At 59.7% G+C, this 56393-nt stretch carries 53 protein-coding genes (1 of these 53 running past the window's edge); 18 read left to right on the top strand and 35 right to left on the bottom strand.

From position 1 onward, the window contains the following. The 7 genes in view from KCX59_RS22400 to KCX59_RS22370 are tightly spaced (at most 40 nt apart) and all read right to left on the bottom strand, a layout consistent with a single transcriptional unit that may run on beyond the window. On the bottom strand, nucleotides 1–498 hold the 5' portion of the coding sequence (locus KCX59_RS22400; RefSeq protein ID WP_179012610.1) for an aldo/keto reductase. It extends 336 nt beyond the left edge of the window; only the first 498 of its 834 coding nucleotides appear in the window; it begins with the start codon at nucleotides 496–498; the stop codon falls past the left edge of the window. A 40-nt stretch (nucleotides 499–538) separates the two neighbouring features. Then, nucleotides 539–1369, bottom strand: coding sequence for an IclR family transcriptional regulator (locus tag KCX59_RS22395; protein ID WP_179012611.1), 831 nt, complete (start codon nucleotides 1367–1369; stop codon nucleotides 539–541). Between the two features lie 5 nt (nucleotides 1370–1374). After that, nucleotides 1375–2607: an NAD(P)/FAD-dependent oxidoreductase gene (locus KCX59_RS22390; RefSeq protein ID WP_179012612.1), complete on the bottom strand. Its 1233-nt coding sequence runs from the start codon at nucleotides 2605–2607 to the stop codon at nucleotides 1375–1377. Continuing rightward, nucleotides 2604–2801, bottom strand: a complete 198-nt coding sequence (locus KCX59_RS22385; RefSeq protein WP_179012613.1) for a ferredoxin — start codon at nucleotides 2799–2801, stop codon at nucleotides 2604–2606. The genes KCX59_RS22390 and KCX59_RS22385 overlap by 4 nt, the downstream gene beginning before the upstream one ends. A gap of 12 nt (nucleotides 2802–2813) precedes the next feature. Continuing rightward, a complete protein-coding gene (locus tag KCX59_RS22380) occupies nucleotides 2814–3122 on the bottom strand; it encodes a hypothetical protein (RefSeq protein ID WP_179012614.1) in 309 nt (102 codons plus the stop codon). Further along, entirely contained in the window at nucleotides 3119–3709 is a 591-nt protein-coding gene (locus KCX59_RS22375; protein WP_179012615.1) for a 3-phenylpropionate/cinnamic acid dioxygenase subunit beta, read from the bottom strand. The genes KCX59_RS22380 and KCX59_RS22375 overlap by 4 nt, the downstream gene beginning before the upstream one ends. After that, the gene (locus KCX59_RS22370) at nucleotides 3706–5133 is read right to left on the bottom strand and encodes a Rieske 2Fe-2S domain-containing protein (RefSeq protein ID WP_179012657.1); all 1428 of its coding nucleotides are present in this window, start codon (nucleotides 5131–5133) and stop codon (nucleotides 3706–3708) included. Before KCX59_RS22370 ends, KCX59_RS22375 begins: the two co-directional genes overlap by 4 nt. Nucleotides 5134–5281: 148 nt before the next feature. On the opposite strand from KCX59_RS22370, the gene KCX59_RS22365 reads away from it, so the two are divergent. Together KCX59_RS22365 and KCX59_RS22360 are read left to right on the top strand one after the other, a co-directional pair. Beyond that, nucleotides 5282–6016 carry a class II aldolase/adducin family protein gene (locus tag KCX59_RS22365; protein WP_179012616.1) on the top strand — a complete coding sequence of 245 codons (735 nt, stop codon included), beginning with the start codon at nucleotides 5282–5284 and terminating at the stop codon, nucleotides 6014–6016. 17 nt (nucleotides 6017–6033) lie between these two features. After that, on the top strand, nucleotides 6034–7485 hold the full coding sequence (locus KCX59_RS22360) for an aldehyde dehydrogenase family protein (RefSeq protein WP_370629165.1): 1452 nt from the start codon (nucleotides 6034–6036) through the stop codon (nucleotides 7483–7485). 122 nt (nucleotides 7486–7607) lie between these two features. Here KCX59_RS22360 and nadC read toward each other — a convergent pair whose 3' ends face one another. Then, nucleotides 7608–8510 (bottom strand): carboxylating nicotinate-nucleotide diphosphorylase, encoded by a 903-nt coding sequence (gene nadC, locus KCX59_RS22355; RefSeq protein ID WP_179012617.1) that lies wholly within the window; start codon nucleotides 8508–8510, stop codon nucleotides 7608–7610. A gap of 120 nt (nucleotides 8511–8630) precedes the next feature. Next, nucleotides 8631–9644 (bottom strand): helix-turn-helix transcriptional regulator, encoded by a 1014-nt coding sequence (locus KCX59_RS22350; RefSeq protein WP_370629168.1) that lies wholly within the window; start codon nucleotides 9642–9644, stop codon nucleotides 8631–8633. Between the two features lie 689 nt (nucleotides 9645–10333). On the opposite strand from KCX59_RS22350, the gene KCX59_RS22345 reads away from it, so the two are divergent. Continuing rightward, nucleotides 10334–12499 (top strand): amylo-alpha-1,6-glucosidase, encoded by a 2166-nt coding sequence (locus KCX59_RS22345; protein WP_179012619.1) that lies wholly within the window; start codon nucleotides 10334–10336, stop codon nucleotides 12497–12499. Between the two features lie 285 nt (nucleotides 12500–12784). Continuing rightward, entirely contained in the window at nucleotides 12785–13705 is a 921-nt protein-coding gene (locus KCX59_RS22340) for an NAD(P)H-binding protein (RefSeq protein WP_179016908.1), read from the top strand. Nucleotides 13706–13990: 285 nt separating this feature from the next. Here KCX59_RS22340 and KCX59_RS22335 read toward each other — a convergent pair whose 3' ends face one another. After that, nucleotides 13991–14743 (bottom strand): DNA/RNA nuclease SfsA, encoded by a 753-nt coding sequence (locus KCX59_RS22335; protein WP_218648911.1) that lies wholly within the window; start codon nucleotides 14741–14743, stop codon nucleotides 13991–13993. Between the two features lie 187 nt (nucleotides 14744–14930). Between KCX59_RS22335 and KCX59_RS22330 the strand changes: the two genes are divergently transcribed. The 4 genes from KCX59_RS22330 (at nucleotide 14931) to KCX59_RS22315 (ending at nucleotide 18767) form a co-directional block, all read left to right on the top strand. Next, complete coding sequence (locus KCX59_RS22330; RefSeq protein WP_179012620.1) at nucleotides 14931–15899, top strand: helix-turn-helix transcriptional regulator; 969 nt, start codon at nucleotides 14931–14933, stop codon at nucleotides 15897–15899. 145 nt (nucleotides 15900–16044) lie between these two features. Further along, entirely contained in the window at nucleotides 16045–16905 is an 861-nt protein-coding gene (locus tag KCX59_RS22325) for an NmrA family NAD(P)-binding protein (protein ID WP_179016906.1), read from the top strand. A gap of 53 nt (nucleotides 16906–16958) precedes the next feature. Continuing rightward, nucleotides 16959–17354: a nuclear transport factor 2 family protein gene (locus tag KCX59_RS22320; RefSeq protein WP_179012622.1), complete on the top strand. Its 396-nt coding sequence runs from the start codon at nucleotides 16959–16961 to the stop codon at nucleotides 17352–17354. A 723-nt stretch (nucleotides 17355–18077) separates the two neighbouring features. Continuing rightward, complete coding sequence (locus KCX59_RS22315) at nucleotides 18078–18767, top strand: TetR/AcrR family transcriptional regulator (protein ID WP_370629164.1); 690 nt, start codon at nucleotides 18078–18080, stop codon at nucleotides 18765–18767. A gap of 165 nt (nucleotides 18768–18932) precedes the next feature. Here the strand turns inward: KCX59_RS22315 and KCX59_RS22310 are convergent, their stop codons facing one another. The 10 genes from KCX59_RS22310 to KCX59_RS22265 all read right to left on the bottom strand — a co-directional run bounded on the left by KCX59_RS22310 (nucleotide 18933) and on the right by KCX59_RS22265 (nucleotide 28966). Beyond that, nucleotides 18933–19784 carry an aldose 1-epimerase family protein gene (locus KCX59_RS22310; protein WP_179012624.1) on the bottom strand — a complete coding sequence of 284 codons (852 nt, stop codon included), beginning with the start codon at nucleotides 19782–19784 and terminating at the stop codon, nucleotides 18933–18935. Between the two features lie 103 nt (nucleotides 19785–19887). Beyond that, nucleotides 19888–21417, bottom strand: coding sequence for an aldehyde dehydrogenase (NADP(+)) (locus tag KCX59_RS22305; RefSeq protein WP_179016904.1), 1530 nt, complete (start codon nucleotides 21415–21417; stop codon nucleotides 19888–19890). A gap of 31 nt (nucleotides 21418–21448) precedes the next feature. Continuing rightward, complete coding sequence (locus KCX59_RS22300; protein ID WP_179016902.1) at nucleotides 21449–22342, bottom strand: SDR family NAD(P)-dependent oxidoreductase; 894 nt, start codon at nucleotides 22340–22342, stop codon at nucleotides 21449–21451. A gap of 10 nt (nucleotides 22343–22352) precedes the next feature. Then, a complete protein-coding gene (locus KCX59_RS22295) occupies nucleotides 22353–23525 on the bottom strand; it encodes a mandelate racemase/muconate lactonizing enzyme family protein (RefSeq protein WP_179012627.1) in 1173 nt (390 codons plus the stop codon). Continuing rightward, nucleotides 23518–24414 carry an ABC transporter permease gene (locus KCX59_RS22290; RefSeq protein WP_179012628.1) on the bottom strand — a complete coding sequence of 299 codons (897 nt, stop codon included), beginning with the start codon at nucleotides 24412–24414 and terminating at the stop codon, nucleotides 23518–23520. Before KCX59_RS22290 ends, KCX59_RS22295 begins: the two co-directional genes overlap by 8 nt. Before the next feature lie 2 nt (nucleotides 24415–24416). Then, nucleotides 24417–25325, bottom strand: a complete 909-nt coding sequence (locus tag KCX59_RS22285; protein WP_370629163.1) for an ABC transporter permease — start codon at nucleotides 25323–25325, stop codon at nucleotides 24417–24419. After that, on the bottom strand, nucleotides 25322–26458 hold the full coding sequence (locus KCX59_RS22280; protein ID WP_370629162.1) for an ABC transporter ATP-binding protein: 1137 nt from the start codon (nucleotides 26456–26458) through the stop codon (nucleotides 25322–25324). The genes KCX59_RS22285 and KCX59_RS22280 overlap by 4 nt, the downstream gene beginning before the upstream one ends. Nucleotides 26459–26492: 34 nt before the next feature. Beyond that, nucleotides 26493–27704, bottom strand: a complete 1212-nt coding sequence (locus KCX59_RS22275; RefSeq protein ID WP_179012629.1) for an extracellular solute-binding protein — start codon at nucleotides 27702–27704, stop codon at nucleotides 26493–26495. Nucleotides 27705–27755: 51 nt separating this feature from the next. Next, nucleotides 27756–28247 (bottom strand): nuclear transport factor 2 family protein, encoded by a 492-nt coding sequence (locus tag KCX59_RS22270; protein ID WP_179012630.1) that lies wholly within the window; start codon nucleotides 28245–28247, stop codon nucleotides 27756–27758. Continuing rightward, entirely contained in the window at nucleotides 28244–28966 is a 723-nt protein-coding gene (locus tag KCX59_RS22265) for a ribonuclease activity regulator RraA (protein ID WP_218643747.1), read from the bottom strand. Before KCX59_RS22265 ends, KCX59_RS22270 begins: the two co-directional genes overlap by 4 nt. A 129-nt stretch (nucleotides 28967–29095) precedes the next feature. On the opposite strand from KCX59_RS22265, the gene KCX59_RS22260 reads away from it, so the two are divergent. Both KCX59_RS22260 and KCX59_RS22255 read left to right on the top strand, forming a co-directional pair. Further along, nucleotides 29096–29974, top strand: a complete 879-nt coding sequence (locus KCX59_RS22260) for an IclR family transcriptional regulator (RefSeq protein ID WP_179012631.1) — start codon at nucleotides 29096–29098, stop codon at nucleotides 29972–29974. After that, the gene (locus KCX59_RS22255; RefSeq protein WP_179012632.1) at nucleotides 29975–30847 is read left to right on the top strand and encodes a fumarylacetoacetate hydrolase family protein; all 873 of its coding nucleotides are present in this window, start codon (nucleotides 29975–29977) and stop codon (nucleotides 30845–30847) included. 284 nt (nucleotides 30848–31131) lie between these two features. Here KCX59_RS22255 and KCX59_RS22250 read toward each other — a convergent pair whose 3' ends face one another. From KCX59_RS22250 to KCX59_RS22240, 3 genes are all read right to left on the bottom strand, one after another. Then, nucleotides 31132–31446: a hypothetical protein gene (locus KCX59_RS22250; RefSeq protein WP_434122671.1), complete on the bottom strand. Its 315-nt coding sequence runs from the start codon at nucleotides 31444–31446 to the stop codon at nucleotides 31132–31134. A gap of 344 nt (nucleotides 31447–31790) precedes the next feature. After that, nucleotides 31791–33248 carry an MFS transporter gene (locus KCX59_RS22245; RefSeq protein WP_179012634.1) on the bottom strand — a complete coding sequence of 486 codons (1458 nt, stop codon included), beginning with the start codon at nucleotides 33246–33248 and terminating at the stop codon, nucleotides 31791–31793. Then, nucleotides 33217–33771: a PadR family transcriptional regulator gene (locus KCX59_RS22240; protein WP_179012635.1), complete on the bottom strand. Its 555-nt coding sequence runs from the start codon at nucleotides 33769–33771 to the stop codon at nucleotides 33217–33219. The genes KCX59_RS22245 and KCX59_RS22240 overlap by 32 nt, the downstream gene beginning before the upstream one ends. A gap of 454 nt (nucleotides 33772–34225) precedes the next feature. On the opposite strand from KCX59_RS22240, the gene KCX59_RS22235 reads away from it, so the two are divergent. Beyond that, nucleotides 34226–35170 (top strand): NAD(P)-dependent alcohol dehydrogenase, encoded by a 945-nt coding sequence (locus KCX59_RS22235; protein ID WP_179016899.1) that lies wholly within the window; start codon nucleotides 34226–34228, stop codon nucleotides 35168–35170. Nucleotides 35171–35318: 148 nt separating this feature from the next. Here KCX59_RS22235 and KCX59_RS22230 read toward each other — a convergent pair whose 3' ends face one another. The 4 genes from KCX59_RS22230 to KCX59_RS22215 form a co-directional block, all read right to left on the bottom strand. Beyond that, nucleotides 35319–36080, bottom strand: coding sequence for a maleylpyruvate isomerase family mycothiol-dependent enzyme (locus tag KCX59_RS22230; protein WP_179012637.1), 762 nt, complete (start codon nucleotides 36078–36080; stop codon nucleotides 35319–35321). Continuing rightward, nucleotides 36080–36922: a fumarylacetoacetate hydrolase family protein gene (locus tag KCX59_RS22225; protein WP_179016897.1), complete on the bottom strand. Its 843-nt coding sequence runs from the start codon at nucleotides 36920–36922 to the stop codon at nucleotides 36080–36082. The genes KCX59_RS22230 and KCX59_RS22225 overlap by 1 nt, the downstream gene beginning before the upstream one ends. Next, on the bottom strand, nucleotides 36922–38058 hold the full coding sequence (locus tag KCX59_RS22220) for a cupin domain-containing protein (protein ID WP_179012639.1): 1137 nt from the start codon (nucleotides 38056–38058) through the stop codon (nucleotides 36922–36924). The genes KCX59_RS22225 and KCX59_RS22220 overlap by 1 nt, the downstream gene beginning before the upstream one ends. Nucleotides 38059–38168: 110 nt before the next feature. After that, the gene (locus KCX59_RS22215) at nucleotides 38169–38990 is read right to left on the bottom strand and encodes an IclR family transcriptional regulator (RefSeq protein WP_178993198.1); all 822 of its coding nucleotides are present in this window, start codon (nucleotides 38988–38990) and stop codon (nucleotides 38169–38171) included. Between the two features lie 222 nt (nucleotides 38991–39212). Between KCX59_RS22215 and KCX59_RS22210 the strand changes: the two genes are divergently transcribed. Next, on the top strand, nucleotides 39213–40424 hold the full coding sequence (locus KCX59_RS22210; RefSeq protein ID WP_179016895.1) for an FAD-dependent oxidoreductase: 1212 nt from the start codon (nucleotides 39213–39215) through the stop codon (nucleotides 40422–40424). A gap of 247 nt (nucleotides 40425–40671) precedes the next feature. Further along, nucleotides 40672–41049 carry a hypothetical protein gene (locus KCX59_RS22205; protein ID WP_178993200.1) on the top strand — a complete coding sequence of 126 codons (378 nt, stop codon included), beginning with the start codon at nucleotides 40672–40674 and terminating at the stop codon, nucleotides 41047–41049. On the opposite strand, the gene KCX59_RS22200 is transcribed toward KCX59_RS22205, so the two are convergent. Then, nucleotides 41031–41510 (bottom strand): hypothetical protein, encoded by a 480-nt coding sequence (locus KCX59_RS22200; RefSeq protein ID WP_179012641.1) that lies wholly within the window; start codon nucleotides 41508–41510, stop codon nucleotides 41031–41033. The two genes, KCX59_RS22205 and KCX59_RS22200, sit on opposite strands and share 19 nt — an antisense overlap. An 824-nt stretch (nucleotides 41511–42334) precedes the next feature. Between KCX59_RS22200 and KCX59_RS22195 the strand changes: the two genes are divergently transcribed. Together KCX59_RS22195 and KCX59_RS22190 are read left to right on the top strand one after the other, a co-directional pair. Continuing rightward, entirely contained in the window at nucleotides 42335–44134 is a 1800-nt protein-coding gene (locus KCX59_RS22195; RefSeq protein ID WP_179012642.1) for an SIR2 family protein, read from the top strand. 485 nt (nucleotides 44135–44619) lie between these two features. Next, nucleotides 44620–46368 carry a hypothetical protein gene (locus KCX59_RS22190; RefSeq protein WP_179016893.1) on the top strand — a complete coding sequence of 583 codons (1749 nt, stop codon included), beginning with the start codon at nucleotides 44620–44622 and terminating at the stop codon, nucleotides 46366–46368. A gap of 60 nt (nucleotides 46369–46428) precedes the next feature. Here the strand turns inward: KCX59_RS22190 and KCX59_RS22185 are convergent, their stop codons facing one another. The 5 genes from KCX59_RS22185 to KCX59_RS22165 all read right to left on the bottom strand — a co-directional run bounded on the left by KCX59_RS22185 (nucleotide 46429) and on the right by KCX59_RS22165 (nucleotide 50328). Then, a complete protein-coding gene (locus KCX59_RS22185; protein ID WP_179016891.1) occupies nucleotides 46429–48186 on the bottom strand; it encodes a DNA cytosine methyltransferase in 1758 nt (585 codons plus the stop codon). Between the two features lie 4 nt (nucleotides 48187–48190). Next, on the bottom strand, nucleotides 48191–48724 hold the full coding sequence (locus KCX59_RS22180; protein WP_179016889.1) for a hypothetical protein: 534 nt from the start codon (nucleotides 48722–48724) through the stop codon (nucleotides 48191–48193). A gap of 375 nt (nucleotides 48725–49099) precedes the next feature. Further along, nucleotides 49100–49819 (bottom strand): hypothetical protein, encoded by a 720-nt coding sequence (locus tag KCX59_RS22175; protein ID WP_179012646.1) that lies wholly within the window; start codon nucleotides 49817–49819, stop codon nucleotides 49100–49102. Between the two features lies 1 nt (nucleotide 49820). After that, entirely contained in the window at nucleotides 49821–50123 is a 303-nt protein-coding gene (locus tag KCX59_RS22170; protein WP_179012647.1) for a hypothetical protein, read from the bottom strand. Between the two features lie 52 nt (nucleotides 50124–50175). Next, nucleotides 50176–50328 carry a hypothetical protein gene (locus KCX59_RS22165; RefSeq protein WP_179012648.1) on the bottom strand — a complete coding sequence of 51 codons (153 nt, stop codon included), beginning with the start codon at nucleotides 50326–50328 and terminating at the stop codon, nucleotides 50176–50178. Nucleotides 50329–50758: 430 nt separating this feature from the next. Between KCX59_RS22165 and KCX59_RS22160 the strand changes: the two genes are divergently transcribed. From KCX59_RS22160 to KCX59_RS22150, 3 genes are all read left to right on the top strand, one after another. Further along, complete coding sequence (locus KCX59_RS22160) at nucleotides 50759–51664, top strand: hypothetical protein (RefSeq protein ID WP_179016887.1); 906 nt, start codon at nucleotides 50759–50761, stop codon at nucleotides 51662–51664. A gap of 146 nt (nucleotides 51665–51810) precedes the next feature. Further along, complete coding sequence (locus tag KCX59_RS22155; protein ID WP_179016885.1) at nucleotides 51811–52824, top strand: DUF932 domain-containing protein; 1014 nt, start codon at nucleotides 51811–51813, stop codon at nucleotides 52822–52824. A 1311-nt stretch (nucleotides 52825–54135) separates the two neighbouring features. Continuing rightward, complete coding sequence (locus KCX59_RS22150) at nucleotides 54136–54597, top strand: hypothetical protein (RefSeq protein WP_179016883.1); 462 nt, start codon at nucleotides 54136–54138, stop codon at nucleotides 54595–54597. Between the two features lie 129 nt (nucleotides 54598–54726). On the opposite strand, the gene KCX59_RS22145 is transcribed toward KCX59_RS22150, so the two are convergent. Both KCX59_RS22145 and KCX59_RS22140 read right to left on the bottom strand, forming a co-directional pair. Further along, a complete protein-coding gene (locus KCX59_RS22145; RefSeq protein ID WP_179016881.1) occupies nucleotides 54727–54990 on the bottom strand; it encodes a hypothetical protein in 264 nt (87 codons plus the stop codon). Next, nucleotides 54987–55763, bottom strand: coding sequence for a helix-turn-helix transcriptional regulator (locus tag KCX59_RS22140; protein WP_179016879.1), 777 nt, complete (start codon nucleotides 55761–55763; stop codon nucleotides 54987–54989). The genes KCX59_RS22145 and KCX59_RS22140 overlap by 4 nt, the downstream gene beginning before the upstream one ends. Nucleotides 55764–56393: the final 630 nt, after the last annotated feature.

Genomic DNA, 56393 nt, shown 5'->3' with positions numbered 1-56393 from the left:
AACGCTCATTTGAATTTGGTTCACGTCCGGAACGTGTTCCGTGGCGGCAATGATGCGCTCGAGGTGGGAGGTCTTGAAATTTGAAACCCCGATAGCTGCGATCTCTCCGGACTGCAGTAATTGGACGAGGCCTTCCCATGCCTCCACGTAGCGGTCCTGCCACGGAACCGGCCAATGGATCAGGAATAGATCGAGATAGTCCAGTCCGGTCCGTCGGAGACTTTCTTCGTAGGCTCGCCGCACGCCGTGTTGACTGTGATCTTCCTTATTGAATTTACTGGTCACGAACAGCTCTTCGCGTGAAACGGACGAGCTGCGGATCGCGCGTCCGACGGCTTCTTCGTTGCCGTATTTATGCGAGGTATCGATCAGCCGGTAGCCGAGACCAAGAGCCTGGTCAACGATGGATTCGCATTGTTTCCCCACGAAAGGCCATGTACCAAGCCCAATGCGTGGAATGGCGGCGCCGTGGATCAGTGGGAGGCGGGTTGAAGTCATCGGAGTTCTCCGTTCAGGGGGAAACGGCGCTCCTGTCGTCCTAGCCCAGGATGTTGGCCAGTCGGAGCGCAGCTGTATGCAATATTTGGCCGAAGCTGTCGATCTTCGCCGGAGGTAATCTGTGGATTGGTGCTGAAGCGTTGACGGCGAGCTTCAAACCGGAAGCCGTGGCAAGAGCCACGGCGACAGAGGCCACACCGTCCTCGCTCTCTTCCCGGTTCGTTGCGTAACCGTCCCGCCGGACCTGGCGTAGCTGTTCTTCCAGTTGGCTGCGAAGTAGCAGTGAGTGACTGGTAACGCCTTCGAGCTGCTCCTGGGGGTATAAAGTATGCAATTGCTCCTGGGTGAGTCCGGCCAGAAGTACTTTGCCAGTAGAAGTCGCGTGGGCGGGCATGAGCCTTCCGACACGGGAGGCCACCCGCACTGCGGTATCCGGTTCGGCCACGGCCAAAAATCGTACTTGGTTGCCCTCGAGAAGACCGATGTGGCAGGTCTCGCCCAGCTTCAAACTCACTTCCTTGAGGACCGGCTCGGCGGCGCGCGGAACGTCCCCGATCCTCCTCATGACCGAGAAAGCGACGGTAGTGAGTGCCGGACCTGGCATGTAGGCCTTGGTCTTTGGGTCCTGCCGCATGAAGCCGCGCCACGTCAGCATCGCTAGGATTCTGTGCGCCGTCGAGGTGGCGACGCCCAGATGGGCGCTGGCTTCCGTGAGCCTGACCTCGGGTCGTTCCCCCAGAAGAAGCAGCAATTTGAGGGCGTTGTCGACCGAGTCGATCGGATATTGAGGAGCACCAGGTTCGCTGTCCGGCGTGGGTCTTTTCTGCACTACAGAAATCGTAGTCGGTGCGTGGTCCGGCTGCGAGCTCATGGACATCAGCCACGGCCGGAGCTGGATCGTTTTGCCGTGGCCAGCAGTTGCTCAAGGTCCGCCCTGACCGTCTCTGCCCTGGTCCGCTGTCCGACGGCCCGACGGCATGCCACGAGGGCACGGGGCCAGTTCACGATGACTGCCCCTACCAGCGAGGTGCCGTCGGAGTAGGTCACCGCAAAACGGCTCTCCCCAGGGGACCCCACCACCTCGAAATCCTCGGACCCGGTTCTGCCTACAACCTGGATTTTCCAGTCATATTGATCACTCCAGACGTATTCCACCGGGTCGTAGTGTCGAGGTTCTTCACTGCTGACGATGTTGTGGGCGGCGATGAGGGCTTGGTCGACGGCGTTGGTCCAGTGTTCGAGACGCATGGTGTGGGTGGTTTGGTTACTGGTCCAGCGGCAGACGTCACCGACAGCGTAGATGTCATTAACGCCCAGGGCAGCCAAATCAGGTCCACAAAGTACGCCGTTCTCAAGGGCGACGCCCGAACCCTCGAGCCATTCGGTGTTCACGATGGCGCCGATGCCTACAAGGACTGCATCGGCGACATGCCACTCAGCGTTGCTGAGCTCGACGTGGAAGAGGTCTTCGGCCTTTACGACTGAGGTAACGGTGTGGCCGAGCACTGTGTTCACTCCTTCCTCTCGGTGTTTCTGACCGAAAATGTGTCCCACCTCTTCGTTCAGCACACGAGACATGGGAGCAGGGAGGGGGTCCACCATTGTTACCTGAAGTCCGGCTTTGACTGCTGTGCCGGCGACTTCTGCCCCTATGAACCCTGCCCCAACTATGAGGATTCGACGACCGGGGACCAGTTCGGCGCGCAACTTTTCGGCGTCTGAGCTTGTTCTTAGCACGTGCATCCCCGGCCCTTCGCCCCATGGGGAGGGACGGGCGCGCGCGCCGGTTGCTATGACGAGAGTGTCGTAGGGCTGCTCGGTTCCATCTGAGAGGCGAAGCCTTTTGTTCGCCGGATCGAGCGATGTTGCTGCCACGCCGGTGATGAGTTCAACGTCGATGGCGTCTAAGTCTCCGTTGGGAACCAACGCAATCTGACTGAGCCCGGCATCGGGTGAGAGGTAGCTCTTTGAGAGCGGGGGCCTGTCGTAGGGGTGGGGGACCGCTTCGGCTTCCACCAGGATAATGCGGCCTTCATGTCCCGCGGCTCGAAGGGCCTGGGCTGTTTTGACACCACCGACGGACGCTCCGACGATGAGGACAGTGCTCATTTCTCAACCACAGTCAGAGCGGAGACGGGGCAGCTCCGGGCTGCCTCTTCAACGCGCTTGCGTTCGCTGTCGGAGACTTCGGTCTCGAGGACGATGACGATCCCGTCATCGTCGATGTCGAAATAATCCGACGCTCCTACAATGCAGTTTGCGTACCCCTGGCACATCCCCAAGTCGGCCTTAATTGTCGCCATGGTTTTTCCTCGTCAGTCTTTTGTTTCCGGGAACATCGGTTCAAACGGCGATGCGATCATCGCCGAGAATGTCTGGGTTGTCTGCCACGTAATTGCCTCCAGTTCGATGGGGTCAAGAGCAATCCATTGACCCGATTTGGGCGACTCGATTAGCAGTCGGGCTCCGTTCCGGGTTTCTACATGGGAGACCCGAATTTCGGAGAACTCGTTGGCTATGGTCAGTGGCAAACCAACTGTCCGCTTGGCTAGTCGCGCGCGGTCCTCGGCCGCCTTGACCGCTGCACTGCGATCGATGTCTTCGCCCTCCCATTGCAAGGTCATAGGAATATGGCCAGATTCTGGGTCCGAAGCACGGATTCGTCCACCATGACCACGCGGCGCGCGAGTTCGAAGGAATTTCCCGTTCTCCGGAGGACGTCTTCGCGGTGGGCGGAAATGGTCGATGCGGCGTTGGTGTCGCCCCGGCTCCGGAAGAGCAGGACGGCGGAGTCAACGATGTATTCGTCTTCGACGTCGGTGAGGAAGCAGCGAACGTTTGCGATGTAGTGCCGAAGCCTGGAAGGCGGATCCTCGGTCCAAGCGTGTTCTGTAAGGAACCGCGCTACTCTCCGGTTTAGGGAATACTTATTTTCGTCCCAATGAGCCATTCCCGGGGATGTGGTGTAGCCCGCGCCGAGGGCCGTCGTCACCCGCACCGGCATGATGTAGTGGATGTCTTCAGCCAAGGAATCCAGCCACTCCTCGTATCGCTGATCATCGAGAATATAGGCTTCCTCCACGATCCAACGAGACAGCTCCAGGTGGCGGGAGTCATCGAAAGGCAACGATGAACCGACTTTTCGCGACGGTGTTGCGTGCTTCCCCAGCACCGACTGGGCAGAAATGTCTGCACCGGTGGCCGCGTTCATGCTGAAACCTCCCTCTCGGTGCTTGGAGCCTGCATTTCAGCGTCGCCCTCTGCCGGCTGAGCACCGACGACGACCGGCCGCACACTGCCCTCGCTGACTTCGTTCTCAAGGTAGTCGGCCCATCGATTCAAAAGGTGACGCTGGTTATATTCCCCGTAGCCGACGTGCGCTTCCCCTGGCCCGGCGAACTCGTTGGGCGTCAGCGGCGCGACCACGGGAGAACCGTCCTTCAACATCCCCATGCGGCCGTTGAGAAGCAGTCTGCGGGCCATTGACCCCTTGGCCGTATTCGTAAGGGACACCCAGTTTTCGACGTCATCCTGTTCAAACATGCCAGTGCTGCCGAAGCACATCAGGTAGGCCTTGTAGGAAAGTTCCTTGAACTCCTCGGGCGCGTTGGCATCCACAGCGAACCAGGAGAGTATTTCCGTCTCATTCTCGCTAACTGGCTGCCAGGTGCGGATGGAGATGAACGGAAGAACGTCGTCACCGTCTTCGACCTTTGGCCAGTTGTGAACGAGGCTCATGTTGGGGAACGCCGACGCTGCGGAGATCATGAAGCCGTTCTTGCCTATGACATCCAACTGGTCTTGGGACCACACTTGCTTCATCCGTTGGATCATCTCGTCCGGATAGCCGACGTAGCGTAGCCGCTCATCCAAGTCGCCCTCGGGTAGTTTGTAAGTCGTTCCGCCTCCGTTACCAGCCCAGTAGGTGTTGCCGTCCTTCCGCTTTTCGGCCTTGGGTTCCCGGAACAGTCCGATCTCCACCACGGACGTGTGCGTCTGTGGGGTGTGGTACATATCGCCGGCAAAGTTTTCGGCCCCGATCTTCCAATTCGCGTTGACGAGCCAGCGCTGGGGGCCCCTCAGCTCCATTCCACTAGTGGATTGCTTCGTGTAGTAGTCGAGGTAAAAGGCAAAATCACCCAGGTACTCGGCCAACGGCGGGGCGTCCGGGTCCATGCTGATAAAGATCATGCCGTTGTAGCTGTCCAGACTCGGTGCCGGTAGCAATGTGGCGCCCTTGCGGCTAAACCCTGCTTCTCCGCCGTAAGCCTCCTGGTGGAAGGGCAGACCGACGATGCGTCCGTCATTTCGATAGGACCAACCGTGGTAAGGACAACGGAAGTGTGAAGCGTTGCCCATCTCAGCCCTGCACACCTGCATTCCGCGGTGAAGGCACATATTGAAGTGCGCCTTGATCTCTCCCTTTTCGTCGCGCACCACGATGAACGAGTCGTTGAGAACCTTGCGGACCACATAGTCGCCCGGCTGGGGGATTTCTGACTCGTGGGCAACGAACAGCCACGCGCGGCTAAAAAGATTCTTCTTCTCAAGTTCGAAAATTTCACGGTCATTGTAGATGTGCGCGGGGATCATTCCCTCTCGCACCTCGTCAAAGATTGTGGGTTCGGATGTCATAGGAGAGGCCTTAGCTTGTTGGGAACGACTATCTGCCATGCAGAGAAATATAGCCGCTAAGACCAAAAAAGACAACGAAGGTTCTGCACAACAGAGAACCGACTGCTAAGGTCGGTCAACAGCGCAAATCCGTGAGGAGTGGTTTCCAATGGTTGTTGACGAATGGACGCATGAAAGGCGCCTGGTGGCTAACGCCTGCCGGATACTGGCTCACAGGGGGTTGGTGGACGACATTCTCGGCCACGTCAGCCTAAGGGTCAGTGACACAACGGTCCTGATCCGATGCCGTGGTCCACGGGAGCGTGGCCTGAAATTCACCGAGATCACCGACATTCAGGAGGTGTCCCTGGACGGCAGCCATGATTTGCCTGACGGGTATTCAGCACCGAACGAACTACCCCTGCATCTGGCCGTTCTTTCAACGTCGCCCAAGATACGCTCTGTGGTGCACGCCCACCCGCCGGCTGTTGTGGCGATGACGTTGACGGGTCAACGCCTCCGTCCCGTGATCGGGGCGTTCAACATGCCGGCAATGGCGATGGCCACCTTGGGCATCCCCACGTATTCGAGCTCCGCTCTTATACGCAACAGCAGCCGTGCCGAGGAGATGGTAGCAGCCATGGGGGCGGCGCCCGTCGTCCTCCTCCACGGCCATGGTCTAACCGCCTCGGGGGCCTCGGTGCAAGAAGCCGTGGTACGTGCTCTGAATGTTGACTCATTGGCTCGCATGCAGTTGAGCGTTCTCTCGGCGGGCTTTGCGCCCGAAGACATAGACGACGGTGACCGTTCGGACCTGCCTGACCTCGGATCGGCGTTCAATGACGGTCATGTCTGGCGGTTTCACTTAGCTGCGCTCGAACACGAAGGACTGTTGATCCCGTGAAACGGAAGGAAAATGTTGTGCATCAGCAAATTAGGGATAGGGCGTGGATCGTCGCAGTCGATGGACAGGCCCTGCCCGTGACAAACACCTATGCCATCGAGGATCCTTCGACCGGACAAAGCCTGGTCGACGTCCCGGACTGTTCCGCCGAAGACGTTGACCGAGCCGTGCAGGCCGCCCGGGCGGCTCAGCCCGCCTGGGCAGCACTGCCGCCACGACAGCGCGCGGCAGCCCTGCGCAGGCTCGCCTCCCATGTCCGGAAGCACCGCGAGGAATTAGCTACCCTGGATGCCATCGATGGTGGCTTCACGTTGGCGATGATGCGGAAGGACATCGACGGCGCATTAGAGCTCATGGAAATTTTCGCTGACATGGCCTTGGAACTGGGCGGACGCACCATTCCAGCCAGTGAAAATCTTCACTACACGACTAATGAACCATTCGGCGTAGTTGCACGCATTGGTGCCTTCAATCACCCTGTGTTCTTCGCCCTGTCGAAAATCGCGGCTCCGTTGATGGCGGGAAATGCAGTGATCCTGAAGGCCCCCGACCAGACGCCCCTATCATCCCTGAGGCTTGCAGAAATCGCCGCTGAGGTGCTCCCCCAAAATCTCTTCATCACCATCTCCGGGCGCGGATCTGTCTCCGGCCGCGCCATCGTCCGCCATCCGCAGGTACGACGGATTGGTTTCATCGGTTCAACAGAAACGGGACGCTCCATTCAACGCGATGCTGCCGAAGTCGGGGTCAAGCACATCTCTCTGGAACTCGGAGGCAAAAACGCCCAAATCGTTTTCGCAGACGCCGACATCCAAGATGCAGCCCGGGGTGCTGTCATGGGCATGAACTTCACCTGGACCGCTGGCCAGAGCTGCGGCTCCACCAGCCGCCTACTCGTCCATTCCTCTATTGCAACCGAAGTCACGGCCCTGGTCGGTGAACTCGTTGCAACCATCAAGGTCGGCCATCCACTGGATGAAGGAACCGAAATGGGTCCACTCGTCTCTGAAGCCCAATACCTCAAGACCGAGCATGCCATCACAAAAGCTGTGGCTGAAGGTGCCAAAATCATCACTGGAGGTGGCCGACCCGAAACCGTCGGCAGCGAAGGCTGGTACCTCGCACCAACTGTTCTTGCTGATGTCCTCCCGGGTTCCTTCATCGAGCAAACCGAGATTTTCGGGCCCGTGCTATCGATAGTGCAATTCGACACAGACGAAGAAGCCGTTCACATCGCCAATGACGTCGAGTATGGGCTCACTGCCACCGTGTGGAGTAGAGACATCGCCCGAGCCCTGAACACGGCCAGGAAGGTTGAAGCGGGTCACGTGGTGGTCAACGGCGGCAGCCGACACTATTGGGGGTTGCCGTTCGGCGGGGTCAAATCTTCCGGAATCGGGAGAGAAGAGTCTTTCGAAGAGCTTTTATCCTACGCTGAAGTAAAGGCGACCACGGTGGTCCTTGACTAGCGGTACGCTTCCTGCCGACCCGATGCCAGCGACCTGGAATCGGGCCGGCAGCCGGCCGTGCTTGCGACGGCATCTGACACCGGTCGGGTCGACGGCAGCCGGGTCGGCGTGGATCCACTTGGTCACAAGCCAGGTGACTGGAAGAGGTCAATTTGGATATCAAGACCGATGTCGAGATTCGATACGCTATGCGTTAGTGCACCTACGGCGATGACGTCCACTCCCGTCGACGCCACTTCGGCAACATTTGCTAGGTTGACGTTTCCGCTGGCCTCAACACGCGTTCGCCCTCCAACGAGAGCGACACCGAGGCGCAATTCGTCCACGGTGAAGTTGTCCAGCATGATTGTATCCACGCCTGCGGCAAGCACGGGCTCTATCTGAGCCACGGTGTCTACCTCGACTTCGAAGTGCGTAGTGTGACCAGCCAGTGCCTTGGCTGCGGAGAGGATTTCCGTGAGCCGGGCAGGGTCGCTGTCAGTCAGGACAGCCAAATGATTATCTTTTGCCAGAACGGCGTCCGACAGGCTGTACCTGTGGTTTGTTCCGCCGCCGCACCGGACAGCAAAGCGCTCAATGATTCGAAGCCCCGGGGTCGTTTTCCGCGTATCCGCAATCCGGACTCCTGTGCCCTGCACGCGCCTCACATACTCCGAGGTCGTAGTGGCAATCGCTGACATCCGCTGGACGAGATTGAGAGCAACGCGTTCAGCCAGAAGAACTGATCGGGCATTTCCTGTCACTTCGGCAAGGATGCTACTAGCGGTAAAACCCTCGCCGTCCCTGACAAACATTGCAACTGCGACGTCAGGGTCGACAAATTGCATGGCCTCGCGAAACACCGCAGCCCCGCTAAAAACACCGCCAACCCTGGCCCTCAGGACAGCGCGTGCTTGTGCTCCTACGGGAATAAGAAGCTGGGATGTTATATCCCCGGCGGGGGCGTCTTCGGCGAAGGCGCATTCCAGGATCCCGTGCAGTGCCTGTTTAGGGAGGTCATGATCCGAAATAGTAAGTCCACTCATCAGTGAGGCCCTCTCGAAGCTGTTACACCGAAGGCAATCCGGCGTCTAAAAGATTATACACTTTGATGCCCGCGGTGATGCTGTCAGGAGCGAGATTGATATCTTCTGCGGGTTAACAGCTCAGCGGATGCTGCTCGCGCCTTCGGGTTTTTCACCCGGGAGCAATAGCTTTGATTCCTTCGGTTCACTGCGTAGGGTCTCGGCTGGCGAAATGCCGAAGCGCCTCCTGTAGTCCATGCTGAACCTGCCAAGGTGGTTGAATCCTGCGGCCGAGGCGAGTTCCCCCACGCTCGTTGCATCCCTGGCAGTTGACATCAGCTGCTCGTGGACCCGATCGATACGCACATTTCGAAGGTATTGCGACGGAGTAACGCCAAATACATTTCGGAACCCTGCCTGCAATCTTCGGAGGCTTATTCCGACCTGGCCGGCAAGATCCTGCAGGGGGGGACAGTCCTCGCCTAATTGGTTCATCATTTCTGCTGCCTCGTAGACTGCGCGAGATCCGGCTGGCGGGGAAGTGGTTAGTACCTGAACATGCTCGCCCGGCACATTCAGGAGAACAGAAGTCAAAAGGGAATCTTCCAAGGCACCTAGGAGAGCGGGGGGGAGCGCCCTGGATACTTCAAAGACGCCTACAACCTGGCGGAGTAGGGCTAAAACGGTTGCGGTGCCCGGAGAGGCCTCTATCTTGGTAGAAAGAGGCCTGAAGTCAACAGTCCGAACGCCGCTAAGGAGAGTCAGCTGCTTCTGAAGGGTTTCATTTGGTATCCGCACACCGAGGATTGCAGTGCCCGCCACCAGGGTAAGCCGCAGATCCGGAGACGGCCTCGTAATCAGGAGACTGCCGGGGGTGCCGATGCTGACAGAGCGCTGACTCACGGCGGTCACTTGTCCCTGAAGTGTTACGACCAATGTGTGATGGTCGGCGGGACCTCTGGGAGTAACCGTTGTTTGACCTCCGTAGTAGAGGCCAAACACCATGCACGACGACAGGGCTGCATGGTAGAAGTTCAGAGCAGTTCCGGGTGAGGCAATTAGTTGATGTGGGCCGATAAGTCGGCCCCCATGACGCTCGGCGACTACACGGTTCACCGTGGCAAACAACGGATGTCCGCCGGCGGCGCGGCCCATGAGTAAGTCTCTCAAATACTCAGGGTCATTCATGACGTCTCTCCCGCGGGGGCGCATAATCGGATGAATCTATGGTAGAGGCTTGTGCGCTGGCCGTTCCTATGGAGGACTAAAGTTGGCAGCGGCAGGATCACTACCCCAGAATGACTGACCGAGCCGTGGGCAGAAAGTGACTGAAATGCCGATAGCCCCGCCAGTCATGTCCACGCCTCCCGTTATCCAGGAGCTGCCGGACATGTTCCGCTGATTAATGCAGTCTGAGGACGAGTCCTGGCAAGCCCGGATATCCAAGGCCCCTAAGTGCAAGTTCTACAGCGTCTTGACGTCCACCGAGCATACGCGGCGGCGCTGGCATCCACTGCATTGATGCATGGCAATGCGAGCACCAAGAATGGAGTCTTCCGGATTGCCTTGTCCGTCACGGACAAGATGTCGATGGCGGCCCGGTTGCTGGTTGTATGTTCTTTATCGAAAATTGGTAGTCCCTGTCCGCTCTCACGGGCTGCATTAAACGCTGGCCGGTCTTGTGTGAACATCGGGACGGCGATCTTCCTTGACAGAACCATTCTGCTGTTAAAAGGAGGATCTGGTTTGAGAGAACTGACTGGCGTAGCGTCAATGAAGAAGGTGGAGGATCAGACCCTGCCCACCTTGATTCCGATGAATTTCAGCCCTAGGGAGGAACCGGGATGGCTGGGTGGAACGCGGACACATCTGCTGGTTCGCTTGGGGTCGGAACTGTGACTCTGGTGGATGGGGCAGCCTTCTGTATCTCCTCCTCCAATGGGGACATGTCCCCCGAATACCCGCAGGGCGTTTTTGTCGATGACACGCGAGTCCTTTCCCGTTGGAATCTCACAGTCAACGGGGGGCCCTTGGAGCCTCTCGCTACGAAGTCCAAGGAACCCTATAGGGCGATCTTTGTAGGCCGTGTCGCGTACACCGAAGGCCAGGCTGACAGCCCCCTGATCGTTGAACGGACGCGAGAATTGGGCGCAGGTATTCATGAGCAGGTGACAGTCCGAAACTATTCACCGAACCCGGCAGAATGCGTCGTTTCGATCAGAGCCGAGGTCGATTTCGCCGATCTCTTCGAGGTAAAAGAAGCCCGGATTCAGCGGAAATGGGAGCAGCATCGTGCCGCAACAGGCGATCATCTAGTCATTCGGGCCTCATGGCAGGAGATTCACAAGGAAGTCGTCATCTCCGCCGTCGCTGCGAAGGTCACTGCCGATGGATTGACGTACACGGCCCTTGTGCCTCCACACGGACAATGGAGTGCGACCGTTACGGTTTCACCCACTCTCGACGGTGCCCACCCAGCGTTCGTCCATCCTGACGGAGACCATCTATCTCCGCGTGATGTGCGGAGGCGGGAGTGGGTGTCCAAGATTCCAGTGGTTCGCATGGGTAACCCTGCCATCGAACGAACCCTTCTCCGAAGCTATGAAGACCTAGGCGCTCTTCGTATTGAGGACCCCGACCATCCCGAGCGGATTGTTGTTGCTGCCGGAGCACCTTGGTTCATGGCACTATTCGGCCGGGACTCTTTGTGGGCCTCCATCATGGCAATTCCTGTGGATCCTTCTCTGGCACTTGGAACCATCCAAACCCTTGCCGACAGACAAGGCAGCGTGGTGAATCCCATGAGTGAAGAGGAACCAGGCAAGATCCTTCACGAAGTGAGGCTCGGTGTCTCAACTGGGCTGGCGCTTGGTGGGGGGTCGGCCTATTACGGCAGCGTCGATGCCACCCCGTTGTTCGTCGCCGTGCTCGGAGAAGTCAGTCGCTGGGGCTTCGCCCCGGACATCATCAAGGCACTCCTGCCAAGTGCAGACCGTGCGCTGGATTGGATACGACATTACGGAGATAGGGATGGCGATGGATTCGTCGAATACAAACGTCTCAACAATCACGGCCTGATCAATCAGGGCTGGAAAGACTCCTGGGACGGCATCAATTTCGCGGACGGCAGGCTGGCTGAGCCGCCAATCGCACTCTGCGAAGTCCAGGCCTACGTCTACGCTGCCTACCAAGCCCGTGCCTGGATGGCATACGATGCAGGCGACGTCGCCACGGCTACAGAGTTGAGCGCCCGCGCCGATCAGTTGAAGAAGAATTTCAACGAGCAGTTTTGGCTTCCGGATCGCGGGTACTACGCCGTGGCGCTAGACGCTGGCAAAAAGCGAGTGGACGCTTGTGCCTCCAATATGGGACATTGCTTGCTTTTCGGCCTCATCGATGAAGACAAAGCCCCGCTCGTGGCGGAACGCCTCATGTCCCCGGAAATGTTCAGCGGCTGGGGAATTCGGACATTGGCGAGCGATATGGACGCCTACAATCCCGCGAGCTATCACAATGGCTCGGTTTGGCCACACGATAACGCCATTATCGCAGCGGGTCTTCTGCGCTATGGCTTTGTTGAAGAGGCTCAAAGAATCTCTACAGCCCTATTCGATGCCGCGGAATACTCCCAAGGCCGCCTGCCGGAGCTGTTCTGCGGCTTCAGCCGCGCAGACCTGGACGAACCTGTTCCCTACCCCACCGCGTGTTCGCCTCAAGCGTGGGCAGCAACGACGCCGATCCAATTGGTGAAAAGCCTTATGGGCTACCGCCCCGATCTAGCGCGCGGCGAACTCTGGATGGACCCGGCGCTCCCGGAATCCTACGGTGATCTTCATATTTCAAACGCCCCAATGGGGGATGGCCGAATCACAATCGATATTTCCGGTTCAACCGCGATCATCAAAGGGCTGCCCCAAGGAGTACAAATGCGCTACGGAACCCGCCCGCGAATGGACGATCCAATCGAGCTTGCAAAACGGGCCACACAGCGGGGACGCTCGTCCAGTTAGGGCTCATCGGCTCGGTGCCGCCCATTGCGCTTGACGGAACCGGCTCGCTGGACCGTAAACCATGTATGTGACGACCACCGGGGTTCAGCAAGAGACTCTTCGAACCTAACGGCGGAATTGGGGCGCGAGTTATCAGAAATTGTTCGGCAGACCCGTAATTAATTTTATACGTGACTGATTCTGTCATGTATACGAGTGCACATTGGACACACCCCAGGGAGCTCGCTCATGCAAAGGGCGTCAACGACTCCCGAACCGCGGAAATACGCAATCGGAAGGTACCCTATGTCCACCCCCAACGGCCCGGACCAAAAAATCGTCATCACAGCTGCCACAGGACGCCTCGGCCGGCTTGTTGTAGCCGAACTCCTGAACCAGGGACTTCCGGCAGGTAACATCGCAGCCGCCGTGAGGTCGCCGCAGACGGCTGCGAGTCTGGCGGAATTGGGAGTAGAGATCCGCCACGCGGACTACACCGAACCCCAAACTTTGGGGCCAGCCTTCGCAGGTGCCGATCGGCTGCTGCTGATACCTTCCGCCGAGTACGGCCAGCGCTTCCCACAGATGAAGAATGCAATTGATGCAGCTGTGAAGGCCAATGTTTCTCAGATTGCCTACACCAGCTTCGTCAACACGCCCGTGAGCACCTTGCGGTTGGCCGACGAACACAAGCAAGCGGAGGCATATGTTGTCCGGTCCGGCCTTCCCTTCACCTTCTTGCGCAACGGTGGGTACACCGAGCTTTACACGGGAGAACTAGGAGATATTGGCCCTGCCCTTGACTCCGGGGTAATGTACGGCTGCGCCGGTGAAGGCAGGGTCTCCGGTGCCACCCGGGCTGACCTCGCCGCGGCAGCGGCCCGGGTTCTTCTTGGCGCCGTAGGCTCAGGGCAAGCCCATGCCGCCGCAAACAACGGCCGCGTTTACGAGCTCGGCGGTACAGCCTTTTCCCTGCACGAGGTTGCCGCCGAGTTCTCCCGGCAATCGGGCAGGCCGCTCCGCTATCAGGATCTAAGTGTTGGTGAGTACGCCGAAACCCTTACTACACAAGGATTACCGCGGGAGTTCGCAGACCTCCTGGCCGACACGAGTCTGGCTGTCTCCAATGGCGATTGGTTCACAACAAGCAACGACCTTGAACAGCTGATAGAACGACCCGCCGTGCCCCTGGCCGATGTTATAGCCACCCAACTCAGGGCTTTTTGATCCAACCGTTTCCTAGGCTTCCCCGGGCAGGCCCGAAAGCTAGAGAATGAGTTCACTCCCGGGGGAAAGCTCGAAGCCGTTTCGCCATGCCGGTCCGAGGGTACTGCCCTCAGTGGGTGCTCCCATTGGCGTGAATTCGTTGCAGAGACGTGTGCCACGTCTCTGCAACGGCAGGCGGCCGGAAACGGCGCCGCACACAGGAAAGCGCCGATCCTGAACCTCGAATCGGTTCAGGATCGGCGCTTTCTTCTTGAGAAGTGCCCAGGAAGTAGAACGGATGGCCGCCTAGGCGAATTGCGCGGTGAGGTCTGTGGTGGCGCCCACCGTGACTCCGTTCGGAGTCAGCAGAAGGTTGACTTGCCAGATTTCTATTCCTTGGGCAACTGCTGCCGAAACTCCTGCTGCGACTTGGGATTTACGTGTGCTGGCTTCCACGCTGAATCCTGGATTGTCGTACATGAAGCAGAGCAGCATGATGGCACGCTGGTTGTTATCGAGGCTCCCACCCAGCTCGGCGACGTGCTTGACCATTCGTTCAGTCGAATTGAAGGCGGGCTGCTTGCGAGTGAGTGTGTTCGGTGGAAGGGCTATCTGCAAGTTCTGAAGGGGTGTCTTGACTTCCACAAAGGTGTCGTTATTCACCAGGAAATCGAGACGGGAGATCCCCAGTTTCTGTTCTCGGAGAACGGATTCAACCGGGACGATCCCGTCCAGCGAGCCCGATGTGAGCGCAGCCTCAATGTACTTATTAGCGGCATTCTGGTTGATCCCGATCCAGGGATACTGGGCCTGGCGGTCAACGGCGATAGCCTCGACGGTATACCTGGTTTTGCGGGCGGGGTTTTCGGCCGGTGAGAGCAGACAGGCAAGCCCGTCGAGCACCAGATTGCCTATCCTTCCTGTGGTTGGGCAATGGCAGGGGATTAGCTTCCCGTCGAGCTCCACATCGATTATGAACCTGTTGGGCCGGCGGACTATGGTCCCTTCCAGGAGAGGCGGGTCGAAGGTCTGGATCAAATTGTTCGGCTGCGGCGTCACTCTGCGTTATCTTCTATCTTTTCGTACGTGTACAAACTCTTATCGAGTTCTATCGGGGGACTCGCCCACACGGGAAGGGCGATGACAGTCTGTCAGCTAATACTTGACAAACTATGTCCAGTTATCTGAGTCACCCTTCGAAAGATACCTGGCATTAATTGTCATGTTTGGATGCGAAAATCGAAATATGAGATCAGATCGGTTGCTAGCTATGCTGCTGCTCCTGCAGACCCACGGCCGGCTTTCGGCCGTGGCTCTGGCCAAGGAACTGGAAGTGACCCCGCGGACTATTTACCGCGACATGGAGGCATTGTCCACCGCCGGTGTGCCTGTTTACGCTGAACGCGGCCGCAATGGCGGGATTGCCATCCTGCCGGGTTTCAGAACCGATGTCACTGGTCTGACCCCGGAGGAAGCGCGGGCGTTGTTCGTGCTGGTAAACGAGGATGCCCACGTAGACCTGGGCTTGGGGGACGCGCTGCGTGCAGGACTGCGCAAACTTATGGCCGCATTACCTGACGCCCATCAGCAACTGGCCGAGCGCAGCACGGAACGGATCATCATTGACGCGGGAAGATGGGGCGCAGGTAGCGAAGGTGGCTCCCAGCTGTCCGTAATCCAAGAAGCAGTCCTGACTGATCGACAGGTTCGGTTCGCCTATGAACAACGCGATTCCGATGACCTGCTGCTCTTCCCCGAGGTTGACCCCCACGGCCTGGTCCACCGAGCGGGCGTTTGGTACCTGGTGGCGACGGTTAGGGAAACGGACAGGATGTTCCGAGTGAGCCGTATCAGAGAGCCCCTGGTTCTGGACACGGCGGTTCAGCGCCCCAAAAACTACTCTCTTCACGACGCCTGGACGTCACTGAATGATCAATGGCAACGGGACTACTCTTCGGTGATGGTCAGGATCCGCGTCAAAAGAGAAATTCTTGGGATAGTCCTCCGCGTTCACGATGCCGACCTGGTCGAGAAGGTGGACCGCTACGCCAATCCCAATCAGGAATGGACCGAACTTACTTTGCGGATGCGCTCCTTCGGCCATGCCCAGACTGTTCTTGGCTTCGGACCTCGCCTCGTGGTCCTTGAGCCTCCGGAGCTTATTGAGCATCTGGCAGACGTCGTGAAGGACCTCAACCTCCTCTACCACTCCTGACGCCAGCGGACGGGAAAAATCCAAACTACTGGCAAAAAGATCCAAACTACTTTTAAAACCTGACGCGATGTGTCATGTAATGAACGAGAAGCTTGGAAGTAGATCGGCGCCACGAGGGGCCGATGCCTACTAGGAAGAGGTCATCATGATCACTATCACCGCAGCGTCCAGCCAGTTCGGCCGCGCCGTTCTCGACGAACTCCTCAGCGGCGGGTCCTCACCTGAAAGCATTGTGGCCACCGCGCGCGAGACCACTAGCCTTTCCACCTACGCGGACCGCGGCGTACAGGTCCGATTTGCCGACTACGAGGATGCCGGGAGTCTGGACGCGGCCTTCCACGACCTAGACCGGCTGCTGCTGATTTCCTCGAACTCACCGGCCGCCCAGGCCGCTCAGCACGCAAACGTCGTTGAAGCCGCCAAGCGCGCAAATGCCACTGAAATTGTCTACACCAGCTACCTCAACGCTGATACCAGCGGCATCCAGATGGCACAGCCCCACGCCGAGACCGAACAGATCATCCGAGGTAGTGGCATTCCCTTCGCCTTCCTACGCAACGGCTCCTACATCGAGAACTCCGCTGGTTTCGTAGGTTTCTGGGTTCAGTACGGCGAAGCCGTCGGCTCAGCAGGTGACGGCTTGATTTCCGGTGCAGCACGCAAAGACCTCGCAATCGCCGCGGCACGCGTAATCGCCGGTGATGTAGTCAACGGAGAGGTTTACGAACTGGGCGGCAGCGACTACACCATGCAGGACCTGGTCACCGTAGCGGCGGAACTGTCCGGTAAGCCCATTACCTACAACAACCTCCCCAAGGAGGCCTACGCCGGCGTCCTTGTTTCCGGTGGACTACCCGAAGGTCTCGCGGCAGCCATTGCGGACAACAACGCTGGCGCTGCCCGCGGCGCTTGGAAGACCACCAGCACAGCGCTCACCGACATTCTTGGACGCCCGACGACGCCGCCGCGCGAAGTATTCGCCCAGGCCCTTGAGCACCTCAATTGAACTAAGAACCACCAACCTCTAGCGCCCCACTCAACACAGCAAGGATTCTTCTCATGACTCAGAACGCAGCAGCCCAGATCGCCACAGCGTACTTTGAGGCCTGGACCTCCAAAAACGTCGATGAAGCCACCCAGTTCCTTACGGAGGACATAGTCATCACCGCCCCCAACGGAACATTCAGCGGTCACGCAGGCTTCCACGCCTTTATGGATGGTTTCGTCAAGATGCTCACCGGGGTTTCGGACTTTACCGTCTTCGGCGACGAAACCACCGCCGTGGCTTGGTACAACACACATCTCCAACCGGTCCCTTCACTGGTGGCCGGGGAACGCGTTACGGTGACCGATGGCAAGATTTCGCGCATCGATATCACTTTCGACCAGATGCCTTTGGCTCAGGCCTTCGGCGGCGCAGCGCCTGCCCATGACGCCCCCGACGCGACCGTCTAGCGACGAGTCCCAACCCTACAAATACACAGACGACCAGAAACAGTAAGAAGAGCCTTCGTCCGTTTGTAGGTGGACCCCCATGCGAGCATGCATGGGGGTCCTCTGGGTGTGATCAGCTGGGTTTGCATTAATTGGTTTCGGGCATCCATTGCGAAAAAGTCTGAAGCCGGAGGCTGAGCTATGCAGCGGACAGACGTCGGGCACGCCACAGGCTCGGTGCAACCTGCTCTTCAAGAGCCGCAAGGACAACGACTTCCAGTACAACGACTGGCTCTACAGCCAGAAACAACGGGAAATGGCGCTAAGTCCGAAAGAGCCCAGCCAGTCTTAGGGTCTGGCAGTCAGGCGAACTGAATCTGCCCAGCCGTTCCACAGTCAGCTCTATGATCCTCAGCGCTGCAGCAGATCCTCAGCATTACCTCGCTGAATGGTGGTCCCGCTACGAGTAATGGCCGGAGCGACCAGATGAAATATCCATTCCCTTACCTCGGAGTAGGGAGACTTGGCTTGCGAGCTACTCGTTTTCGTCATACTCTATGTGCATTCACTTAGCCTAAGAGGGTGTGACACGTCAATTGCGGCGTCGGCGGTTAGGCCGCAAGACGAGTGGTCGGGTAAAACGGCATCCGTTCGCACGGATTGCTACTGCGCATTCGCATCGCTCCTAAGATCAGCCAGTTCTTGGCAGCATGCCAGGCACGTTCACCGGATGCTATTAACAGGATGGAGCGTGTCGTGGCCTGGAATACAGAGCGCACGAGAGAGTTACTCTTGAACGCGGCTACCGTTGAGTTCGCCGCTTACGGGCTATCTGGTGCGCGAGTCGACCGCATAGCCAGTGAAGCTGGTGTGAACAAGGAGCGAATTTATGAATACTTCGGTAATAAGAAGTCTCTGTTTGATGTAGTAGTGCTATCCGCTCTCACGGCGATATCCGAAAACGTGCAGCTGTTCGGCGTAGGACCACTCTCGGTTGCCGACTACGCCGCCCGCCTCTTCCAGTACAACGAGCAGGACGACACACACTCACGATTGCTGTTCTGGAAAGGCTTAGAGACTGGAGAGGAAGGTTTGTCTAGCGCAATAGGAATTGTGAGCAGTTCAGAAATGGTGGATCGATTGGTGACAGCCCTACCGGGAATTGAGCGCAATGATGCCAGCGACCTCCTTCTCACAATCTTGACCCTATGCTCTGCGTGGTCTCCCTTCACGCCATTCGGGCGACTCCTTACAGAAGGCAATTCGAACCAAGGCCACCACAGACGTTTCGTGGTAGCAAACACGGTTAGACTATTAGCGGATTCACTGCTTTCTCACACCGAGGTAGAGCCGCGAAATCCTCGAACCTGTGATGAGGCGTTCAGTAGCCACTCGGCTGCGCGAAAGCGTGACCAGCACGCCGCGGCCACTTGAACCTCGGCAGGCGAAGTCAATAGCTATCTCCCCACCGTCCCCTCCATTTTCATCCAGGGCAAGACGAAAACCCAATGGGACATATAGAGGGTCATTGTTATGTCACGCCTTCTACAGTTTCCTCTCCTTTGCTTCATTGCTGGGTAGCGTTCTGGCGCTGTGATGTCAGGGATGGGCGGTGACCCCGCAGCTGAAACTTAGTTCTTCACCTGGTTGGACAATCATTTGTCCGGGGCTTGCCAGTAGCTCCCCCCGATATGACGCTGGCGCCGGTAGGCCAGCCCACGGTTCAAGGCACACGAAATCCGCATCCGTCTGCTTCCAGACTGCGAACTGCAGGAAATCGTCGAAGGCCAGGTCCAGTAGCGGCCCGGCCGGCGAGACGTATTGGACGGTGTTGCTTTTCACTGACTCAAAAATGATCGCCCCGTCAGTGAACAGGTCTTCAGTCAGAGTAAGAACCCTTCGATGCACGGGTGACGGATGTCCCCCCGGCATGAGTTGCACTTGGGCATTGACCCGCCGAACGGCGGCGGTTTCCTCCTCGTCGAATTGAAGTTGCCATCCCGGAGACGGGTCCCACCTGAATGCCGGATGCCATCCAAGGCAGGCGGGCATTGGCGCGGGGCCTGTATTGGTGAGCGTGAAGATGAGTTGAAGTGTTGGTCCGTTGACTGACCAGCTGCTTTCCAACGTAAATGGAAACGGAAACATGGTTTCTGTCGACGGGTTGTTGCGGAGAAAGAAGCGGGCAGTATGGGCGGTGGTTTCCAGGACAGCGAATTGGTTGTCCCGCGCAAATCCGTGCTGCGGCATCGGGTAGTCTCGGCCGTCGTGGTGCAGTGTGTCGTTGGCGAGCCGTCCGATAATTGGGAAAAGTACGGGGGCGTGCCGCGGCCATTGCGTTCCTGCTGACCAGAGCAGCTCCTTACCGGTGCTGTTTTGGAGGGAGACCAGCTCTGCGCCGTGGGAGTCTAGTACGGCGCGGAGCTGGTCGGTCTGGAGGCGTACTCTCATCAGTCTGTTTCCGGGATGCTGCAGAAGTCGCAGTTGTCCGGACATTGCCATTGCGGTGGTTGGTAGGCGCTGTCTTCTTGCCGGATGAGCGGGAGTTCTGTGCTCATGGCTGCGCCGACGGTTGTGGAAGGTTCAACTGCCCGTTGACCCGGGTGGGGACGGTGAGGTTTCCGTCCTTGAGCTCGTCCGGGAGGACGCTTCCCGGGGCGTCCTGGTAGGTGACCGGGCGAAGGAACCGGCGGACCGCGGTTGCTCCGACGGATGTGTGCAGGGAGTTTGTCGACGGCCAGGGGCCCCCGTGGGTCTGGGCCCAGCTGACACTGACGCCGGTGGGGTAGCCGTTGTAGATAATCCGGCCGGCTCGTGCCCTTCCGAGTTCTGTGAGCCGACGCGCTAAATCGTCATCGCCGTCGCCGAGGTGGACGGTCATGGTCAGTGAATCCTCGATCATCGGCAGTGCCAGTTCGAGGTCGGGCAGTGTCCCGTACCGGACGATGATGGCAGAGGGACCGAAGCATTCCTCAACTGTCTCCCGGCGCAGCCGGGAGACATCGATGCTGTAGACGACCGGCGTGACACGGAATCCCTCCTCGGCCGGGCTCTTTCCGGTGGCGACCCGCTCCACATGGTTCTGGTCTTCCAGGGCGCCGGTGATGGCGGCGTAGCTCTCGAAGATCCGGCGGTTTAGGAGAGGCGAAACGGTGCTGACCGCCAGGTCGTCAGCGAGCCGGGACACGAGAATGTCCCCATCATCGCCCTGGGGGACGAAGACGATGCCCGGTTTGGTGCACAACTGTCCGGCGGAGGTGGTGATGGAGGTTGCAAGGCCTGCGCCGATGTCGGCGCCCCGTTCAGAGGCTGCGTTTGGGGTGACGATCAGTGGGTTGAGGCTGCTGAGTTCGCCGTAGAAGGGGATAGGCTGTGGCCTGCGGCTGATGGCTTCCATGAGCGCGGCGCCGCCGCCAAGTGAGCCGGTGAACCCGACAGCCTGGATGAGGGGGTGGCTGACGAGCGCCGTTCCGGCTTTTTGTCCGAAGACTATACCCAGGATTCCTTCGGGTGCTCCGTAGTTGGTGGTCGCGGCGGCCATGATGTCGTAGGAGATCTTGGAGGTTCGGGGGTGGGAGCTGTGGGCCTTGAGCACGACAGGGCATCCTGTTGCCAGCGCCGACGCGGTGTCGCCGCCGATGACGGAGAAGGCGAAGGGGAAGTTGCTGGATCCGAAGACGGCCACGGGGCCGATGGGCTGGAGAATGCGGCGAAGGTCGGGACGCGGTCCCATCGGGGTGTCACCTGCGGTGTCGATGGTGGCCTCCAGGTAGCTGCCCTCAAGCAGGACTTCGGCGAAGAACCGCATCTGGTAGCTCGCCCGTTTGAGCTCCCCTGTCAGCCGGGCCGGGCCGATTCCAGTCTCTTCGTCAGCGGCCTTGATCAGTTCTTCCGCGTTCAGGTCCAGGCTGTCCGCGAGGACATGGAGCAGCCCGGCGCGGCCGGTTCTGCCGATGCTCTCCAGGTAGGAGAAGGCCTTGCCCGCGCTCTCGACGATGCGGTCAACATCGAACGGGGAGTCTTCTTCGGCTACCGGGTCCAGGCGGACTCCGGTGTAGGGGTTCGTGCCTGCAATGGTGGTCATGATGCTGGAATCCTTGACTCTAAGGGAGGGATCAGTGAAAGAGGGTGGCGGGAACCCTTGCGGCGTTTCCCGGGTGCATCACCGGCACGCCTTCGACCTGGGGTGCGCGTCCTTGGGCCAGCATGCCGCCGTCGATGTTGAAGGTCTGTCCGGTGACGAACGCTGATTCTGCGGATGCCAGGAAGATGACGCCGGCTGCGATGTCTTCGGGTGTTCCTGCGCGGCCCAGCGGGATCTGTGCTGCGCGCAGATCCTTCTTGCCGTCCCACATGGGCGGTTCTCCCTCGACTGCGATTGCGCCGGGGCGCAGGGCGTTGACGCGGATGCCCCACGGGGCGAGGTCGACGGCGACGGCGCGGGTGAAGGACTCCATCGCACCTTTAACGGAGTCATACGGGATGTGGTTGCGGTGAGCGCGCTCTGCTCCGTGAGAGCTGATGTTAATGATGGATCCGTTCTGTTCCTTGGTGGCCAGGGCGCGCGCTGTGCGTTGGGTGCAGCCGTAGAGCATGTTCATATTTTTGCTGACGAACAGTTCCCAGTCGGATGGCTCCACGGCGAGGAAGTTTCCCCATGCGGTGTCGCCGCACCGGACGTAGGCGTTGTTGACCAGAATGTCGACGGTGCCCAGGGCTTCCTCGGTCTCCGCGAACACCCGGTCGACTTGGGTGAAGTCGGACATATCGCCGATTGCGGCGAATGCATCCAAGCCGGCGTCCCGCAGCTCCTGCACGACGGACTCGGCCGCGGCCGCGTCAACGTCATTGACGGCAACGCGCGCGCCTTCGGCTCCGCATCGGATCGCTATGGCACGGCCGATGTTCCGCCCCGCTCCGGTGACGAACGCAGTGCGGCCCGTGAGGGCACCGTGCCCTGTGGTGATCTCGGGGGGTGTCCAAGTGGTGTTGGCTTGCTGGTGATTCATGCCTTCTCTTTCACTGGGAGGTGATATCCAGTGTGTGGGTGGGCAGAGCCCACATCCGCACTGCATCTTCGTTAATTTCGACGCCGAGGCCGTTCCCTGCCGGAATCTGGACCTGGCCGCTTCGCGCCAGTATGGGCTCCTTCAGGACGCCTTCGCGGAAGGGGTTTTCGCCGCGGTCGTATTCGAGCATCGGCGGGTACGCGTTCCGTTCCCCAAAGGGGGACGCCGGGAGGGTGGAGATCAGTTGGAGGGTCGCGGCAATGAGGACGCCGGTTCCCCAGACGTGAGGGGCGACGCGGAGGTTCCATGCTGTGGCCATCTGTGCAATGATCTTGGCTTCGGTGAATCCGCCGCAGACGGAGAGGTTGGGCTGGACGATGTCGATCCGCTTCTCCGCTATATAGTCTCGGAAACCGAACCGCGTGTAGAGCGCCTCGCCGGCTGCCAGCGGAAGGGCGGTATGGTTGCGCAGCATGGCCCAACCCTGCGTTTCCTCCGGCGGCAAAGGCTCCTCAACCCAGTAAGGATTGAAATTCTCGATCTCGCGAAGCGAGGCAAGGACCGTGTCTACCGTTGCATTGGCGTTGTAGTCCACCATCACCAGGCCGTCCGGGCCCAGGAGGTCTCTGGTGATGCCTGTGCGTTCGACGTCGTCATGGACGCCGGAGCCGATTTTGATTTTCGCGGCGGTGAATCCTTCGTCGACCGCTTCTTCGATGTATGCCCGGAGGGGCCCGCTGTCGCCTTTTGCGTGGTAATAGCCGGTGGAGGCGTAGGCGGTTACGTCATCGCGGACCCGTCCGCCAAGGAGGGCCGAGACCGGAACACCATAGGTTCTCGCTGCAGCGTCCCACATAGCGATATCCAGACCGCTGATGGCTGCAACGTGCAGGCCGCCCTTCGTCAGGTGGTACCCCGTAGTGAGCCTGCCCAGCCATGTTCCTTCTCTGAGTTCCAGAGGCTGGCCGATGACGGCCCGGGCCAGGCCTTCAAGGTGGGCGGCGACGAGCCGCGGCGGGCCGAAGGACTCTCCCCAGCCGACGATGCCGTCAGAAGTTGTTATCTTGACCAGGGTCGCAGTTCTCGCTGCGACCCTGACCTTGGAGGCGCCGAAGCCGCCGTCCTTTAGCGTGTGTTCCAAGGGAAAGATTTCGATCCGCTGGATAGTGCTCTGCCTAGTCATCGTCTGCGGCACCCTTCACTTGTCCGACAATCTGGGTGGGGTTGACGAAGCGCAGAGCGATCATCAGCAGTAGCGAGGTCATCACGGTGTAGATGACGGCCATGGCATCGATGGTCTGGGCGCTGCGGATTCCGGTGGAGAACGCGGCAGAGTACAGGGCAACGATGAGCGTTTCGCTCTTGGGTCCAGCCACGAGAAACGTCAGTTCAAACATCGCCACGGTGCGTACAAGGATGAGTACACCGGCTGCGAGGATGCCGGGGGTGAGCAGCGGCACCAAGACCATTCGGAACATCTTCCACGTGTTGGCGCCGCACATGCGAGCTGCAGACTCTAGGTTCCGGTCCAGCTGCCCGATGAAGGGTGTCATCACGAGGATGACGAACGGCAAAGCCGGGACCAGGTTCACTAGGATCACGCCGGTCAGTGAACCGGCGAGCTGGAGCTGGTACATCAGTGTCGCCAGCGGGACGCCGTAGGTGATGGGAGGGAGCATGACCGGCAGCAACATCAGCAGCATGACTAGCTTCTTGCCGGGGAAGTCCCGTCGGGCCAGGGCGTAGGCTGCCGGCACACCGAAGGCGAGCGATAGCGCCAATACGCTGAAGGTCACCTGGAGCGTGGTGATCAGAACGTCGCCGAGGTTGAAGTCTTGCCAGGCCTGACCGAACCATTGGACTGTGAAGCCTTCAGGGAGTGGGCCCTTGAACCAGGTCGTACCGAAGGCGTTGACGATAACCGAGAGGATGATTCCGGCTAGGTTCAGGAGGAAGAATCCGACAGCGACCCAGACCGCGATCTGGAGTAGTGAGCGTTTTTTTCCCGTGAGTGCAGATGGTGACTCGTTTGCCCGACGGGACGTGCTTGGGGGAGTAGTTGTCGTTGTCATGATCAGCCTTTGCCTCCTGCTGTGGATCCTTCATAGAAGCGGCTGCGCAGGATCAAGACCGCACCGATGATGACCATCTCCACGACGCCCATGATGACCGCGATGGTCGAGGCGAGGGAGAAGTCGTATTGTTCGAATGCTGCCTGGTAGGCCGCAATGGACAGAACCCGCGTGGATCCGGTCGGTTCGCCAACGAGGTTTGCCGAGGGAAAGACGCCGAACGCTAGGACGAACGTGAGGCAGAAGGTCATCGCCAGCCCGGGTGCGAGCAGCGGCATCACGATGTATTTTGTGCGCTGCCACTTGGTTGCGCCGAGTGTCGCTGCGGCCCGCTCCAGTGTTGGATCGATGCCGGAGAGGTAGGAAAGGGTCAGCAGGAAGGCGAACGGGAAGCCGGTGATGATCAGGGAGAAGAGCACACCTGCGTAGTTGTAGATGAGGCGTACGGGCTCATCCACCAGCCCGACGCTTATAAGAACCTGATTGAACCAACCTGTGGGGGAGAAGTAACGGAGCAGGCCGTCGGCTACAAGCACCGTTCCGAGGCTAACAGGCAGCACCAGAACTGCCGTAAGGAGCCTCTTGCCACGGAACTTCCGGCGCATCTGCATTGCGATGGGGACGGACGCGCCCACGTTGATCAGCGCGGCAGGCAGTGCCAGCCCCAGTGTCTTCCAGATGGTCGAGGACTGGAACGGATCGCTGAAGAAGTTCACGTAGTTTGCAAACGGTCCGCCACCGTCGAGCGGGTCCATCGAAATGCTGACGCCATAGAACATCGGGTACACAAACAGTGCCCCAAGGAGCAGCACAGCCGGGAGCAGCAGCACCAGCAAGGGGTCGATGCCGCGGTCCGCAAGCTTATGCCGGAAGTTCAGCTTGGGGGCATCCGTGCGGTCGGTCAGGGTCACGAGAACACCTCTACTTGCACGGCCGCTGCCGTCTGAACGACGTCGTCCGAGCACTCGTCACCGGTGAAAAGCAGAGCGCTGTAGGGGGAGAACCCAACCTCGATCGTGTCACCTGCGCTGACGCGATCCTTGAGCCTGAGGTGGATAACCTCGCCTGCCTCGGTGACGCCTTCCACTACGAAGGTGTGCCCGGAGAATTCGACGACCACCGCACGGACCCGCAGGGAATTTCCATCCACTGGGCCGAGCTGGAAATCCTCCGGACGGATGGCCATAATGGCTCGCCCGGCCTGGATTGGGCGCTGGGCCGTGACTTGGAAGGAATTGCCGTGTGAGCGAGCTCCTACGATGCCCTGTTGCCCCGTTGAGGAGGTTGTTTCCACTGAAAACAAATTCCTAAAGCCCATGAAGGAAGCGACATAGGTATTGATCGGCCGGTTGTAGACCTCTTCAGGGGGCCCGACCTGGTCTACTTTTGACCGGCGCAGGACAACCACGCGGTCTGCCAGAGCCAGCGCTTCCTCCTGGTCGTGGGTCACGTAGATGGTGGTGAGCTTCAGGCTCTGGTGTAGCCGACGGATCTCCGTACGCATCTGCAGCCTGAGCTTCGCGTCCAGGTTGGACAGCGGCTCATCCATCAAGACCAGGCGGGGGCGGAGCACAACGGCACGTGCGATGGCCACACGCTGCTGCTGACCGCCCGAGAGCTGGCCGGGGAGTTTGGAGGCGTGCTCCTGAAGGTCCACCATGGCCAGCGCCTCATCCACGCGGGCCCGCAGCTCTTGTTTGTTTACGCCCCGCACCTTGAGGCCGAATCCTACGTTGTCGCGGATGCTCAGGTGGGGGAAGAGGGCGTAGTTCTGGAAGACCATGCCGAACTCGCGTTTCTCGGAGGGCAGGGTGTCGATCCTGACGTCATCGGCCCAGATGGCGCCTTCGCTGAGCGGCAGAAGGCCGGCCAGGCAGCTCAGCGCTGTGGATTTTCCACAGCCTGAGGGGCCGAGGAGGGCAATGAACTCGCCGCCCTCAATTGTCAGGTCAAGGTGGTCAAGGGCCGTCACGGGGCCGAAGCGCCGGGTGACGCCTTGGAGCCGGAGTTGGCCCAACTCGGGTTTTGTGATGGTGCTGTTCACGTTTGTGTCTCCTTTGACTAAGTTCTTGCGCCTGCTACTTTTTCTCTACTTTGGCGCCGCCGATGTTCCGGTCCCACAGGTCAAAAGCGGAAACCATCGCATCAGCTTCGAGTGGAATCTCCAACGGCTGGCTCTTGATGAGCTCGTCGTAGATGGGACGGCCGAATTCCTTGATGAGGTCCTGGCTTTCCTGGGGAGCCATGGTCAACGGAACGTCCTTGACGGCCGGTCCCGGGTAGAGGTAGCCGGAATCGTAGGTGTAAGCCTGCTGCTCCGGCTGCAGCGCGTATTTCATGAAGTCCATAACCACTGCCAGACGGTCGCCTTGGATACCCTTGGGCACGGTCATGAAGTGCCCATCACCGACCCAAGTGAAGTTGTCGAACGCGCTGACTTCCATCCCCGCCGGTACCTGACCGATGGCCCGGGGATTGATGTCCCAGCCCGTAGTGGTCGGAATCATCCAGCGGTTCCCCTGAGCCAGCTCAGTCATTGTCTGCGCCGTGCCGGTGGGATAGTAGTCGATGTACTGGTTGAGTTCGGCTAGGTAGGCCCAGGTCTTCTCCCAACCATTGACGGGGTCCTTGGGGTCCTTATCGCCTAGCATGTAGGGCAGCCCCATCAGGAAGGCGCGTCCGATGCCCGAGTTGGCTGGCCGAGCGTAAAAGAACTTGTTCGGGTTGGCCTTCGCCCAAGCGAGAAGCTCCTGGGGTGTCTTGGGCGGGGCCGGGACCTTGGCCGGATCGAATTCAAGCAGGGGTCCGCCGGGATAGAACACAAAGGACAGTCCCTTGCCCTTGGCCAGCTGCTGAAACTTGCTCACGTTCTCGTCGTAGATAGTGGCGGGATCGGGTAGCTTGTCTTTCTGCTGCCCCAGGACGTCGTACCAGACGTCCTGTTTCAGGCCTGAGGCCATTCCGTCAGAACCCGTCAGAACCAGGTCGATGTCCAGCCGCCCCGCCTTTTGCTGCGCCTGCAACTTGCCTACAAGTTCGGGTGCGTTGACCTTTTGGAAGGTGAATTCCTTGACCAGTTCAGGGTGTTCTTTCTGGTAATTATCGAAGATCTTCTGGCTGAGCTGGAGATTCCCGGCGACGTCCACGACGTTGATGGTCAGCGGCTCGGCAGGCAGCGCAACTTCACCGGCGGGTGTATCGGCGGCGCTGGGAGGTTTAGGTGCACCGCAGCCGGTAACTAGCATGGCACCGGCCAGTGAGATGGCGGCAAAGGTCTTCAAGTACTTCATCGGAGTCTCCGTTGTCTCGTGCCCGTCATCTTTGGCGGGCTGAAGTGGGGTTTAGATGTCAGCAGTCCCGGAGGCTGCAGGGCGGGGGACGGGGCAGGTGAGGTGATAGCCGCGACCGGCGTAGTCGAAACCTTCGAGCTCAGTGATGGGGACGCCGGGGTGTTGGGCGGCGGCGTAGTAAGCGCGGATTTCCTTGATCAGGCCTGTCGTCTCCTCGAAGACGTACCATTCGTCGCCGCGAAGGATGGTGCCTTCGAAGGTTTTGTAGTGGGTCCATTCGATGACGGCCTGATGCGAGTCGGGCACTACGACCAAGCGGTCAATAGTCCATGCCGAGCCCTTGGCGGCAACAAAATTTGCCCAGCGTTGGGCGATCAGCCGGTTGCCGTGCCAAGCACCGCCATACATGCTCGGAGGAAAGTAGTGGACAGCATCTTCGGCGAAGCATGCGGCCATCTTTTCCACGTCAGCCTCGTTGCAGCCATCAAAGTACGTCCTGATCAGGGCTTCGTACTGAGCGGCGAGGTTGGAGAGGACATTCATCGTGATGCCTTCCATTCCTGGTACTCGGCCATCGTCTTCTCGTTTGGGGGGTACACGCCGAGCAGGGACTCTCCATTGTGCACGCGGGTATGAAGGTAAGCCTCGCGAGTTTCCTGTTCCAGCGCGTCCTCGGCAATGACCGGGGCCAGTGAGCGGGGAACGACGATTACGCCATCGGGGTCCCCCACAACTATGTCACCGGGGTAGACGGCCACACCGGCGCAGCCGACGGGAACTTGAAGGTCGGCCACGTGGAAGCTGGTGAGGCGCGTAGTGGCGGTAATGGCCCGGGCATAGGTTGGAATGTCGAGGGTTTCCAGCACATAGCCGTCACGAAAAGCACCATCGGTGATGAACGCCTTCGCCCCTCGGTGCATGGCGCGGGTCACCAACATATCGCCGGCGGAGGCCGCGCTGATGTCACTCCGGCTGTCGATAATCATCACATGACCCGGCTGAAGCTGTTCGACTCCGGCCCACTGAAGGTTGTCCTCATCGGCGAGTCCCTCGAGGGTGTCGAGGTCCTCACGTGCAGGGATGAACCGCATAGTGAACGCTTCTCCGGCGAACGGTTCTTTGACCTGGCCGACCGGTGCCACCCCGACCAAAAACTGCTGCCGCAGGCCATGTTTGAACAGCTGGGTCGCCAGCGTGGCGGTACTTACCTTTTTCAGGGTTTCCAGGACCTGCGGGTCCACCTGCTGGGAATTTGCACTCAATTCCGGCTCCTTGATCGCTTTGATGTTTCATTCTCTAGGAAGCCGTCTCGCTGAATGGGATTCCTGTTACACTCGATGCTAGGCAGAAAACACCGAAATACCTAGCGGATTGTGAGGTGAAGCACCGGAATGACTGAACTTATCGATGAGCGGGACGAAACACTTCCCGAGGTCCCAACCAGTGGGACAACAGGGGATGCGAGCGGCGTGAAAGAGCAAACGGCCGGTTCAGCACTGGACCGGAGTCTTTCGATCCTTGATTTTCTGGCCACGACGCGGGGAGCGTCGACCGGGGAGATCGCGGCCGCCGTCCGCGTGAGCCGCAGTACGACCTACCGGCTGGTTGAACGCCTGCGGCAGCGCGGCTATGTTGACGACATCGGCCATGCCGGAGTCTGGCACCTCGGGCCGGCCGCGGCCCGCCTGGCCCTTGCCGCAGTGCAGTCAAGCGACGTCGCTCAGATCGCACCGGAGTACCTGAGAATGCTCGTCCAACAGACCCGCGAATCCGTCAATCTTGGCGTTCCCCGTGGCACGGAGATGGTCTTCATCTACCGGGACAAGGGCCCGCAAACCGTCGCGGTTCATGGCGACGTCGGAGCGCGGCGCCCCATGCACTGCACGTCCGTTGGCAAGGCGTACCTGGCTGCTCTGCCCGAGGACGAGCGGGAGCAGATCCTCTCCAAAATCGTTTATCACCGCTTTACGCCACAGACCATCACGACGCGGGAGGCCCTGGAGGAAGAAATCCGCCGAACGATCGACCGGGGCTGGTCCGAGGACCACGGTGAAATCGACCCGTCGAGCACCTGCTGCGGCGCTGCCATCCGCGACAACATGGGACGCCCTGTGGCCGCCATCAGCGTCGCCGGCGTCACCGACCGAATCAGTCCCGAACTTTCCCGGATCGGCGCCGTGGTGGCCAGCACAGCCGAAGCCATCTCACGCCGCCTCGGCTACGACCCGGCCATCAACTACTCCGTCCCCGCAGCAGGAATGAGAAAATAAGTGAAGATCGCACGAATCGCGTACGAGGACGCTGACCGACTTGCCGTCGAGGTCGAGGGGACCTGGCGTGTTTTGAGGCAAACGGACCTGACGGCAATTGTGGCCGGAGAAGTACCTGAAATAGATGTCTCCGTGGATCCTTGCGAAGAGCCTGACTTCCTGGCCCCGTACCCCGGCGGAACGATATTCGGCATCGGACTCAACTTCGTGGATACCATCAGGGACATGGGATTCCCCACTCCCCAGGCGCCCTATCTGTTCCCCAAGTTGGCATCCAGCATCACCGGTCCAAGAAGGCCGGTAGTTGCAGATGAAGCGGTCACGATGGAAGTAGACTGGGAAGGCGAGCTCGCGGTCATTATCGGGAAGACAGCGTGCAATATTCCTGAAGAGGACGCATTGACCGTAGTCTTCGGCTATACCGCGGCAAACGACATTTCCGCTCGGGACCTGCAGCGTGCAGACCCACAATGGGTCCGCGGCAAAGGATTGGACACCTTCTGCCCAATCGGGCCTTTCGTCGTCACTGCCGGCGAGATTCCCGATCCCCAGAACATCAGGATCAGGACCTGGGTTAACGGGGAGATGGTCCAGGACGGAAATACCCGTGACATGGTTTTCGGTGTGCGGGCGCTGATCGCCTATCTCAGCCGCTACTTCACGCTGCAACCCGGGGACATTATTCTTACGGGCACACCCTCAGGATGCGGCGGTTTTATGTCCCCGCCTCGTTTCCTCACTCCCGGAGACGAGGTCACGGTGCAGGTCGACGGAATCGGCACTCTCACAAACCCCGTGGCGGGGGCTCCAGTCTCCGGCGTCCATACACCCTCAGCGAGGCCCAGCTTGGAGGCAGGCGACCGCACGTCTTAATGATGGCTTGAACCTTGTGGCGCGGCGGCATCCGTGACTGATGCATCTAATCGGATGCATTCCAGATAGCTCTTTTGAGGGAGCACTCCTCCGGATATTGCACTCGTGAAAGTCCTAGCTCGGGGACGCGCGGGAATTCTCGTTAACTTGCCCACGCGAGCCCGCCTGTACCCACGAGACGCCATTCCGTGTCCTGCCAATCATTCATCCCGAAAATTGGTCTGCACCCAGCGACGCTTCGAAGGAGAGACCAGAGGGAGCTAGTCCATTTGGTTACTGGCTCGTTAGTTCCGGGCTTCTGTCGAGGACGGGTATCTGTCCAGCGCCGCAGCGTAATATGCGCGGATTTCGCTGATGAGCCTCGTTTCGGGTTCAAAGATGTACCACTCGTCCCCCCGGAGCATGGTGGCCTCGGCGGTCTTGTAGTGGGTCCATTCAATGACAGCCTGATGGCTGGCCGGGTCAACAATCAGCCGGTCGATGGTCCAGGCAGAGCCTTTGGAGGCTACGAACTCAGCCCAGCGTTCGGCGATGGCACGGCCACCGCGCCACGCGCCGGACGAACCACTGGGGTTGGACGACGGGGATAATGTTTTCACGGTCACGGTCACGGTCACGGTCACGGTCGTGGGCAAAGGGGCGTTCGGCGGAGCCCGCCTCCGCGCACGCCAGTGGGATTCAGCCGCCTGCGTCGGGTGCCCTACTCTGGGTAACAGCAGTTGGACATCTCTGGCTGGTCCCTGCTTCATTCAGGGCTTTACGGGTACTGCGTAACGGCTGGTTATCTCCAGTCGCGAGCGCCCGGAACGGTTTAGGACCAGGAGTCCAGTTCAACTGATCCCAAACCGGTCTGCCCCGTAAAGGTGGCTGCGCGATCATTGGTGCTACCACTAGGCCTACTGCAACGACTGCCGTCTGGCTTCCGTGAGATTATGGTGCGGTTCTACGCCTGTTCCCGTGCAGTATGTTTTGGGAGGGCGAACACCAGGGCGAAAGACACCGCGGCCAACGCCGCGCATACGCCGATGCTAATCGAAGCGCTGGAGGCATAATCGGACTGAGAAGGGGTGCTCGAACGGGGGAGGACTCCGTAGAAAACGGAGGCCACCAGCGCGAGGCCTAGTGCCGTTCCGAGACGCTGCATGGTCGCGGTCACTGCGCTCGCCGCTCCCGTCTCGGAGGGTTTGACAGTTGCAACGATGAACTGGGAATTGGGAGCAATAAACATTCCGCTTCCGATGCCAGCCAGCAGTAGCGGTGCCGCCAAGTCCCAGGCGTTGATGTTCTCAGCGTTCTGGACTAGGAGATCAACGGAAATCCATCCCAAACCCACGGTTACGGCCGCGGTTCCGACCAGCAACACGCCACGTCCGAGAGAATGAGCCAGACGGCCGCTGGCTGCGGAACCTGCGATGCTACCTACGGCGAATGGTACGGAGAGCAGACCTGTGTCGAATGCTGTGAAACCAAGACCTGCCTGCCACAGGAGAGCCAGAACGTAAAAGATACTCACGAAGGCTGCGAAGAACAACAACGCAAGTACGGATCCAGCGGAGAACGCGGGATGACGGAATAGCCGGGGGGGAACAAGCGCAAGCTTTCCGCGAACATCAACGCGCTGCTCCCAGATCACGAAGAGCACGAGAACGATCACGCCCGCTACGGCGGAAGCCCAGGTCCATGTTGGCCATCCTTCAAATTGCCCTTCAATGAGCGGCACTAGAATCGCCACTAAACCAACGGACAGAAGAGTCAGCCCGAACAAATCCAACCCTTCGCCGGTCGCTCGGTCACCAACGTCGTTGGGAACAAAGAGCAGGGTGCCAATCAATGCGATGAGCCCAAGGGGAGCGTTGATGAAGAAGACTAGTCGCCAGCCGTCCGCGCCACCTGCCGCCTGAATTAGCAGTCCTCCCACGAGGGGCCCGACTGCGGAGGCCACTCCAATCACTGCGCCCATGATGCCAAAGGCCGTGCCCTTAGCACGTCCTGAGAACAGCAACTGGATGTAGACAGTCGTAGTGGAGAAGAACAAGCCGCCAGCGAGTCCTTGAACCACTCTGAAGATGATCAGTTGCGTTTCGTTCTGTGCAAAACCGCTGGCGATGCTCGAGGCTGTGAAGAGCAGAACGCCGACGAAAAAGATCCACTTATGTCCGATACGGTCGCCGAGTCGACCGGCTGGAATAAGCGAGAGGCCGAAGGCCAGTGCCCAGCCCGAGACGACCCAAGCCAAAGCCGAGTCTGAAGCGGCAAGGCTGGTGCGAATCGACGGCAGGGCGACATTGACGATGGTGGAGTTCAATAGCGACATCGCTGATCCCACCAGGGTGACTGAAAGGATCAGCCATGGCTGACGGGTAGAAGTTTCATTGGTCGATGACGCTAGTGGTGCGGTCATTTATGGGGGACTGCGCTCTCTTGAGGATTTGCGGAAGTGCATCCAGGGTTTGACCCAAGAAGGAGAGTTCGGCCTGGATTTTTATGAGTTTGTGAGACATGGCTAGGCGTTCGAAATCAGTAAGCGCGGGGCCTAAGTCCCGGATCCGTGCCTCGTATATGGCCGCTTCAGCGCTAACGAGCTCGCTGCGTTGCTTAAGCACACTCTCGAAGTTGCTCTGCATTTCGGCGGTTGGGCGCGCCAGGATCAGATCGAACGGATCCGGAGGAAGCCGGAATGCAGTGGCGGCCTCAGTCACCAGGGCGTCCAGCTCCTCGCGCCCTTCAACGGTTAGTTCAACAATCTGACGTTCGGGCCGGCCTCCCTCGCGCTCATTCCTGACTTCGCGGACGAGTCCATCGCGAAGGAGTCTTTTTAGAGCACCGTAAATCGCGCCGGGCGTAATATCCGTCCAATTTTGCATGTGGCCGCGCTCGGCTATCAGGCGGAGCTGATATCCATGCATGGGTCCCTTCTCTGCCAAGGAACTGAGGATAAAGACTCTGATTGAGGACACGGCTTAGTCTCGCACAACTAATCGCGTAGGATCAACTAGAAATTATGAGACCCGCCTCACTCCTAAACCCACTTGCCATGCGCAACGGGAGCCTTTGGCCGCGCTGTCCGATCGAAGCGGCAAAAGGTAACTCATGGGAGGTCAAAGAGTGCGGTCTTGGGAGCAATTCATGGATGACGAGCATGCCCTCCTTCGTCGCAGTAGTTGCATGGGACGCCACGCAGCTACCTCTGGTGGCAGTGCTCCTAGGCGATGAGTTAGGGAGCAGCTCGATCTGATCAATAACCAGATTCCTGCAGATACCTGACGCTCAGTGTCAGGTATCTGAGCCTAGGTTGAATTAACGACCATATCCATCCGTGGTTTCTACAGGCCCGCCCTTCGGCTTGGTTATACCAGCCACCCCTCAGGAGAGAATGACATGCATAGAATTCAATACCACAATTATGGCGGCCCCGAAGCGATGCGTTTTGAGGCCTTCAGACTTCCTGAACCGGCCGAGTTCGAGGTAGCAGTTTCGGTAAGGGCTACGTCAGTAAACCCGATTGACTGGAAGCTGCGGCAAGGCCAACTGAAAATGATGACCGGGCGCACCTTTCCTCGGGCAATGGGCTCGGACTTCTCCGGAATCGTAAGCGCAGTCGGTGGAGGCGTCACCAACTTCAAACCTGGCGATGAGGTCTTTGGCATCGCCCGTTTGAAAGAAAGCGGAGCCTTTGCTGAAGCCGTCCTAACCTTGGAATCCCATCTCGCAGCAAAACCAGCCGAGCTCTCCTTCGAGCAGGCCGCGGCGCTTCCGACGAGCGCCGTCATGGCCTGGATAGGACTCGTCGAGCGCGCTAATGTTCGCCCCGGCCAGCGCGTCTTTGTCGCTGGAGCTACTGGCGGTGTCGGCGAAGCAGCCGTCCAGGTTGCCCTCATGCTTGGCGCGACCGTAGCGGGAAGCACGGGAACGACTGGGCTGGAAAGGGCCCGGGAAATGGGCGTCGACCCAGTCTTTGACTATACGCAGAACGACCTGTCCCGGCAGCCAGATCTTCGAGGCATGTTTGATGTTGTTTTCGACACCTCTGGTTTCCTTCCTACAAATATAGCCATGAAAATGCTGAATAAATCCGGCACTTTCCTGGACATCAATGCCACCCCTGCCAAGTTCTTCCACTCGGCCCTGTTTCGCCGACACAGGATCTTTTTCTGCACACCTACCACCCAAATCCTCACTGCCGCCGCGAAAGCTGCCGCCGATGGTCACATCCAACCGTCGATCGGGGAGACAATCCCCTTCTCCTCAGCAGTTGATTTCATTGCCGGCCTAGAGAACGGGCGCAAAATCGCCGGCAAGGGGCTCATCACCGTGAACAGCTAGCGAAGAAGCCGCCCTCCTGCTTAGCAGGCAGACAGCTTCTTTGACGGGACAGGCATACCGCGCAGGGCTGGTCAGGTCCGTCGCCTCTGGGATACAAGTTTCAGGTCCCTGGCCACCCTGGGCGATTTGCCCGAGGACTTCATGTTGCTCAGATCCAGCTCGGCGCGGCCGGCGTAGTCCAGTTCGTGCCGGGTCCGTCTGCTGTGACGCTGTTGGTGCCCCGGCCGGTTGCCCACTCGACGACGGCGGGCAGGGTCCCGGTGACGACCGACGGGTTGGTGGCGCTGGTGTCGCCGAACGTCAAGTCGGCGACGTCTTTTCCGCCGGTGACTTTGATGAGGAGCCCGGCGTCCGTGCCTCGGGTTTTCCAAGCCCCGGTGATGTCACCGAGGAGCCGTTCCAGGACTGTGGAGGGGATGTCATTGAAACTCGCCCCGTTGTCCAGATCCACGGCATGGACCCACACTTCACGGGTGCGCATCCACACGGTTTCCGTCGCCGGGACGGTGCGGCCTTGGGCGGTTCGGACTTCGTTGGCCCAGTTCGCATCGGGCAGGTCGCGCCATTCCACGGACAGGTGCACGGCGGAATGATCGAACAGGTTCCGCAGCGCAGTCGGGGACAATGTGGCTCCGAACTCGATCTCGTGGTTTCGCACCTCGGGGGAGGGATACATGGGGGTTTCCACTCCTGTGGCTGCCCATTCCACCAGGCGGGCGATGGCTCGGGCGTTGTATCCCACGTGCGCCACAACGTGGCGGCGGGTCCAGTTCGGGAGTCGGGTGCCGCCGTCGAGCTCTGCATCGGTGAGTTCGGTCAGTTTGCGGGCGAAAAAAGCGGTGCCCCTCCGGGCCTGCAGGAGGTCTTCCTGCAGGCGCGGATCGGTGGCGAGGTCGTGTTGGGCGACCATCAGGCTTCCTTGACCACGCGGTTGTTCAGCTGGCCCAGGCCCTCGATGGTGGTGACCAGGAGCTGGCCTTCCTGCAGGTACCGCTTGGGGTCCTGGGCGTGGCCCACACCGCCGGGGGTGCCGGTCGCGATCACGTCGCCCGGGTTCAGGGTGATGATTGTGGAGATGTAGGAGACCAGGAATTCGGGGGTGAAGACGAGGTCGCCGGTGGGGGTGGACTGCTGGATTTCCCCGTCCACGGCGGAGGTCATGAGCGGGCCGGCGGTGAATTCGTCTTTCGTGACCAGAGCCGGCCCGAACGGGGTGGAGTTCTCCCAGGTCTTGCCTTGCAGCCACTGGATGGTGCGGAACTGGTAGTCGCGCATGGAGACGTCGTTCAGGACCGCGTAGCCGGCGATGTGGTCCGCGGCGTCGGCTTCGGCGATGCGGCGGCCCTTCTTGCCGATGATCACGGCGAGTTCGGCTTCCCAGTCCACGGTGTCTGATTCCTGCGGCAGGGCGAGGTCATCGTTCGGGCCGATCAGCGATTCCTGGTACTTGGCGAACAGGGTGGGGTATTCGGGGATGTCCCGGCCCATTTCTTTGATGTGGTTGCGGTAGTTATGGCCGACGCAGATGATCTTTCCCGGTGCGGGCACGACGGCGGCGAGGTCGGCGCCGTCGAGGGCGTGCGTTGCGCCGTTGGCAGCCTTAGCCTTTTGTTCCCAGGCGGGGTCGGCCAGCAGCGCGCCGACGTCAGCGAAGCCGGGGATCTCGGTGAGGGTCTCGCCGTCCTGGCGGACGGCTACGGTGTCCTTGCCGGTGCCGGTGGCGGTTTCGGTGCGGAGGGTGAGGAGTCTCATTACTTGCGTCCTTCGGTGTAGCTGCGGTTGAAGTTCAGTCGTTCAAAGATGGGGGCGTCGCTAAAGCGGAACAGATCAAACCCCGGCTGTTCCGCATCCGCGTGGAGGGACCATTCCTGCCAGGACGGGACCACGAACAGGTCGCCCTTGGCCAACTGCTTGGATTCGCCGTTGATCACCACCGCGCCGGTGCCCTCGAAGACCTGCCACACGCTGGATCCCACCTCGCGGAGCGGTTCAGTGGTGGCGCCCGCGCGGAGCCGGTGGAACTCGGCCCGGATGGTGGGCATGACGTCCCCGCCGGTGGTCGGGTTCGAGTACCGGACAGCGGCGTGGCCCTGGGACACCGTGGCCGGGTGGCCCTCGTCCTCGAGGAGCAGTTGTTCACGCAGGGCGGCGTCGGTGTGTTCCCAGCGGTAGGCGGCGATGGGGGAGTTGGTGGTGTCCTGCAACCCGGAGAGAGGGCGCAGGCCGGGGTGGGCCCAGAGCCGTTCGGAGCGGGAGATGTCCGGGGTGGCTTCGTCGGTGACGCGTTCGGTGCCGAACTCGAAAAAGCCTGCGTCTGCGTAGTGCACGAACGGGATGTCCAGGCCGTCGATCCAGGCCATGGGCTGGTCGGTGTCGTTGTGATGGCCGTGGAAGTTCCAGCCCGGGGTGAGCAGGAAGTCGCCGCGTCGCATGGCCACCGGGTCTCCGTTCACCACAGTCCACACGCCCTCGCCCTCCACCACGAATCGGAACGCGTTCTGGCTGTGACGGTGCTCAGGGGCGGTTTCGTGGGCGCCCAAGTACTGGATCGCGGCCCACAGCGTAGGCGTCGCGTAGGGGGTGCCGGCAAGACCGGGGTTTGCGAGGGCTATGGCCCGCCGCTCGCCGCCCCGGCCCACCGGAACCAGATCCCCGGCACGGGCGGCCAAGGGATACAAGTCGTTCCAGCGCCACACGTGTGGGACAGCCTTCGGGGTGGGAACCATCGGCATAAGGTCACCGATCTCCGTCCACAACGGGATCAAGTTCTCCGTCTCGAAGTCCTTGTAGAGCTGCTCCAGCTGGGCAGCTTCCTCCGGAGTCGGCTCCGGCAAAGCGTGGCTGGCGGCCACGGATTCATGGGTCGTGTTCTCGGCGCTGATGGACACGAGGGCCTCCTGGATAGGGTCCGGTTAATTCTCTTGTGTAGTTCGACCCTAGGGCTACCAGACTGGGAGTCCGAGCACATTCTGTCCTACAGAATTGTCTAAAAGACCCCCTAATCTGCGTCGGCCGGGTTTGCGGCGATGTCTATTTCCAACTGCCGGCAGGTCTCGTGCAGCGCGGTGACCAGTCCGGCGTCGAACACTTTGCGGAACCGGGTGGCAGGCGTGGCGACGCTCAACGCGCCGACCACCTGCCCGTGCCGGTTATGGAGTGCCATGCCGAGGGCGCTGACGCCTTCCTCCGTGCCCTCAAAGTTGGCCGCGAAGCCGTTGGCCCGGATGCTGTCCAGCTCGCGCAAAAACGCCGGATACTCGGCATCGGGGATTGTGTCGCCACCGATTTCCGCATTCTGGCTGCGGAACAGTTGCTCGATCATGGCCGGTTCCAGTTCCGCCAACATCACCTTGCCGCCGGAAGTTTTGTCGGCAGGCATCACCGTGCCCTGCCTGTCGCCAATGCGCAGGACGTTGCTGCCCTCCACTGTGGCGAGGAAACGAACTTTCGTGCCCACACGGACCATCAAGTTGACCGTCTCGTCAAGCCGCGAAGACAGGAGCTCCATGTGTGGCTGGGCCACATCCCTCAGGAGCCTGGTCCAGCCCAGTCCCGCCGGACCAACCCCCATCGCAGGCCCTGGAACGTAGCGGCGGTTCTCGTCCTGCACTGCGAAGCCCCGGTACACCAGCATCGCCAGAAGCCGGTGCGCCGTGGAAGGAGCAACCCCCAGTTCCCCAGCTGCGTCCTTGAGGCGGAGAGCCCCCCCATCACGGAGGAGCTGGAGGAGCTGCAACGCATTGTCCACCGCCTCGATGGAATACGTAGGCCGTTTCTGCACTTGGTTACGCGTGTAGGGGGAACCCTGCTTGTTCTGCATAACAGAATTTTATGGTCACGCGCCCTGCGATGGCAGGACAGTGGAGGGTGTTAGGCGCGCCGCACTATGACTTTGTCGTCAGACCGGGAATCAAGGCGTCCTGCCGGTAGGGCTGGGTCGTTCCAACTTCTTCGTGTCTGGGGCCCAACAACCAACATTACAGCGGGTCCTGTTGCCCGCTATCGGACTCAAAATCACCTCGAATTTCCCCAGGAGCAAGAAATGTCTGAGTACACCAATTCCACTGATGTCCTCGTTGTGGGAGGGGGCATGGCCGGCCTTGCCGGAGCCTTGGCCCTCCGGGAAAACGGGGCCAACGTCACGCTGGTAGAACGGGCGCCCGAGTTCGGTGAGGTAGGCGCCGGCCTGCAGATGGCTCCGAATGCCTCACGGGTACTGAAGCGCTGGGGCTTGCTGGAAAAGGCGCTGGAGATCGGCGTGCGGCCCAAGCACCTGGTGTTCCGTGACGCCATCACCGGTGAGGAGCTAACGCGGCAATCGCTTCACGGTGAGTTCGAGGAACGCTACGGCGCGCCTTACGTGGTCATTCACCGCAGCGACCTGCACCGCGTTCTCCTTGAAGGATGCGAGGCTGCGGGTGTCAGGATGATCAACGACGTCATGGTGGAGAGCGTGGAAACCGTGGACGGCCGGGCAGTAGTACACACAGAAGCAGGCGTGGACTATGAAGCGGATGTGGTGATCGGTGCCGATGGGCTAAAGTCCACGCTTCGCCCGTTGGTGGCCTCGGATGAGCCCGTTTCTTCCGCCTACGTCGCGTACCGCGGTACCGTTCCCATCACCTCGGAAACCCCTTCAGCCGACCTCGAAGATGTAGTGGTGTACCTCGGCCCGGACTGTCACCTGGTGCAGTACCCGCTGCGCAAAGGTGAGCTGCTGAACACTGTGGCCGTTTTCCAGTCGCCGTCCTTCGAGCGCGGTGAGGAGCAGTATGGAGGAGTGGACGAGCTGCAGGCCGCGTACAAGGACTGCATTCCGGCAGTTCAGGCGGCCCTGGCCAACCTTGCCACCGGCATTCGTTGGCCAATGTACGACCGCGACCCAATTGAAAACTGGGTGGCGGGCCGCATGGTTCTCATGGGCGACGCCGCCCACCCCATGCTCCAGTACCTTGCGCAGGGTGCTTGCCAGGCGCTCGAGGATGCAGCCGTCTTGCAGGACGTCACTGTTGAAACGGTCTTCAGAGCCGACGGCGTCAACCCGGCAGGATGGGATGAAGCGATCGCAACGTTCAACTCAGTCCGCGCCGCCAGGACTGCCCGTATCCAACGCACCGCCCGAGTCTGGGGCGAATCCTGGCACGTCTCCGGCCTCGCCCGGACCCTGCGGAACCTGCTGTTCAAGAGCCGTAAGGACAACGACTTTCAGTACAACGACTGGCTCTATGGCCAGACGAACGCGGCAAAAGCTTGAGTGGGGGAAGGTGCTGGAACACTAGGTCAGCTGCATAGGAGTGGGCATCCTGTATTCGGCATCGTCTTAGGTAACCCTGCCATGTTGGCCGTTGGGAGACTGGAACTTGAGGTTCCGTCTCGCAGCGCGAGTGATTGGCGGTGTATTTGTCGTCCTGCATTTGTTAGTGTCGTGTCAACAAAAGTCGGGATTTGTGTGGCGCCGATTCCATGAAAGACCGTCCAACTTCAAGGCAAAGGCGATTTCGATGAGCAAGCGCAATGATGACCTGGCCGCAGTGATTGCCGAGCACTTTGATGTCACGGATCTGGATGCCTGCGAGGATGCCGAGCTTGTGGAGAGCATCACCTCATTGACGAAGAAAATCCATTCGGCCGGCTTGGGGCCGTCGAGTGTGAAGGGGCTGGTCAACACGGAGGGTGTCAGGCAGATTCTAGGCCTGGCCAGCATCGAATCGACGCGGGTAACGATGTCCAGAGACAAAGCGTTTCCCGCTGCTGTTGTCACTGAGAAGCTTTGGAAGGCCGATGAAGTTCGGAAATATAGCTTGGAACGGGAAAAGACGCGCCTGGGGGCACCTGGCCGGCCGCCTATATCCTCACGGCGTCATGCAGACGAAGCGTAGCGGCGGGGCGCGATCCCGGCCTTGATCCGGATTTTCCTGGTTTGTTCGGGGGTGATTTCCGCGAGGCGAGCCAAGTCTTTCACTGGAGTCGTTCCGCTTTCTGCCGCCTGGACAAGTAGGCGTTCTACTTCCCGCAGTGCCGTATCGGTCTCCCTGACGGCCGCTGGTAGCTGGGAAATGACGTCCATCAGCGATTCCAGTAGTTTCTGAGGTGGCAGATCCATCTGAACGTCGGTTTTTTTGAGCTCTGCCAGGCCGAGATCCCGAACCAGGTACAGCCTTTGGCGTGATAAGCCGGCGTGGCCGGCTAGCTCGGTCGCCGGGAGCTTCTTCGTGAATCCCTGGGCAACCAGCGTCGCGCGTTGCGAACGCAGGGACTTCAGCTTCTCCTTGGCTTCCCTGTAGGCGGCTCCTGCCGCAGCGAGTTCGACAAGGGTTGCAGGGGTTTCGGGGGTGGTCATGGAGCGTTCTCCTGTTCCTCTCTGCGGTCACGCCCGCGGACTCCTGTTCGCTGATCCGACGGGGGCAACCCTATGGCGGCGGCTGAAAAAGTGTCAATAACGTTTGGTTTTGCTTCCGCCTCGCTTGAAGCCTGCGCGAGCGCCGACCCTCAGGTCTTTGGGGACTGGATGGTGCGGGAGTTGACGCCCAGTATGGTCGCGTCTTTACGACGCAGCAGGCCATGGGACATTCCCTTTTTGTTGGTTCGCAGGATCTTTGAGCCATTGGCCGTCGTGCTTGACCGCATCTCCGGAAGAGACTGTCTCTTTGGGGAGTCCGGGATGCCGCGGCGTGGTGGTTACTTCCCTGCCGAGTTGGGCCTCCGCTGGGGAGGTTGAAGAGGGGTGAGTCTGCACATGACTACCGTTGGTCTGGAGCGCGGCGGGTCCGGCAAATAGCCTGATCGTCTGCGTCAAGGTGGGCGGTCATCGCCAAACCCAGGGGTTCGAGGCGTCCGATCGTAGTGCGGATGAGGTTCTGTTGAGGATCCGGCCCCGACTGGCGGGGATGTACCAGCACTGAGCCTGACGGGTCCACCGCCACCCAAGGTGTCGGAGGATGCGCGCAGAGCCGTCACCATGAGAAGTCCCTTTGAGCAGGGTGCCATCAGCGGAGGTATGTGTAAGGGAAAGGGAAGACATGGAACCCGCCTTTGTTTGTTGATCTGACATTAACAAACTAGGGCTTTTGCTCCTAAGGGTCAACACTCTAGCGATATCGACCGAACGGGCAATCGCCCGCGCCTCCGCCGGAAGCAGCAGGCAGAACTGCCTACAGTGTTCGTATGACCTCAAGAGCCCTGGACAGCAGAATCAGCCTCGCCACCTCCATGTACGCCCAACCAGGTGTATACGCCCTACTGATCGGTTCAGGGACGTCCACCGGGACAGGCATGCCAACGGGCTACGACGTCATAAAACTCCTGATCCGGCAAGCGGCCGCGGCCTCCACCCATCCACTAGGCGACAACGACGACGCCGAAGCATGGTGGGCAGAACATGGAGATGGAAAGGAACTTGGATACTCCAACCTTCTCGAACAGCTAGCCCCTAACCCGGCGGCCCGCAGCGCCCTGCTCAGCGAATTTTTCGAGCCAACAGACGAAGAGCGAGAAGACAATAGAAAGGTCCCCGGCCCAGCACACGCGGCGATCGCCCAGCTCGTGCAAAAGGGCCTTGTGCGGGTCATCATCACCACAAACTTCGACCGACTACTGGAACAAGCGCTCGCCGCCGTCGGCATCGTGCCCCAAGTCGTAGACTCCGAAACTTCAGTCCAAGGAATGAAGCCGCTCGTTCATTCCGCATGCACCATTGTGAAGATCCACGGCGACTACAAAAGCCTGGAACAACGCAATACGCTGGCCGAGCTGAGCAGCTACGGAGAAAGCCTGCAACAGCTCATCGACCAAGTGTTCGACGAATACGGGCTCATCATCAACGGGTGGTCCGGGGAATGGGACAAAGCCCTCGTCGAATCCCTCAAAGGCCGACGAAGCCGCCGGTACCCCATCTTCTGGACGGCATACAGCAAACTCCGTGAAACAGCCCAGGAACTCGCCCAACGGCACGACGCCATTGTCCTCGAAGGAGTTTCCGCGGACGATTTCTTCCCCGACCTCCTCTCACGCCTGGAGTCCCTCGAAACACTGGCCAGCCCTCCTCTCACAGAAGCCATGGCCATCGCACGGCTCAAAAAGCTCCTTCCCTACCGCGAAAAGCACATCGAACTTCGCGACATGTTGGAAGATGAAATCACCACCATCGAGAACCTCCTGGCAGCGCGCTCGCAGGTTATTGTCCCCGCCGATGGATCTGAGGAGATAGATGGGCCTCGGGACTTTGAAGCCGAGTGCATGCGCCTCTTGGCTGTATCACAAACGCTTATCAAGCTGGTCGCTACGGGAGTCATGCTTGATCGGGACAAGCTGCACACTGACTTGTGGGTCTGGGTTGTCGGGCAGCTCCTCCGCGCCCGCGGGCAGGTCAGTGGACAGCACCATGAGCACTGGGTCAATCTTGGCCATTACCCTGCCTTGCTCGTCTTCCGAGCCGCCGCAATGGCAGCCGTGGCCGCCCGCCACGAGGACGTCTTCTTGCGAATCTGCAGGGAACCGAAATGGAAGGACCAGTACGTCCACGAGGAGCCCCTCCCGGCGTACATCATCCTTGACACGTACGCGGTACTGGACGCATCAGTCGTCCGTGAGTTTCCTCGTTGGAAGGGCGCAAAATATTTGTACGCTCCCAGCGCCCTTCTTGAAAAAGACTTGTTGGACCCCCTTCAAGCCATAGTTGGCGCCCAAGAGTATTGGGAAGAGTTCCGCAGGACCGAGTACCGGCTCGGTCTGCTTGTCAGCCTAGAAGATCCACGAGGGTGGCACGAGCCAAGTCAGGGAATGTACTGGAGTCGCGATACTTCATGGACAAGGGAAGGCGAACTTATCTGGGAACGTGAGTTCCGTGCCAATGCTGACAGGCAAGCATGGGTCTGGGACTCATCTGAACCCACTAACGGCCGGTTCAATGACACGATTAACGGGATGACCTTGAAGATCAAAAGCCAAAAGCCCTGGGGTTACTGATGCAACAAAAGGCACCCCGTTAGGAAGACCACGATTGTCAGATCAACAGCCAAGAGCCAGGCGGGGCGCCTTTGTGGCCCAGTCTACGGCATCGAGTCTGCCAGCGCCTGGAATGCGGGTGTGCCGGTCTTTACGCCGCGGACGAGGTTGCCCTTGCTTCGTCGCAGCCGCTATCCCTGTCTGGTTAGGGTGCCGTCCCAGCACGGTGCAACCTGCAGTTGGCTGAATCGCGGAAGCTTAGTTTGATGGCGAGGCCGGGGGATCTCGCCTTTCCGTCCCAAGCCTGACGTCGGAGGAAAAGAAATCCATAGGTGATGCCCTTCGTGCGGCCGAGACTCGATGCCGCTCCACCTTAGCGCCAGAACGATGCCGCTCACTTACCCGAGTACTCGGCCCTGATTGACGACGCCGTGCTTGCCTCTGCCTGGTCTTACGATTGAGGTCCCGCCTGCTGGGGCACGGGTACGAGAATGCAAGAGGGTAGCATGGCCGAAAATATCATTGAGTGGAAGCACATCGGCGAGGAACGTTTTAACCGAATCGTTGAGGCTTTGCTGATGCGCCTCTTTCACAAGCCACCGCACTCCACTGCTGAGGTCATCGACGGCCGCGGGGGCGATGGCGGGATCGATGTAGCCGTTTACGTGAACGGAAGGATCGACCGTATTTTCCAGCTCAAGCACTTCCCTGAGGGCTTTTCAGGCGGCTTCAGGGAAACCAGGCGGCCACAGATCAAGGACTCTTTCGACACCGCCTGGACCAATCACCAACCACCCAGGTGGACACTTGTCTTTCCAGGGAACCCCACCGTCCGCGAAAGCAAATACATCACCGGCCTGGGCAAGGGGAAAAACGTAACCCCCACAATGTGGGGGATTGCCCGTCTAGACAGCGAACTAGCACCGCACAGGGATTTGCTTGAATGGGCAACAAGAGACTCTCTCGTGGAAACACTGGCCAAATTCCATCAAGAAAAAGCTGCGCTCGCAGGCCCCGATGACCTTCATGAACGCTTGACGAATCTGCACGATCTGGCATCCAGCCGCAGTGCCTTCTGGGCAGTAGATCTGAGTGTTTCAGAGCATGGTGTTACTCAGGTCATTCGAGCGAAGGATCCCAGGGCAGCGGAGATGGAACCGTTGGGCTTCCGGTTCAATCTGACGGGTGAGAACCGGAAATTGGCGGATAGCCTTCAAGGGGTTCTGGACTTCGGGGTACGGCGTCGAGTAAGTATTCCTGGGTCGGCAATCAAGGACTTTGCTTCGATCGGACCGGAGTGGTTCACACCGAAGGGTGAGATTGAACGGGTGGAGTTCCGGGGTCCCGAGCCGCTGCCCAATGATGAGCAGGTGCGAGTAACTCTCGACTTCCTGGATGAAAGGGGCTTCTCTCAGACCACTCATCAGGGCTTGCTGACTGCTAGTAGCAGGGGTCCGAAGGGCAAAGCGTTCACAGCGATTTTCTACGGCATTTTCGAGTTGGATGCCGAAATTCCCTACGACCTAACCTCGTCGGGCAACACCGTCATGAGCGCCACGGTGGAGAAAGCCACAGTAAAGGACGCACTTGATAGCTTGCGTCTTATTGAAAACTTCGAGCAGGCATCGAATTTTAGGATCCTCTTTGAGGGTCAGCAGATTGCACAGGTTGAGACCGCAGAGGATGGCCCCTTGGGCCTGATTGACGCCTCAACACGGCTGCTGATTGAGGACCTTGGCGTCCTAGAGCAAAGACTCGGGGCGAGTTTCTTTGTCCCATCGAGTTTGTCTCCCCTTGAGCGAGTGATGATCCGTGTGGCGAGACTTCTGTCGGAGGGAAAGTCCACTTGGATGCCACCCCAGATTTCCTTGACGATGAAGGTAGCGGAGGATGGCTTAGAAGAGGCGGAGCAGAACTTACTTGAAGGGCATGCCGTGTTCATGCCGCTTCAGACTTTCCCCGTCGAGATCCAGGGCAGCAAATTTGATCTGGGGCCGACTGGACTCTTCCATCCGCACGTCGTGGCGCGTGATGCCGAGGAAATCCTGAAGGCTTTTGCTGCCGGAACAGCTGCGGGCCGTGTGGTGACCTTCGTACCGCAGGGGGAACGGCTGGTCCGAGGTATACCGCTCGGAGATATTAGCGCCCCCTCCGAACCGGTGGACTGGGGCTTGCAGCCGGACATCGCGGTACCAAACCTCGAACTACAAGACCGCTCGATGTTGGCTGTCAGTGGAGAGCTAGAGGACGCCTGAACCTTTGGAGGCATCGACAGGGAGCCCGTACCGTCGCAGACGTGCTGGCCTGCTTGGTAGTCACGCTGCTGCCTTGCCGTGTAGGGCTGATCGGAGGCGCGTGCCGATCCATTCTCCGACCTGTGGGGACACGGCGTTGCCGAAACCGTCAACCTGGTCGCGGGCTGATCCCCACACTTTGAAGGTGCCTTTGTAGTCGGCGAAATCTACGTCGAATCCGCATCCGCGGCCGATCTCGTATTCGCGCATCATCCGGAAGTAGCAGTCTTCGATAGTGAGCTGATCCAAGGCAGCGCGCCATTCAGCGGAGACAACGGCAGTGGTGTCACGTGAGGTCAGGGTCCCGAGGGGGTTGGTGGCGGCCCGCGGTGAAGTCACGTCGCCGGTGGATCCGTTGTTTTTTATGGTTCCTGCAGCGGTGAGCAGTCCTGGGATCTGTTCTGCTGTGACCGTGGGCATCGATTCGGCGTGAGTGGTTGGTGTGGTGTTCTTGCGGTAGGGAAGCACTCCGCTGCTGATGACAGCCATCGTTTCGGAGCCACCTTGGGTGGGCAGTGCTTCGTTCGCGCCGCGGGCTGCGCCTTGGAAGTTGTCCACTGCCAGTGCGAGCGGCGGAGTGAGGACCCCTTGGCTGTTGGTAGCTGTCTGTGAGGGCAGCGGCTGGGAAAGGTCACGGGTGCGGCATGTGGATCCAGGGTGTTCGTACGTGTTGCCTGCTGCCGCGATGAGCGCACCGGTGGAGAGTAGCCCGGTTTCCTGCTGGCTTGTCTGGGTAGACATTGGCTGCCAGGGGTGCCGCTCGGAGCCGTGCACAGCCTTTGCGGGCATGAGCACTGCAGGGAACTCACCAAACCGCTGCCGGCACCGTTCGGCCCTGGCCATCGTGGAGGCGGCAAGCGGCCGTTTCCGGTCCCCGATCCGGGTTCCAAGGTCGCTAAGGTCCAGTGTCTGCAGGGATGGAGCGAAGGACGGAATGACTTCGTTGCGGCAGGACGGGCAACGGTAGTTGTACTGCTTGCCGTAGCGGACCGATCCCGACGGCGGGACCCCGGTCTTCCACGTCCAGAGAGCCTGAACAACTGTCGAACACCGGCCGCACCAGGACTCTGGGCGGTGCTCCAGGTCTGGGGCATCCATGCGCTTATCCCAGAACGCGATGTAGAGCCTGTCGCGGGACTGCGGGACGCCGAAGAACATGGAGTTCAGGTAGAGGACGCGGTGGCGGTAACCGATCTGATCGAATTGTTTGAGCCACCACCGGTAGGTGGAGCCGTCTCCGATCTTTTGCTTGCCTCGGATTGCCGGGCCCCAGGAGGTGAGCTCCGTGGTGCATTCTACGAGGATCATGCGGGGCTTACGCTGCGATGCGTAGTGGAGAACGCAGTTGGCTGTTGCTCTGTCGCGTTCTGAACGGGTGACGCGTTCATCAAATTCAGGATCGTCGAGGTCGAACAGGGAAAGGCCTTGGGCGTAGGCCTTCTGAGTGTTGGCTTGGGAATGGTTGACGCATGAGACGCCGGCTACCAGGAGGTCAGCTGCGGGGAGATCACGGGCAGAGTGGTAGTCGGCGGACTCCGGGTTGATCAGATCCGCGATCCAGTGTTCGGCTTGGGGGTGGTTGGCTTCGTGGACTTCGACTTTGTAGGCGTTGTGGTTCGCGGCCATGATCGTCGTGAAGCCGGCCATCTCGATGCCTTTGGTCAGGCCTCCGAAGCCAGAGAAGAGATCTACTGCAACGAGATCGTCATGGCGGAAGAGTCGTCGTCGCGTGGCTGGTCTGTGAACAGCGGTTGATCGGGTCGTTGTCAGAACGCTCATAGCGTTACCTGCTGGTTGGTGCTTGCATCACCGAAATGTGTTCCTGGAGGGCCTGCCAGCGTTCAGTGGGGACGGTCTTATCGTGTTCAAGACGAAGCGCCAGGTGCGAGAGGAGCGCTGAGAGGCTGATGAGAGGCAGAGCTGTGGCGCATTCGAATTTGTGCAGCGCGACACTGAATGACCGGACGTACAGGCCGGCCCATATTGTTCCGGTCTCGGTGGAGAGGAAGTTTGCCACGACGTCGCCCAGTCCCTGTGTGAGTGGGGCGTTGATGTCCGTTTCTGCGCATTGGGCTTCGGCGACTCTGGAGGCAGCGGCTTCTGCCCCTGTTGCGATCAGCTCGGCAAGAAGAGCAGAGGGGACAGAGATTCCTTGGGAGTCCTGACGGGTTTGGGAGGATGCCCGGACCAGCTGCACTTCCGGCGTGCTTGAGCCGATGAATACGTTGTTGCCGGCCTTGGCTGCACGGATGTATCCGGGAAGGTGGCGCTTGAACGTCCGCAGCGGGACTACGGGAGTAACCGGGATGGAGCTCACGGCATGGTTCCTTTCACGGGGTGGTCTGGCGGTAGCTGGGCCCAGGGTCGCTGGATTCGACCTTTGGGCTTTGGGTAGCAGGAGTAGGTGGGCTTTCCAGGGGGATTGCAACCCGGCCATCTGACTCTGAGCGTTCCAGTGGCGAGGGCAGAGAGCGATGTTCTCGTCAGGTTGGACGGCTCTCGGCACATCACAGGCGCGGCATGATCCTGGGCGCTCATACTTCATCCGGCAGAGCCGCCTCAGCTGAAGCATCGTTGCTTGCGTCTATGAGCAGTCCGAAGACATTGAACGCCCGTGATTTGAAGTCCTCCAGGGGATCGTTGAGGAGCGCGTCCTCACTAACGTCTACTGCATCGGGCGGGGTGTCTGTTGTCAGCTGGCCAGGTGGGCTTCGGAGACGAGGTCGTTGCGTCCGTAGCGGTAGAGGCGTCGGGAGATGGTTCCCCAAGGACGTCCCAATCGTGCGGAGATCTCGTCGGGGTTGTTTCCGGTGAGGACCAAGAAGGTGACGTCCTCCACGATGGCTTCGGCCTTGCTTTGGCGGGCCGGGGGTTTCAGCGGGTCGTACGTCGCGTCTTCAATGGTGTCGTCGTCCCAGTGGATAGGGCCGAGATAGTCGGCCTTATTGGCGCGGATCGAGGTCCTGCTTGAGGGGCCGGGGTGGTCTGAGATGCGCGCGTAGGTTTCGCGTATGGCTGCAGCGTGGCTGGCCTGCACCCAAGGGCCAGAGCCGCTGCTGATCTCTTCGGCGTTTACACCTGAGATTTCGCTGATCTTTGTCAGCGGCCACCCGATGCTCTGTAGTGCTTCCAGCCTGCGTGTCGTGCCTGTTTTGGGAACGAAGTTGCGGCCTGTTGAAGCGCAGACGATCTTCTCAGGCGTTGTGTCGAGAATGAGCTGTTCGCAGTATCTGGAGACCCGGCTCTGCTGCCCTGCATGTATCTGGCGAATGGCTGAGAAGGAGACTCCCGCAGCGCGCGCTATGGAGCGCAATGAAGCATGCTGTTCGGCCACGAGGACAGCGATGTGTTCGCGGGCCGGGCCTGCGCCGGTTTCACCCCTGACCCGTGTGGAAGTCAGTTGCGTGGCCATATCAGTCCACCTTTCGAAGCTCGTACCCCAACGCCTCCGCAAGTGCGATGAGCAGGAGTTCACTGGAGGGCAGTTGCAATTCGGACCCCTCGCGGAGTTGTTCAACCAACTCGTGTTCCTCCGTGTTGGTGCACGAGCAATCGGCAGTGATCCTTCGAGCCTCGCCGAGGGCGCTCTCTAAGGGCTCACCGTCAGCCATGGAGGGATCCAGCACCCATTGCCCCTGGTCTCTGACGAGATTGAGCACGACGGCGTCCTGGATCAGGTGCCCGAATTCCGGGGCGGTGGCTTCTATGAGGGTCATGGTCAGGGTCCTTTCAGATCTTTTAGCAGGGAACAGGGTAGGGATGCGATGCCTAGGCTGCGTCGATAAAGTGCTGGATGGTGCACTCGATGGCGTAGTAAGCCGCTGCGGCATTGCTTGCCTTGATGGCCTCCATAGCGGCGACCTCTTCCTGTGCGTGACCGAGTAGAATCTCGAGCTCTTCGGTGCTAAGTGTTTTGGTCATCCTCAGCCTCCCCTTTTGTTAATGTCACATAAACATATTATGCACTCGCAGCCAATGTCAACAACCTTGCGATTACATCTGCATGAGCACCACGACTGAAGTAGGTGGCGACTGCGGCGCTTCTCCAATGGCAGGACTCCACAACCACCAAAAGACCCTCTTGGAGAACGCCCAGGAAGATCACCTACCAGAGATGGCACCCACAAAAAACCCGAACGCAGGAAGCAACCCAACTCCATGGCGCTCGCCGGCTGCATGGGGAAGCGGATCGAGGAGTGGCGTGGCCGTCGTTCACGCGGCGTAGGCGAGAGCTGCGTGTCTATGAAAGGGGAATGAATGGTTTCTTGGAGAACTCAAAGCCGGCGCGATAGAGGCGCGCCAAGAGTCGGCCGGTGAAGTCCGGGAGACGGGCATAGCCTTTCTCCGGATAGTGATCCCCGTATCCATCGTTTCGATGGTTAGCCTGTTCCTTTGGTTCGAGGCTGGGTATCGGGCGGCCGCAGTTCTCCTGGACGCGCTTGCGGATGCCTACCAGCGGAATCCTATGGAGACCGTGAAGGCTGCTGGATTCGTTTTCGCCATCGTCCTGCTTGCCAGGTATGCCATGCGCAGAAGACGGCGCGTCATGGGGCTCCGAAGGGTTATGACTGTTAATCCTGCCAGCGCAGGAATGGTCGTCATGGGATCCTCACTTGAGCCCCGTTCGATGGGCCCCATGCAGGCAGAGTTCAGGGCCGTCGCCAAGAAGCATGGCAGGAGTATCGCGGAATATGCGATAGCAAAGAGTTTCCCGGGTGAGTCTTTGGACGCCATCCTGGCAAGGGCGGACGATGCCGTTCTGGATCTGCCTCCGCTGACCCTTGTTGGTATCGCCCGCCACGAAGCAGCCCATACCGTGGCGGCTCATGCCTTGGGGGCTGTTCCCATGCGGGTGGAAGTCTACGGCGTGGAAGAGGTCGGACACGCCAGATGGTCGTACCCAGAAATGGCGTCCAAGCAGCACAACTTCTACTGGATTTCATTAGTTATTTCTCTCGCCGGGAACCTGGCGGATCAAGCGGAAGGGCGAGGTAACTCTGGCTCGCACGGAGACCTTCGATCGGCGGATCAGGGCGTGTACAGGATCATTTCCAACGGAATCAAGCCGGAAGGCTACGAAGGCGAACTAGACCCCAGTGCCCTCATAAATGCCGCTCGCGAAAAGGCCTGGTCCATTCTTCACGATCACCAATTCCAATACGAGAACCTGGCCAGCGAGCTGCTGGAACATCGCCGACTCAACTCACACCAGATCCGCGACATCCTCTCACTGAAAGACAGCCGGGAAGGGGCCTAAACGTATCGCGCTAGGGTGCGGTACGCCACTGGAGTGCGGTGCGAAAGAGGATGGCTCGACAGAAGTATCGCAACGCTGTTGACGCCGATCAAAAACCATGTCTAATATGTTTATGTCAGATCAACAAATTAACAAGGGGAAACACCATGGCTCACGACATCGAAATCTTCCAGAACGGCACCGCAGCCTTCGTCTCCGCTCGTCAGGACGCATGGCACCGCCTCGGCACAGTCACCGAGAACGCGATGAACGCCCAGGAGGCATTGGATCTGGCGCTGCTCACCAAATGGAACGTCCGCAAAGTCGCACTTCGCACTGAACCGATGCTCTCCGCAGAAGGCGTCACCACCCTCACCGTTCCCGACCAGTTCGCTACCGTCCGAACCAACCCCGTAAGCGGAACCCCCGACGTTCTCGGGGTCGTGGGCAAGAGGTACCAGCCCATTCAGAACGAGGAGCACACTGACCTGCTCAACGCTCTGGTGGACGAATCCGGAGCCCACTTCGAGACCGCCGGATCCCTCAAAGGCGGCCGGGAAGTCTTCGTAACCATGAAGATGCCTCAGCACATGAACATCGGCGGGGTCGACAGCGTTGACCTCTACCTGGCTGCCCTCAACAGCCACGACGGCAGTTCCGCTTTCCGGTTCCTCGTCACCCCCGTTCGAGTCGTATGTGCCAACACACAGGCCGCAGCCCTCCGAGCAGCGCGGTCCACCTTCTCCGTCCGCCACACCCGCGGCGCATCAGCAGCCATCGCCCAAGCCCGTCAAGCACTCGGCCTGACATTCAAGTACCAGGACGCGTTCCTGATCGAAGCTGAACATATGATTCAGCAAACCCTGACCGACGTCGCCTTCATGGCCATCATGGGCAAGCTTTTCCCGGCGCCGGCCGCCGACGCTCCCGCATCCACTCAACGCCGCCACGCCGACCGAACCACCGAACTGGAAAGGCTCTTCACTGACGCCAACACCAACGAAGCGATCCGCGGAACCCGGTGGGCTGGATACCAAGCAGTCACCGAGTATGTCGACCACTTCGCCCCCGTACAACGCAACAAGTGGACGACAAGCTTCGAAACCGCCCGCGCAATGCGGGCGCTCAGCACCCCCGTCGTGAACCTCAAATCCCGAGCCTTTGAACTCCTGAAGGCATAACAAGAGACCCTGCGGGGAATGGCTCAGCCCATTCCCCGCAGGGTCCGCCCTCATGGGCCAGACACGCTTGCCCCTGGCTGGGATGCATCGCCCGGCTGGGTGCCTCAGCCCGTGCCTACGCCGCCCGGCGGGTAGGTTAGGCGCAGAAGGTCGGTAACGCAGCCTCCCCCAAGGGGATGCGTGCCGGCCTCTCGCACCAGTGCGCTAGCGATTCGTGATTGGAACTGCGGTCACGAAATAGAGTCCTGAACTCGCTGTTCCCGCATCTCCCGTTGATAGTAAACCCACCAAATTAAGCTCTGATAGGGCCAGTCGCGGGCCGGAAAATCATAGAATGCAGGCTTGCGCCAAGGATCGGGCTCACCTGTAGGCCCAGGAACCTGGCCCCATAGAAAACGAGCCAGCCGAACTGACCAAGGAATCCTAGGAGCAGTCGTCTCTATCCGGCGAAGGGCATACCTAATCGGCCAATGGAAAAGCTTGCCAACGGCAGGCAGTTGCGTGAGGCGCTGATACCACACAGACCACCAACGCGAGGCCGGCAGGCTCTTCGGCCATAGCTGACCGTTCTGCACTGTCTTGACCCAAGACAGACCAGCGCCATCTGTGAAATGAAGTTCCAGCTCGTGAGCGGAAACAGCAAAAGTGCAGTGAACAGCCTCGACCTGTCCACCCCCAAGGTAGGGGATCAGGGTAGGTATCGGGTCGTCAAGAAGCTCGAGGAGTGTCCACTCGGGTTCAGACTCCTTTCCCACGTGGGAAGGGCTCACCCGGCGAAAGACCATTATGTTCGTGATGGCCGTGTCTGAGTCGTTGCAGATTTCCAAGGTGGGCCACTCTGCCCGCCAGATAGTTTCTTTTGGTGACGCACCAGGCAGCTTTAAATGCGGTTGGCTAACAAGCAAAGAAACTCTTGCCGCTTGATCCCGCCGACGGTCCTCAGCTAGTGCCCGGCGGTCTCGTTGGCCTTGCAGGAACAACTTAATGGTGAAGACGGCTAGGAAGCAGTTGAGAGCAAACTGACCCACGTCAACGAGATCCTTCATTGGCATGCGCCCACACCTTTTCCTGTCTTTGAACTGGTCTATGAGTTTAGAGCGCACCCGGCCCCAAGCGCGTTTCGGGTGAGCCTTCCCACACGGCGCGTTCGCGGTGCGGCGCACTGGGCTTATGAGGATGAACCTGACTGCTGCTGTTGGCTCGTGATCCGTTGGAGCCCTAGCCGTGTCGCGCTCCCTTTCCGTGGTTCTGTGGGTCGTTGGAATCTCCGGCGGCGGTTAGCCGGGGTGGAGTGCGACTAGTTTTGTTGCCATGGACGGACCACTTTCTTTAGCCTGCAAGACCTTCACCGTTGTTCATGCCCGATGGGCGGCGCGTCGAGGGAAGTTGCGGAAGACTGTGAGAGGTATTGGGCATGTTATTTGGGATCAGGATGGCAGCACTTGCCGGATTTACATCCCTGCCCGGCTGGAAGCTGAACACGCCCCCTCAGTCGTCGATTCCCTGAGCGAATACGTAGGGGAGCCGCTCAGCTACACCTCTGCTGAAACGCTGGCTCTAGTCATGACCCGTCCCGAAACCCTCGACCGGGTTCCTCCCGGTTTTGTTGCCATTGAGCTGAGCAAGTGGAACACCGGCATCGGCTGGTACGAGGCGAACCGCATCCTGACTTCAGTTGAAGTCGATAACGCCTGGCAGCAAATCCTTGACCAGATCGGCACTGAGAAAGCACGGTGGCACACATACAGCCCCGAGCTGCCCGGGTTCGGATAGGGCAGCATGGGTGCCGGCCGGCCGACAATGCAAGCAAAGCAAGTCTTGTTTGTCTTGTTGTCGGGCCCGTGGGCATCCATTCGAATCCTTGGAGTCTCTTGGCGGATTCGGATGGTCCCCGGCCGCAACTTACGACTTACCGAGGGCTGGAGTGTTGCGCCTGATGTGCTTCCACACTTTGAGCGTGCCGAGTACTACAGGGATGGCCCCTAGCCCTACGGAAAGCAGGAAGTGCCCTCCCAAAAGGGTAATAATTGCGGCCAGCAGCGCGACGACGGCCACGAAGCAGCACGTGACCGTGATGATGAGTGTCTGGAGTCTGGCCGTGCGCTTTTGGTTCCCCAGCGCTCGGTCAAGGACCGCAAGCGCTGTTGGGTGGTCATGCTTGCTCATAGCATCACCGGCCCCTTGGCTTGTTCTGGGGTGGGAACAGAAGTGAAACCCGCAGGGGGCGTTATTTTGCCCGCGCCCACAGCAAGGACAACCTGCCTGCGGAGCCGATAAACGTGGCCTTCTACTGCCCTGGCGGTGAGCCCGAGCTGCTCGGCTACTTCCACTTGGGAATAGCCCTGGTACAGCAGACCGAGAATCGGCAGTTGCTTGGGCTTAGCCAGGGCAAACACTTGCTGGACGGTCTGTGCCATGTCCACCTGGTCAGTGAAGGCTAGAGACCGGTTGGGATCCAACCACGGGGCGGCGGCCGTTTGATATGCCGTGAGCCATCGGCGGTCCCGAGACTTTGCCCAAGCCCGGTAGGCGGTGGAGAAGTTCATGACACAGGCGCCAATAAAGTAGGTCGTCAGCGCAGCGCCCTTCTCGGCTTTCCAATAGCGCACGTTCTGAAAGAAGAAGGGGACAGCCAGGAGCAACACTTCTGCCGCCAGTTCGTCTCGATGTTCTTCCGACTCACGAAGAAGCCGGTGGTCATCAAAATCGAACTTGACGGAACGCCCCTTGGCCAGAGATGCCTTGACCAACTCTCCAGTTCGCAGTTGGGTCTTCACGACCTTGAAGCCGTAGATCCAGAAGTGATCGTGCACGAGCTTCTTCTCTGCGGGAGTCAGTTTGTCATTGACGATGGCCGCTGCCAGCTCCGCGTGCGGCCATGCCCGCCGGCCGATCATCAAGGGCCGAGGGCCGGTTTCGCCTGCTTCAACAGGGTTCATTTCATCCAAATCTTCACTTGGGGCCACAACCCCTCCAATCCATTGTCTCTTGCGTTTTACGCCTCAGTGTCGTTATATGCAGAAACTTTCGGGTACCCCACAAACCTGAATCCGCCCGTTTTCCAAACTGATAAAAGCTTGACGACATCTTTCTTGCCCCTCCGTTATCCGGGCTGCCTTTGTGCCCGGAATATAGGTATAGAGATGCGGCACTTTGCACTTGACCGCAGTTGTGGACTTGCTGCGCTGTTTCCCAACTCCGCTCTCTTGACCGTTGCCGGCGTTCCGCCGTTGTTTGGTGGCTTCTATGCCTTGTATGCGTGGGTGGGTTGGCAACTGTAAACCGCAGTGCCTTTTGCCCCCAGGCCTCAGCGGCGTAAGCTCCGCATTGCTCTCCTCGCTCAACCACCGGGCCGTGCTTTTCCTGTCACCTCTGTGTGCGTGCGCCCCGCACCTGCCCTCCTCGTCTTGCCCTGGCCGCTGCGCCTCTCGCTGCTGCCCGGCCCCTTCCTGCCCCCGCCTCCCCCTCTGCTCCTCCTTCCCGCCGCGGCGGTGGTGTCGGCTGTTGCCTGCCGCGGCTGTTGCCTGCCGCGACTGTTGCCTGCCGCGACTGTGCCTGGTAGGGCGTTT

It is taken from the genome of Paenarthrobacter nitroguajacolicus (assembly GCF_051027655.1).
Lineage (GTDB): Bacteria > Actinomycetota > Actinomycetes > Actinomycetales > Micrococcaceae > Arthrobacter > Arthrobacter nitroguajacolicus.
This window is presented reverse-complemented; position numbering and strand designations above follow the sequence as displayed.

Excerpts from the sequence above, each read along its gene's own strand:
- KCX59_RS22395 (WP_179012611.1), bottom strand. The coding sequence starts at position 1,369 with ATGAGCTCGCAGCCGGACCACGCACCGACTACGATTTCTGTAGTGCAG.
- KCX59_RS22390 (WP_179012612.1), bottom strand. The coding sequence starts at position 2,607 with ATGAGCACTGTCCTCATCGTCGGAGCGTCCGTCGGTGGTGTCAAAACA.
- KCX59_RS22385 (WP_179012613.1), bottom strand. The coding sequence starts at position 2,801 with ATGGCGACAATTAAGGCCGACTTGGGGATGTGCCAGGGGTACGCAAAC.
- KCX59_RS22380 (WP_179012614.1), bottom strand. The coding sequence starts at position 3,122 with ATGACCTTGCAATGGGAGGGCGAAGACATCGATCGCAGTGCAGCGGTC.
- KCX59_RS22375 (WP_179012615.1), bottom strand. The coding sequence starts at position 3,709 with ATGAACGCGGCCACCGGTGCAGACATTTCTGCCCAGTCGGTGCTGGGG.
- KCX59_RS22370 (WP_179012657.1), bottom strand. The coding sequence starts at position 5,133 with ATGACATCCGAACCCACAATCTTTGACGAGGTGCGAGAGGGAATGATC.
- KCX59_RS22365 (WP_179012616.1), top strand. The coding sequence starts at position 5,282 with ATGGTTGTTGACGAATGGACGCATGAAAGGCGCCTGGTGGCTAACGCC.
- nadC (WP_179012617.1), bottom strand. The coding sequence starts at position 8,510 with ATGAGTGGACTTACTATTTCGGATCATGACCTCCCTAAACAGGCACTG.
- KCX59_RS22350 (WP_370629168.1), bottom strand. The coding sequence starts at position 9,644 with ATGGGCCGCGCCGCCGGCGGACATCCGTTGTTTGCCACGGTGAACCGT.
- KCX59_RS22345 (WP_179012619.1), top strand. The coding sequence starts at position 10,334 with ATGGCTGGGTGGAACGCGGACACATCTGCTGGTTCGCTTGGGGTCGGA.
- KCX59_RS22340 (WP_179016908.1), top strand. The coding sequence starts at position 12,785 with ATGTCCACCCCCAACGGCCCGGACCAAAAAATCGTCATCACAGCTGCC.
- KCX59_RS22330 (WP_179012620.1), top strand. The coding sequence starts at position 14,931 with ATGAGATCAGATCGGTTGCTAGCTATGCTGCTGCTCCTGCAGACCCAC.
- KCX59_RS22325 (WP_179016906.1), top strand. The coding sequence starts at position 16,045 with ATGATCACTATCACCGCAGCGTCCAGCCAGTTCGGCCGCGCCGTTCTC.
- KCX59_RS22320 (WP_179012622.1), top strand. The coding sequence starts at position 16,959 with ATGACTCAGAACGCAGCAGCCCAGATCGCCACAGCGTACTTTGAGGCC.
- KCX59_RS22315 (WP_370629164.1), top strand. The coding sequence starts at position 18,078 with ATGGAGCGTGTCGTGGCCTGGAATACAGAGCGCACGAGAGAGTTACTC.
- KCX59_RS22310 (WP_179012624.1), bottom strand. The coding sequence starts at position 19,784 with ATGAGAGTACGCCTCCAGACCGACCAGCTCCGCGCCGTACTAGACTCC.
- KCX59_RS22305 (WP_179016904.1), bottom strand. The coding sequence starts at position 21,417 with ATGACCACCATTGCAGGCACGAACCCCTACACCGGAGTCCGCCTGGAC.
- KCX59_RS22300 (WP_179016902.1), bottom strand. The coding sequence starts at position 22,342 with ATGAATCACCAGCAAGCCAACACCACTTGGACACCCCCCGAGATCACC.
- KCX59_RS22295 (WP_179012627.1), bottom strand. The coding sequence starts at position 23,525 with ATGACTAGGCAGAGCACTATCCAGCGGATCGAAATCTTTCCCTTGGAA.
- KCX59_RS22290 (WP_179012628.1), bottom strand. The coding sequence starts at position 24,414 with ATGACAACGACAACTACTCCCCCAAGCACGTCCCGTCGGGCAAACGAG.
- KCX59_RS22275 (WP_179012629.1), bottom strand. The coding sequence starts at position 27,704 with ATGAAGTACTTGAAGACCTTTGCCGCCATCTCACTGGCCGGTGCCATG.
- KCX59_RS22270 (WP_179012630.1), bottom strand. The coding sequence starts at position 28,247 with ATGAATGTCCTCTCCAACCTCGCCGCTCAGTACGAAGCCCTGATCAGG.
- KCX59_RS22260 (WP_179012631.1), top strand. The coding sequence starts at position 29,096 with ATGACTGAACTTATCGATGAGCGGGACGAAACACTTCCCGAGGTCCCA.
- KCX59_RS22245 (WP_179012634.1), bottom strand. The coding sequence starts at position 33,248 with ATGACCGCACCACTAGCGTCATCGACCAATGAAACTTCTACCCGTCAG.
- KCX59_RS22235 (WP_179016899.1), top strand. The coding sequence starts at position 34,226 with ATGCATAGAATTCAATACCACAATTATGGCGGCCCCGAAGCGATGCGT.
- KCX59_RS22230 (WP_179012637.1), bottom strand. The coding sequence starts at position 36,080 with ATGGTCGCCCAACACGACCTCGCCACCGATCCGCGCCTGCAGGAAGAC.
- KCX59_RS22225 (WP_179016897.1), bottom strand. The coding sequence starts at position 36,922 with ATGAGACTCCTCACCCTCCGCACCGAAACCGCCACCGGCACCGGCAAG.
- KCX59_RS22215 (WP_178993198.1), bottom strand. The coding sequence starts at position 38,990 with ATGCAGAACAAGCAGGGTTCCCCCTACACGCGTAACCAAGTGCAGAAA.
- KCX59_RS22210 (WP_179016895.1), top strand. The coding sequence starts at position 39,213 with ATGTCTGAGTACACCAATTCCACTGATGTCCTCGTTGTGGGAGGGGGC.
- KCX59_RS22205 (WP_178993200.1), top strand. The coding sequence starts at position 40,672 with ATGAGCAAGCGCAATGATGACCTGGCCGCAGTGATTGCCGAGCACTTT.
- KCX59_RS22200 (WP_179012641.1), bottom strand. The coding sequence starts at position 41,510 with ATGACCACCCCCGAAACCCCTGCAACCCTTGTCGAACTCGCTGCGGCA.
- KCX59_RS22195 (WP_179012642.1), top strand. The coding sequence starts at position 42,335 with ATGACCTCAAGAGCCCTGGACAGCAGAATCAGCCTCGCCACCTCCATG.
- KCX59_RS22190 (WP_179016893.1), top strand. The coding sequence starts at position 44,620 with ATGGCCGAAAATATCATTGAGTGGAAGCACATCGGCGAGGAACGTTTT.
- KCX59_RS22185 (WP_179016891.1), bottom strand. The coding sequence starts at position 48,186 with ATGAGCGTTCTGACAACGACCCGATCAACCGCTGTTCACAGACCAGCC.
- KCX59_RS22175 (WP_179012646.1), bottom strand. The coding sequence starts at position 49,819 with ATGGCCACGCAACTGACTTCCACACGGGTCAGGGGTGAAACCGGCGCA.
- KCX59_RS22170 (WP_179012647.1), bottom strand. The coding sequence starts at position 50,123 with ATGACCCTCATAGAAGCCACCGCCCCGGAATTCGGGCACCTGATCCAG.
- KCX59_RS22165 (WP_179012648.1), bottom strand. The coding sequence starts at position 50,328 with ATGACCAAAACACTTAGCACCGAAGAGCTCGAGATTCTACTCGGTCAC.
- KCX59_RS22155 (WP_179016885.1), top strand. The coding sequence starts at position 51,811 with ATGGCTCACGACATCGAAATCTTCCAGAACGGCACCGCAGCCTTCGTC.
- KCX59_RS22150 (WP_179016883.1), top strand. The coding sequence starts at position 54,136 with ATGGACGGACCACTTTCTTTAGCCTGCAAGACCTTCACCGTTGTTCAT.
- KCX59_RS22145 (WP_179016881.1), bottom strand. The coding sequence starts at position 54,990 with ATGAGCAAGCATGACCACCCAACAGCGCTTGCGGTCCTTGACCGAGCG.
- KCX59_RS22140 (WP_179016879.1), bottom strand. The coding sequence starts at position 55,763 with ATGAACCCTGTTGAAGCAGGCGAAACCGGCCCTCGGCCCTTGATGATC.